The following is a 57,671-nucleotide window of genomic DNA, read 5'->3' on the forward strand; positions in this document are numbered from 1 at the left end:
CCGATGCACCAGCGCGCGTTGCCCGCGAACCTATCGCGGTTCTGACATGGCTGCGTGAAGAGCGCATGGATGTCGACGACAAAGGTTTTGTGATCAACGTCACCGCACAACCGGAGCATCTCCAGTTCACTGCCGACAGAGACCTGCTGCATCTGATTGCCCGCAATCTCCTTGAGAACGCGCTCGCGCATGGTCGCTCCCACGTCATTGTGGGTGCCCGCCTCGACGAGACGCGGCAGATGATCCTGGAGGTCGAGGACGATGGCCCCGGCATTGCCGCGGAAGACCGCGAACGCGTGTTCGAACCTTTTGTCAGGCTCGCGCCCGGTGGTGAGGAGAGCTCGGGATTCGGACTCGGACTCGCGCTGGTACGGCGCGCGGTGTATTTGCAGGGCGGCAGCATCGGCATTTCAACCAGCGCTTTGGGCGGTGCGTGCTTCCGTGTGACCCTGCCGTTGCCCGCATGACCCCGCGGCGGTTGCCCTGTTACGCGCGGTGACAACACCGCGTATGCCTGTCACTTATGCTCGTTTCAGACGTTGTGCGCTGACTGCGATGTTGATGCTGCGCTCGATCACAACTTGTCTGCAACGAACCGACTGGGAAGCTCATGCGGGACATCAAATCAAAGTTCATGATTCTTTGCGTAACAGCGTGCCTCGGCGCCTGCGGTGGCGGCGATGATGCGACTGCCAGACCCGAAGCGGCAAAGCGCAGGGTGCAGAAAGTCTTGACGGCAAAACCCTATGTCGGGGGCACGATTCTGCCCAACCACATTTCAGCGGCTGAACGTGACAGCCAGGTGCGGGCATTCTATAGAGAATGGAGAACCAGGTATGTGGTGCAGGAATGTGGAGACGGGCGTTATTTCGTCAAGGTCAATGCGGACCACCGACCTGTTGGCGGCGATACGGCGCCGAAGACAATCACCGTATCGGAAGCCCACGGTTATGGCATGTTGATCACCGTCATGATGGCGGCACATGACAACGACGCTCGCGACATCTTCGACGGTATGGTCCGGTATTTCCACGACCACCCCGCGGCGTCGAGCCCGCATCTGATGGCCTGGAATCAGGTAGAAGGTTGCGCCAACTCGGGAGGCACGTTCCGCGGGAAAGTCAGTGCGACCGACGGCGATCTGGACATTGCGTATGCATTGTTGCTGGCCGACCGCCAATGGGGCAGCGACGGCGCGATCAACTATCGCCAGGAAGCGCGGGAAGTGATGCAAGCCATTCTGCGGTATGAAGTGCACCCCGCAGGCAAACACCTGATGATCGGTGATTGGGCCGGAACAGATGGCGACCCGGAGATCGAATACACGACACGGTCATCCGATTTCATGCAGTCGCACCTGACGGCTTTCTTCACCGACAGCGGCGATGCAAGATGGCTGGCGGTCCGTGACCGAACCTATGTGATCGTCAGCGAGATCCAGCAACACTACAGCCCGAAAACTGCGTTGATGCCGGACTTTATCTTCCACCTGGATGGGGAGCCCAGGCCCGCGAAACCACGTTTGGTCGGGGACCCGAGAGACGGCGAGTATTCGTGGAACGCGGCTCGCTATCCGTGGCGGGTCGGGATGGATTATCTACTCTACGGCGAGCCGCGTGCGTTTAATGTACTCGGCACGTTCAACCGTTGGGCGCGATCTGCCACGGGTGGAGACCCCACGTCGTTCGCCAGTACCTACCATCTGAATGGCGTGCCCGTCGCGGCTGAGGGCAGGAACAGCCTGGCTTTTGTTTCCGCGTTAGGCGTGTCGGCGATGATCAACTCGGACAACCAGGAATGGCTGAACGCGATCTGGGAAAACCTGCGCGGCCAGAGCCTGGAGAACAACGACTACTACGGTAATACGCTCAAGCTACTGTCGATGATCGTCATGTCGGGCGCGTGGCTGCAGCCCTGATAACGGTCCTAATGTAGTGAACGGAATCGCCGTGTAGGTACCGCGTTATCAGCACTTGCAGTCTGGAAACCCGCGTACTACTGGCTCGAGAAAATCGGAAATTTTGAGGCGACCTGCTGTTATGAAGATTCTCTACACCAACTTTCACACGGGTGATGGCGGCGGTCATACGACCTATATTCTTAACCTGGTTGCTGCACTAGGAGAGCGCCATCGCGTCACCATTGCAGCACCCCGGTCAAGCCGGCTCTATCTGTACGCGAGGCAGATTCCCGGTGTTGAAGTCGTCGCGATGGGTTTTCGCAATACGCTGACATCGATGGTCGGAACCGGTTTGGCGCTGCGTCGTCTGATCGAAAAGAACGGTTTCGATATCGTGCACGTCAATGGCTCGGCAGATCATCGCATCGCGATGATCGCTACGACGGGATTGGGGAAAAGGTGCCCCTGTATCGTTTATACGAAACACAATGATCTGCCTGCGAAGAGCGTGACCACATGGCTTAAGGGCACGTTAGGGACCGATTCGGTCATTTGTGTTTCAGCGTACACGCGCCGCCGGCTGGCACAAACTGTCTATGGACGCAAGGTTAATTGGGTTGTACGGCACGGTATCGATCTCGGCCGGTTCGCGCCTGTGAGTGCTGCTACCGTTAGCAGGATTCGAAGCCGCTTTTTGCCTGGGATTCCAGAGGATGCGCTGGTGGTCGGGAGCACTTCAGGCATGGATGACAACAAAGCCTGGCTGGACATGGTGACTGCGGTTGCCATGTTGCCCGATGCATTGCGCAAGCGCGTCCGCATTGTTCTCGCGGGTCAGTTACCCGATGCAACGCAGCGCTCAAGAGTGGCCGCACTGGGGATGACGAGGCAGGTGATCTGCACCGGGATGCTTCGGGACGTTCGGCCTGCAGTAGCGCTTCTGGACGTGGGTTTTGTGCTTTCCCAGCGGGAAACGTTGTCATTCGCGTGCCGGGAAATGATGGCGATGGGCAAGCCGGTGATTGTCTCCGATACCGGTGGCTTGCCGGAGAATGTGACCCCTGGCGAGGATGGCTGGCTGGTCCCGCCAGGTGGACACGGCTACATCGCGCAGCTTCTCATGCTTCTGCTGTGCAATCCGTCCGAGGTCGAGCGGGCCGGCGCCGCTGCACGTGCCAAGAGCGAGGCGGAGTTTTCATTGCAGACTTTCGCGGCCAGTACCGAGGCGGTTTACGTCGAGTGCTTATCAAGAGTCTCGCCGTTGGCAGCAGAAAAAGGTCTCGCTCAACGGGTGACGCGGGGGCGCACCGCCTAGAGCGCGTCGTAATTGAGCGAGTGTGCTGAACACCCGTGACCACTGTGGCGCTCCAGAATCAAATCAACAACATCCAGCTACCTATGAATTTACCACTGTCATCCAACGGCGCAGCGTATACAACTCGGGAAACCCGTAACGGTGTCCCGCTGGCCTATATCAGCGAGAAGCTGGCGTATGCGATTGAAGATACCCATGCGGCCGGGCAGGCGCACCCGGAAATGCGCTTACGTCTTGCCCATGTGATGTATTCGCAAACTCTGGCGTTCCTCGCGCTTCACAATATGCTGGGCGCCGCCAATGACTCGGGATTGCCGGAACGCTTGCTCGATCTGGAGCGCGAGGAACTCAGGAACTGGATCAACGCTGTCGTCAGCTATGGGGATCTGCTGGGAGGGGGTGATGTTGGGGCGCGCAACAGTTCTTGCTAACGCAATGGTCGCTACGGGGAAGCGGGTAGTGGTCATGTTTGAAGCGCGATCCCTATCGATCAGCCACTACATGCTACGATTCCTCGACGATCACGATGGAGACAGCCATGTGGGACAAGATCGAACATAACGGATACGAAGTCTGGGTCCTGCCGATCCTTGCATACGGTCCCCCGGCCCCAACCACCTTGTGGCACTACTCGGCGTACATCTGCCGCCACGGTTCCGATGCCCACCTCGCCGGGCAGAGCATTCGCTTCCAGGAACTTGTCGCCACGTTCGGCAGTGAAGAAGAGGCCCGCGAGGCTGGGTATGTCGAAGGCAAGCGGCGCGTCGACATGATGGTCGAAGGCGGTCCGGTCGGCGGCAACGGCTGATCACCGCGCTAGTTGTTCACAATGGAACTCTGGATTCAACCATGCGCACGGTGCGCTGATCTCTACGGGCAGCCGGCTACCGCGGCTGCGCACGACGACCTGAGGCCTAACGGCGTCGGCACTGTGAAGGATACGCGAGCAGAAGAGCACTACACCTGCGTGCGGTGCGGCGGCGTGTTTGCTCGCATTCTTGCAGGTGCCCCCACGCGGCAGATCTGGATGCTCCTGAACGCGGGGCAGCACTGATTCTCTTGCGCAGGAGAGTCGGCTTGCGGCTAGTATCCTTCATACGAAGATTCTTCGAAGATACCGACGGAGGCCGCTATGTGGACCTGTCGAAACTGCAATGTGTCGTTCCCCTTTGATCGCGTCGAGCCGGAAGCCGACAAACAAGGTTTCTTTTTCCTCTGTCCTGCCTGTGACTACCGCAACCAACTGGTGGATTCAGGTCCTGACGCAATGGGGCGCCCTAAGCTTGTCCAGAGCGACGACGGGGTCCCGCCTGACGATCAGCCTGACTGAAGACAACGCTGCCGAACACATTCCGCAGTTAATCGCGCTCGAGGTGCGGCGCCGTCGCCGTCGCAGATGATCCGGCAAGAAAATTGGTCAATGAACCAGAAAAAGAAGCAGCGCATAATGGTGAAATCCCTTTGGCAGAATGATGGAGGCAGATATGGCTACGTTTGCTATAGACGCCATTCGCATCAATCCGACGAACGACAGGATTACCCACGTGCGTTGGGCTCCCGTCGACCCGGCGACGCGTGACTGGTTGTCCCCCACGTCGATTGTCGAGGTGGCCGAAGTCGTGGCCGCGATCCGTCGGGGGAACGCTGTTTGGTCCCTTTTTACGCTCGGTGGCATACGGTTTCTGGGGCCAAAAATCGTGTCGGTTGCTCACGCCGACGGCCACGACGGGATTGACACCGATGTCCCTGGCGAGCACGTCGAAAAGTGTATTGACGATTTGCCGCACGTTTGACCGCACACACCCGGTCAGGCGGACCTTGGCGTAGCGGTGCTGCCGCTGCGCAAGGTCGTGGTGTCCTCGAAAATCATTCGCAAAGACCGTAAATTGACGTGCAAGGCGGCGCGCCTTCCTGCTTGCCCTCGATGCGAAAAATATCGAACCGGCGGTCGCCGTGGCTCGGATAATTGCGCGGTTGCACAGAGCGTCGCCATGTTTAATGTAAATTGGTCGTTCTTGAGAGCGCCTTTTAGCGAAACACCATGAAAAACGGAAAACCAAAACTAACGCGTCGTGATGCAGACGGTCTTTTCCCTGACCTGCAGCAAAGCGGCGCCCGTCTCGCTAGCCGGCCTGATAACCCGTTCGGAGAAGAAGTATCCAGAACAACCGATCGACGCGATCGTGGCGAGGCCAAGCTTTGGAAAGATAACCTCGTTACCTTGCCCGCTGCGATCGAGTTGCCGCCAGGCTACGAGTCGGTGTCGCACGTGCGCGATGCAATGGAGCGCGCCTGGCGTATGAAATGGGTCCGGGAAAGCGGCAATGAGGTTGTGGCGGAATTTCCTGAAGGCTGGACGGCCGCTCGGCCACCCAGCGGTGCAGTGGAGTTAAAGGACGCAACTGGCGTGGTCCGGGCCGTGTACGGCTGGGCAGGAGATGCTGAAGTGAGACTCCTGCCACGATATCGGGTCGAAACGCAGGAGAACAGTTCGAGCGGTCTTGGCAGTCTGCTTGTCCGTGATCGTGAGAGCGGACAGATTCTCGAGAGGTCGTCGACGTGGTCCGCGAAGACCGGGACCAACCACCCTGATTGGACACGGCTGTCGGCGTGGCTCGACAAGCAGTATCCGCTTCACCGGGATCCGCTGCGCCTGTGGACGGATTGCGAAGGCAATCGCGGTTGAATTCGGCTCAACAAAAGTCCGTCGCCGCGAGGCCATCGTCACAAGCAAACCCCATTGCCATGCAACACCTGAAATACCTGACAGGCTACCCAGCCGGGCTGCAGGAAAAAGTCAAAAAGCTGATCGCCGAGGAACAACTCGGCTCGTACCTCGTGAAGCGCTACCCTGACACGCACCAGGTACAAACAGATCGGGCCCTGTACGAGTACTGCTCGGAGCTCAAGCGCGAACACCTTCGCAACGGCGCGCAAATCGACAAGGTCACTTACGACAGCAAGCTTGATGTTGTGCGCCACGCACTCGGCCTGCACACGAGCATCTCGCGCGTGCAGGGCGGCAAGCTAAAGGCGAAAAAAGAAATCCGCATCGCCTCGCTATTCAGGGAGGCTGCGCCGGAGTTCCTGAAAATGATTGTCGTGCACGAACTCGCTCACTTGAAGGAAAGCGACCACAACAAGGCGTTCTACCGCCTCTGCGAATTCATGCAACCGGGCTACCACCAGATTGAATTCGATCTGCGCTTATATCTAACGCACCGCGATCTCACGAAAAACCAGACTTGAGCGCCAAGCTTAAGATGCGGAATTTCGGGTGACGCCTACGAGCGGTCGTCCGAAGCTCCGCATCAAGAGCATCAAGCAGCAACCGCTTCAACAACCGCCGACGCCGTCAACAGCACTGGAATCGACTTCGAAGTCGGCGTCCCCGCGCCGTCGGCAACCGAAGAGAGCGGCACCAACGGATTTGTTTCCGGATAGTAGGCGCCAAGACACCCACGCGGAATGTCGTATTCCACCAGCAGGAATCCAGCCGCGTGACGCTCGATTCCATCGGCCCACACGCTCTTGATATCCACGCGCTGGCCCGCAACGAAACCTAGCATCGCGAGATCGTCCTTGTTGGCGAACAGCACGCGCCGCTGCCCATACACGCCGCGATAACGGTCGTCGAGGCCGTAGATCGTCGTGTTGTACTGGTCGTGTGAACGCGTCGTCATCAAGGTCATCAGACGCTCGCCATGCTCGGCGCGCGCCTGATGAATCGGCGTGTCGACGTCGATCGCATGCACAAGGAACTGCGCCTTGCCGCTCGGCGTTTTCCAGATCCGCTCGCGCGACGCCACGCCCAGGTGAAAACCGCCCGGGTTCTTGAGGCGCTCGTTGTAGTTCTGGAAGCCGTCGATCACCTGCGCAATGCCGTCGCGAATCAATGCATAGTCAGCGGCCTGAGCGAGCCAATCAACTTTGTTGCTGCCGAGCGTGGCGTGCGCCATGCGCGCGACGATTGCAATCTCCGACAGCAGATTCTCCGAGGCCGGCTTGTTCATGCCATACGAGATGTGCACCATGCTCATCGAATCCTCGACGCTCACGCCTTGCGCCACGCCATTCTGCAGATCGATTTCGGTGCGTCCGAGCGTCGGCAGAATCAGCGCGTCGCGGCCATGTATCAGGTGACTGCGGTTCAGCTTGGTCGTGATGTGCACGGTCAGCTCGCACGAGCGCATCGCTTCCCACGTACGCGGCGTGTCCGGCGTCGCGATCGAGAAGTTGCCGCCGAGGCCGATGAACACCTTCACCTTGCCGTCGAGCATCGCCTGGATCGTGTTGACGACGTCGAGACCATGCTCACGCGGCGGTTCGAAATCGTAGACTTCGCCGAGCCGATCGAGAAACGCCTGAGTCGGCCGTTCTTCGATGCCGACCGTGCGGTCGCCCTGCACATTCGAGTGTCCGCGCACCGGGCACAAGCCCGCGCCGCGGCGGCCGATATTGCCGCGCATCATCATCAGGTTCGACAGGATCTGCACCGTCGGCACGGAGTTCTTGTGCTGCGTGAGGCCCATGCCCCACGTCGAAATCACCGCACGACCCTTTACGTAGATGTCGGCGAGCTTCAGCACGTCTTCGAACGGCACGCCTGATTCGGCGACGATCGTGTCCCAGCTTTCGGCACGCAAATCGTCGGCAAACGTATCGAAGCCGACCGTGTGTTCGGCGATGAACGCGACGTCGAGCACGCGTTCCAGACCCGAGGCCAGCGCTTCGTCGTCGAGCTCGATCACGCGTTTGGCGACGCCCTTGATCAAGGCGAAATCGCCGCCCACCTTCGGGCGGATGAACACGGAGCTGATCTTCGTGCTGCCCATCGTGATCATTTCCACCGGATGCTGCGGGCTCGCAAAGCGCTCGAGGCCACGTTCCTTCAGCGGATTGATCGACACAATGGTCGCGCCGCGCTTCGCGCATTCACGCAGTTCGCCGAGCATGCGCGGATGGTTGGTTGCCGGATTCTGGCCGAAGATCAGCAGCGTATCGGCGTGTTCGAAGTCGTCGAGCGTGACCGTGCCCTTGCCGATGCCGACCGTGTGCGGCAAGCCGCGGCTGGTCGCTTCGTGGCACATGTTCGAGCAATCGGGGAAATTGTTGGTGCCGTACATGCGCACGAACAACTGGTACAGGAACGCGGCTTCGTTGCTGGCGCGTCCTGAGGTGTAGAAGGCGGCGCTATCCGGATCGTCGAGGCGCTTCAGGTGGTCGGCAATGAGGTCGAAGGCTTCGTCCCAGCCGATCGGCACGTAACGGTCGCGCACGGCGTCGTAGACGAGCGGGTCGGTCAGACGGCCATGTTGTTCGAGCTCATAATCCGACTGCGCCATCAGTTCTTCAACCGTATGCTCCTCGAAGAACGCCGGCGTCACGCGCTTGCTGGTCGCTTCGGCCGCCACCGCCTTGACGCCGTTTTCGCAGAACTCGAAGGTCGACGCATGCTCGCGGTCCGGCCACGCGCAACCCGGGCAGTCGAAGCCGTCCGGCTGGTTCTGTTTGAACAGCATGCGGTAATCGCCGCCCGTCACCTTTTCCTTCAGGAGGTTGATGGCGACGTATTTGAGCGCGCCCCAGCCAGCGGCGGGGTGGGTATACGGTTCGATGCGAGCTTCGGGTTTCTTCATGATCTGCCGCCGGGTGTGGCTTGGACGAGGCTTTTATGCCGATGCACGAGAGCCTACTGTGTTCCAAAAACGGCGCAGCATACAGAAAAACGGAAAGGAGAGGGATACAGTTGTGGGGAATTTGTCATAGACTGGCGTTCCGCCCATGTTTTTGTTCGAGCCAGGTCCTTGAAACTGTACGAAAAACTCGCCGACGAAATGACCGAAGCCGTGCGCCGCGGCGTGTTCGCGGCGGGCGAGCGGATTCCGTCGGTGCGGCAGGCGAGTCAGCAGCACGGCGTCAGCATCAAGACCGTGCTGCATGCGTACGCGTTGCTGGAAAGCCGGGGGATTGTCGAAACCCGGCCGCAGTCGGGCTATTTCGTGCGCGATGCGGTGGCGACAGCGACCGCGCTCGACGAACCGCGCCTGAACCGCCAGCCGGCCGCCCAGGCGCCGCCGGTGGCCGCTGCGGTCGACGTGAGCCGCCTCGTGTTGTCGACGCTGCGCAGCATCCGTGCGCATGACGCCGTGCCGCTCGGCTCACCGTATCCCGATCCGTCGTTGTTCCCGTGGCGGCGTATCAACCAGTACGCGAATGCGATCGCCCGGCGTCACGCGAGCTGGAATCTGATCGACGACCTGCCGCCCGGCAATCCCGAGCTGATCCGGCAGATCGCGCGGCGCTATGCCGAGAATGGCGTACCGGTCGACCCGGATGAAATCATCATCACGCTTGGCGCGACGGAGGCGATCAACCTCAGCTTGCAGGCGGTCGCCAAGCCGGGCGACACGGTCGCCGTCGAGTCGCCGACTTACTACGCGATGCTGCATGCCATCGAGCGTCTCGGCATGCGCGCCATCGAAGTGGCGACGCATCCGGTCCACGGTATCGATATCGGGGCATTGGCCCAGGTCATCGCACGGCAGAAGATCGCGGCGTGCATGGTGATGCCGAACTTCCAGAATCCGCTCGGTTTCCAGATGCCGGACGAGCGCAAGCGGCAACTGGTCGAACTGCTCGCCGCGCACGACATTCCCGCCATCGAGAACGATGTCTATCAGGAGTTGTACTTCGGCGAGGCGCGGCCGTCGACCTTGAAGAACTACGATACCAAGGGACTGGTGCTGCATTGCGCGTCGTTTTCGAAGAGCCTCACCGCGTCGTACCGGATCGGCTGGGCGATGCCGGGGCGCTACCGCGCGCAGGTCGAGAAGCTGAAGTTTCTCAACACGCTGACCACGCCTTCGGTGCCGCAAGTCGCCGTCGCCGATTACCTGAAACAGGACGGCTACGACCGGCATTTGCGGCACGTGCGCAAGGTCTACCGGCAACAGGCGAGCATCATGATGGCGATGGTGCAGCGGTTTTTTCCGGCGGGCACGCGCGTGTCGACGCCGCAAGGCGGGTACGTGCTGTGGGTGGAGTTGCCCGAACGTGTCGATTCGATGCGGCTCTATCAGGCGGCGCTCGCGCGCAGCATCACGATCGGGCCAGGCATGATGTTTTCGATGCGCGACGATTTTCGCCACTTCATGCGGCTCAATTACAGCTATCCGTGGACGGCGCAGACCGAGGCGGCATTGAAGACGCTGGGAGAACTGGTGGCGCAGATGGCCTGATCGGCCTTCAGAAAAGCGAGGAGACATTCACGATGGAAGACGATGAACTCGATCCGGTACTGGTCGCCGTGCTGGCGCAGTTGTGGCGCGCGCATCTGGAAACGCCAGGCGGCGCGTGGTCGCTCGCCAAGCTGTCCAAACAGGCGGACGTGCCGATGAGCGGCTTGCGACGGCAACTGACGGCGTTGGTCGACGGCGGCCTGGTGGACACCACGTTCAACGAGGAAGGCACGGGAACGGCGCGCCTGAGCGAGATCGGCCAGGACTTGTGCGCGGATTTGTTCGGTGAGGACGGCTCGCCAGACGATGACGAGGCTGACCCGCCACCACGCGTTCACTGAGTTTTCCGGCCACCAAAATACAGATTCCGTTATGGGCGGGATAACGGGAAATAATTTTTCCGAGGAAATTGACCTTCGAATATGGCCCCCTATGCTGGAGCCTTGCCCGGGACAGTCCCGGGCACTGTGGCAGGCACCTGGAAACCATCTTCGGAGAATTCATGAAAGCAAAGCTGGCGCGAGTGCTGCATCACTCATTGCGCATCAAAACCGTTCGCACTGTTCTTGCTGCAGCGTTCGGCGCGTCCCTCGCGCTCGGCGCCGGGGCGGCAGCCGCTGCGACTGCGCAGCCGCTCGGCATCGCCTTCGTCTACCTCGGCAATCCGGGCGACGCCGGCTGGACCTACGCGCACGAACAGGGCGTGAAAGAGGTCGAGGCGAAATTCGGCGACAAGATCAAGGTGACGCGCGTTGAGAACGTGCCGGAGTCGGCGGATTCGGAACGCGTGTTTCGCGATCTGGCGGCGAAGGGCAACAAGATCGTGGTCGGCTCGAGCTTCGGCTTCCAGGATTTCGAACTAAAGGTCGCCAAGGACTTCCCTGACGCCGTATTCGAACATGCGACCGGCTACAAGAAGGCCGCCAACTTCGCCACCTATGACGTGCGGACTTACCAGAGCGCATATCTGGCCGGACTGGTCGCCGGTTATACGACGAAGTCCAACACGCTCGGCTTTGTCGGCTCGGTACCGGTGCCGGAGGTGGTGCGCAACATCAACGCGTTCACGATGGGTGCGCGCTCGGTCAACCCGAATGCGCGCGTAAAGGTCGTGTGGATCAATAGCTGGTTCGACCCGGGCCTCGAAAAGCAGGCCGCCGAGACACTGATCGGCCAGGGCGCCGACGTGCTGATCCAGAACACCGATTCGACGGCGACGATGCAGACTGCCGAGCAGAAGAAAGTGCATGCATTCGGCTGGGACTCCGACATGAAGAAGTTCGGGCCGAACGCGCAGTTGGGCGCATGCGTGAGCAACTGGGGCGTGTACTACACGCATCTGGTGCAGCAGGTGATGGCGGGTTCGTGGAACAACTCGCCCGTGTGGTGGGGGCTGAAAGAGAAGGCGATCGATCTGGCCAACATCAACACGAATGCGGTGTCGCCGACTGCGCAAAAGGCGTTGAGCCAGAAGCGTGACGACATCATCTCCGGCAAGTTCAATCCGTTTGCCGGTCCGATCGCGGATCAGTCCGGCACGGTGAAAGTCGCCGCGGGTAAGTCGTTGAGCGATGCGGAGTTGCTGCGTTTGAACTGGTTCGTGCAAGGCGTCGACGGTTCGCTGCCGAAGTAATGCATTGATTGGTTTGCCTAACTATTATTAAAAGATTAAAGGAGATCGCCCGTGAGTCTTACCGTCCCGACCGACGCCGGCGCCGCTGGAGTGGCGCCGGCCTATCCGCCGCAGGGTTTAACGCCGACGCACGAGCAGGTCGTGCGGCATCTGCGACATTCGAGCCGGGTAGCCGAACGGGCGACGCTGCTGGGGCACCATCCGTTCGGCGCGGTGCTGGTCGGCCCGGATCAGGAGACCGTGTTGATGGAGCAGGGCAATGTCGATACGGTGAATCACGCCGAGTCGGTGCTGGCGCGCGTGGCGGCGTTGAACTTCACGCCGGAGTACTTGTGGAGTTGTACGCTGTACACGTCGGTTGAGCCTTGCTGCATGTGTGCCGGCACGATGTACTGGGCCAATATCGGCCGCGTCGTGTTTGGCATGACCGAGAAGCGCCTGCTGGAGGCGACCGGCGATCATGCCGAGAATCCGACCATGAGCGTGGATTGCCGGTATGTGTTCGATCACTGCCAGAAGCCCGTCGAGGTGATCGGGCCGGTGGCCGAAGTGGAGACTGAGGTGCTGGAAGTTCAGCGGAAGTTCTGGAGCGGCAGGTAGTGCTATTGCACGTCCGCTGGCGCGAGCATCGCCAGTCCGCAGAACCAGTCGCCGCCGTGCGGCTGATATTTCCACTTACCGTTGTTCTCCTTGATCACAGTGGAGCACTGGTCATTCACGACGATTCCCGGATCTGCCGCGGTGCATCGAAGCATCGCGGTTTCGGTTTGCTGTAGCGCAGGCATCACCACCTTACGCTGAGTGTTCGGTTCAGTCGGCCCATCCGGGTTTCCCGTTTGGATGCTTTCGATTAGCCGTTGCAGTTCCTCGATCCGGGTCTCGTACCACGTCCCCAGACACGCCGCATCGCGGCAATTCGCTTCCCGCCACGCCCACTTGCTGTCGCTGTCCGTGAGGAACGCGCGACGGTTGACGACCCGTCGCCGCGCTTTCCAGTACAGTTGCCCAAGCGTGTCATCGAGCTTCGAGAGCGCAGGGTCGTTGCAGATCATCCGTTCGGTGAGCGAGCGTCCCCTCGTGCAGTCGAAACTGGTAGCGTGAGCGGGCAGATACGTGAGCATCAATGCGGCGACAAAGATTGGGCGGAAAATTTTCATGGTGCTCCCGGCAGTGCATGGGTTTTTCATGCAATGGATGATCGGCCGAGTCGTCGGACTACAGAGGCCCGAAAACAGCATGAGTTCGGGTGGGTGATTACCAAATCTTGCTTTGCTCGGGGCGCACTGGAACGGCTAGGGCAATTCCATAAGCATTTGCCGGCTGGTTTCAGGCATGCGCATTGCAGATGTGGATAAGTACGGGACGTAAAAACGGGAGAAAAAATGAAACAACACCTCGTTCGATGCATGTATGCGGCGTTCAGCTTGCTGGCGCTGCCAGCAGTGGCGTCCGCGCAGTCGCAGGCTTATACGAATGGCACGGTCAACGTGCGCGCCGGGCCGGCTTCGGATTACCCGGTCGTGACGCAATTGCCGGGCGGTGTCCCGGTAAGCGTGATGGGTTGCATCAGCAACTACCAATGGTGTGACGTCGCGGCTGAGAATCTGCGCGGTTGGGTCTACGCAGCGCGACTCAGCTATCCCTATCAGGGCAGCAATGTGCCGGTGATGAGCTACGGCACGGTGATCGGCTTGCCGATCGTGACGTTCTCGATCGGCACCTACTGGGGCAATTATTATCGGGGCCGGCCGTGGTACGGGCAGCAATCGCGCTGGGCGCATCATTCACCGCCACCACCCCCGAGACCAGGTGCAGGACGGCCACCAGGTTGGCGTCCGCCCGGAGGTCCGCCGCCCGGAAGCGCGGGTGGTCGGCCGCCAGGCGGTCGGCCACCGGATAACGCAGGCGGACGTCCACCGGGTGGCCAGCAGGGCAATGGGGGCGGACGTCCACCGGGTGGCCAGCAGGGCAATGGGGGCGGACGCCCACCGGGCGGGCAGCAGGGCAATGGAGGTGGACGCCCACCGGGCGGCCAGCAACCGGGCAATGCAGGCGGACGTCCACCGGGCGGGCAGCAGGGCAATGCAGGCGGACGCCCGGCAGGCGGGCAGCAGCCGGGCAATGCAGGCGGCCGTCCACAGGGAGGTCAGCAAGGCGGTGGGAATAACCGCCCTCAAGGTGGGTCTCAACGGGGCGGTGATCGGCCGCCCGGAAGCGGAAACAACTGAGGCAAGGTGGACCAGTCCGTCCGGTCCACCCATTCCCTTCAGTAGGCTGCGTTCATAAACGCCGAGCTGACCGCTCGCAAGGTTTCCTGCGAGCGTGGGTCGCTCAGCCGTGTATGCAGTACCACTTTCGAATTCGGCAGCGTCGGCAAGCCGAGTTGTTCGCCGACCTCCACCGCTCCCGCCGGCGCCACGCGCTGCGCCAGCGCGGCCACGGCGAGCCCTGCGCTAACGGCAGCGCCGACAGCCATCACGCCGCCACCAACGAACACCTCGGTCCACGCAATCCCGGCCGCATCGAGCGCGTCCGTGGCAATCGCGCGAATCCCGCATGGCGCGGCGAGCGTCGCCAGCTTCAGCGGCTGCCCCTCGCGATGCTGCCAGCCAGGCGCCGCGAACCAGCCGAGCCGTTCCTCAGCCAGCAGTTGCCCATCACGGCGATCGCCTTCGCGACGGCCGATCGCCGCGTCGACTTCACCGCGCTCGAACCATGCAAGGACGTCGCGTGACGCGGCAATGCGCACTTCGATGACGAGGAGCGGATCGTAAGCCGCGAGCCGCCCCAGCAGCGCCGGCAGATTCGGCCCTGCCACGTGGTCGCTGATGCCGAGCTTGAGCCGGCGCTCCGGCGCGTCGGCGGTCTCTGCCAGCGCTCGTTCATGAGCGAGCAGCAATTGCCGGGCGGCGCCGATGAAAGCGTCACCCCGCGGCGAGAGTCTCACCGCGCGCGGGGTGCGCTCCAGCAGGCGGTAACCCAGACGCGCTTCGAGCCGTTTGAGCTTGAGGCTCATCGCGGCTTGTGACGTATCCATGACTTCGGCGGCGCGCGTGAAGCTGCCGAGATCCGCGACCAGCACGAAGGCCTGGATCGCATCCAGATCGAGAGGACGGGCGAGGGTGTTCATATCGAAACTTTATCGCAGATATAAATCACCATATCTTGATGTAATGATTGCGCCGGCGCAAGCTCACCTTCAGTCGAAACCACAAGGAGTTCGCCATGCTTGCCAAACAGTATTCGCACCGTCTGCCGTCCACCTATGACATGGGGGTCATCCGCGAGCGCGCGACGCGGCGCGGCCCGCTGTGGGACGCGACCGAGGGGCTGGGATTCAAGGCTTTCGTCGTCCGCGAACGGGGCCGCTACGGCGCTACCGCGAACGTGTATTCCGCGGTGTATCTGTGGCTCGATGCTGAGCAGACCGCCGACTTTTTCATGGGTTCACGCTTTCAGAACGTGATCGACGACTTTGGCCGTCCCGACGTCGAAAGCTGGTTGCCGCTTGATGCCCGCAAGGGGCCGGCGCAACGGGCGCTCGCGTTGTATCGCGAGGAACAGCTGATCGGCGAGCAGGACAACCGCGCCGAGTTGCGCGCCGCACTGATCGAGCAGAACCGTCGCATCGCGGAGCAGGACGACACGGTCGCCGTGGTCTCCGCACTCGATGTCGCCAACTGGAAGCTGATCCGTTTCACGCTGTCGTCGTCGCCGCCGGTTGCCACGGCGGGGCGCACGGTCTACGAGGTGCTGCACCTCGCGCGGCCCGGCGTCGCGAGCCTGAAGTGAGCGCTAGCGGGGCGTCCAACGGCAGAGCGGCTGAGACCGGTCCGGCAGCGGTTCCGGCGGCCCCCGCTCAACCCGTGCGGTTAGCGCCGCTCGATATCCGCGTGGCGCTGGCCGCGCATCTGGCAGGGCTGGCGCTGACAATGGCCGCGATCGCCGGCTTCACCGTGCTCGCCGTGTTAACGGGGCAGTCGCTTCATTGGCTGACCGACTAGCCGGTCACACGCTTAGCACGCTATGCATCGTAATTAAAGTGCGCTAGCCTCGCGTAAACCCCGGTGTGCCGCTTACACTAACTTGCCGATGTGGGGTTAGGGGGCGCACATATGACACGCGAAGCGACATCAGATAGCACGATGGGAGCAACGCCTGAGGGCACCCGCTACGGGCCGGACCGGGCCGAGGGGGTGTTGGCGTCGGAGCGTACGGTGTTGCGGCTGATTACGCGCAACACACCGCTGCCGGAATTGCTCGACGAAGTATGCCGCCGCGCGGAAGCGCTGCTAGGCGATGGTGCGACCTGTTCGATCCTTCTACTGGACGCGGACGGCGTACGCGCGCGCGTGGGCGGCGCGCCTTCTCTGCCGGCGGACTTCAGCGCCGCGATCGACGGTGTCCCGATCGGCCCGCGAGCCGGGTCCTGCGGCACCGCGATGTACGAGCGGCGCATGGTCGCCGTCGAAGATATCGAAACCGATCCGCTGTGGGCCGATTTCCGGCACCTCGCGTTGCCGCTCGGTTTGCGCGCGTGCTGGTCGGTGCCGTTTGAAAACGATGCCGGCGCGGTGCTGGGTGCGTTCGCGGTCTATCACCGCACGTCGCGCCGGCCGACCCCCGAAGAAGCGGCGATGCTCCACGACATCAGCCACAGTGTCGGTCTCGCTGTTCATCAGGACGCGATGGCGCAACGCCTCGCGCACAGCGAGGAGCATCACCGGCTGGTCGTGAACCATCTCAACGAAGGCATCATCGTGCAGTCGCGCGAAGGCGTGGTGCTGGCCTGCAATCCGAGTGCGCAACGCATTCTGCGGGCGAGCGCCGACCTGGTCGGCCGCGACATTCAGACGGTGATGGTGCGTGCATATCACGAGGACGGTTCAATCGTCACCGACGCCGATCGTCCCACCAGTCAGGTGCTGGAGACCGGCAAATCCAGGCTCGGCATCACGATCGGTCTGGAACTGACGGACGGCGATGTCGTCTGGATTACTGAGAATGTCGTGCCGATCATCAAACCGGGCGACAGCGAACCCAGCTCCGTGCTGATCTCGTTCACCGACATCGGGCCGGTGCGCGAGGCACAACGGCAGCTCAAGTTTCTGGCCACCCGTGATCCGCTCACAGGCCTTTACAACCGCGCTTACCTGGCCGAGCGGATGCGCGATCTGTTCACGCCGGGTGATGTGGCAGGCATGGGCGAGCTGGCGCGGGTCGCCGTGCTGTTTGTCGATCTGGACGGTTTCAAGAAGGTCAACGACACCGCCGGTCACGAGGCCGGTGATGCGCTTCTGTGCAGCGTGGCGGAGCGGCTGTCGGCGTGTGTCGCGCGCGACGATACGCTCGCGCGCGTGGGCGGCGACGAATTCGTAATCGTGGTCAGCGCTTACGAAAACACGGGTCGGCTGATCGCGCTTGCCCAGCGTATTCTCGATACGATCGCGGTACCGTTCGCGGTGGCGGACAACGAGTACTACATGGGGGCATCGATCGGCATCAGTCTGTTTCCCGAGGACGGCCAGGACGTGCCCACGTTGATGCGCAACGCCGACTCGGCGATGTATCACGCGAAACAATGCGGCCGCAACAATTTTCAGTTCTTCACCGCCGAGCTGAATCGGCATCTGCAACGCCGCTTTATGATCGAGCAGGCGTTGCGGCGCGCGCTCGCCACGGATGAACTGAGCCTCGTGTATCAACCGATCGTCGACAGCCAGTGCGGCCGCACGATCGGCGCCGAGGCGCTGCTGCGCTGGTACAACAGCGAGCTGGGCAACGTCTCGCCGGTCGAATTCATTCCCGTGGCCGAAGACGCTGGCCTGATCGTCGAGATCGGTTCCTGGGTGCTGGCGCGGGCCTGCGAGCAGGTCGCGCAATGGCGGCGCACGCTGGCGCCGGATCTGATCGTCGCGGTGAATCTGTCGCCGCGCCAGTTCAAAGGCGGGCTGGTAGAGCGCATCGAGCGCTGTCTCGAGGAGTCCGGGCTCGAGCCGGCGGCACTGGAGCTGGAGATTACCGAGCGGCTGTTGATGAGCGACAGCGACGCCGTCCTGCCGATGCTCACCGCGTTGAGCGCGATGGGCGTGCGGATTTCCGTCGACGATTTTGGCACCGGTTATTCGTCGCTGTCGTATCTGAAGCGGTTTCCGCTGCATAACCTGAAGATCGACCGTTCCTTCGTCGCGGGCTTGCCGGATCATCGCGATTCGATCGCGATCACGCAGGCGGTCGTGGCAATGGCCCATTCGCTCGGCATGAATGTCACGGCGGAAGGTGTGGAAACCGCCGAGCAGGCGGCGTTTTTGCGCGGGATCGCTTGCGACAAGCAGCAGGGCTATTTTTATAGCAGGCCTGTGGGGGCGAGCGCTTATGCGCGTAGCCTGCATGACGCGCAGGTGGGGCTGGCCAGCGCTTCATAGCTGCCCTGACGTCTCGGGACACGGCTGTAGGCGCCGCAAACCCACTTCGCCCGAGGGGCTAATTCAGCTATCGGACCTCATTGCTCACTGCCTTGGGGATACAGATTCGATTGTTCAGATTCCCAAACAAGTGCCTTCGCGTTCCCGGTATTTATCCGCGGCCCCGGTCTCCCTAAAATCCTCCCATCGAATGTATATTCCGCGTCGTGCCAGAACGGCCCAGCGCGATGGGAGCCGTTATGCCAGCCTTAATTCAGAACCAGCTTTATCGACCCGCGGTGATTCTGCCGATGGTCGCGCTCATGCAGGTAATGGTCTCGCAGGATTTCAACCTCGGCCAGGTCGGCTGGGTTGTGGCCGCTCGCGGCGCGCAGGCCGCGCTGCAACGCTCGCGCGAGTTGATCTGCGCCGTGCATTGCCACGCCTGAACCTAAGCGGGCGCAATTTGCAGCAATTGGCCGCGCCGGCCCATTGGCGGCGCGAAAACAGATCTGCGGCCGGCGCGCGAACGCCACCGCGCGTGACAGAAACAACGAGAAGCAAACAGAAGGAGCGATAGCGGCAACGCGAGGCGCTGAGGGTAAGATGCTACGACCAGCACCCCAGCCTCGGGAGATCTGCCATGCCACAGCACTTCGACGCAGTCGTGATCGGTACGGGACAAGGCGGGGCGCCGCTCGCTGTCCGTCTCGGTCAAAGCGGCCGCAAAACCGCGGTGATCGAACGCGCGGCTTTCGGCGGGACTTGCGTGAATGTCGGCTGCACACCCACCAAGTCGTATGTAGCTAGCGCCCGCGCGGCCCACGTAGCACGCCACGCCGCGGACCTGGGCGTGCAGGTGAGTGGGGCGGTCAGCGTCGATCTGGCAGCGGTCAAGGCGCGTAAGGACAAGATCATTGGCCAATCGCGCGATGGCGTCGAGAAATGGCTGCGCGGCGCGGATAACGTCACCGTCTTCACCGGCCACGCGCGCTTCACCGGCGCGCATACGCTTGCCATCAGCGGCCCGGACGGCTCGGTGCGCGACGAACTCAGCGCCGACGAAATCTTCATCAATACCGGTACGCGCGCCGTCGTGCCGCCGCTCAAAGGGCTTGAGCGCGTTCGCTACTACACCAACTCGAACCTGCTCGAACTGACGGAATTGCCGGACCATCTGGCGATTGTCGGCGGCAGCTATATCGCGCTCGAATTTGCGCAGATTTTTCGCCGCTTCGGCAGCCGGGTGACGGTGCTGGTGCGCGGCGAGCGCGTGCTGACGCGCGAAGATGCCGACTTCGCCAACTCCGTGCAGAAGGTGCTGACGCGTGAAGGGATCGAGTTTGTCTTTGGCGTGCAGCCTGCGCGGGTCGAACCGCATCCACATCACGAGAACGAGGTGTGCATCGGCTTTGAGCAGAACGTTCCCGCGCTCGAAGCCTCGCACCTGTTATTCGCCACCGGCCGTGAACCGAATACCGACGACCTCGGCCTCGACGTGGCCGGCATCGCGACGGACAAGCACGGCATGATTCCCGTCGACGGCCAGTTGCGCACCAACGTGCCGGGCATCTGGGCGATCGGCGACATCAACGGACGCGGCGCCTTTACCCACACTTCCTACGATGATTTCCAGATCGTCGCCGCCAATCTGCTCGACGGAGGCGCGCGCAGCGTCGATACGCGGATCATGACGTATGCGGTGTTCGTCGACCCGCCGCTCGCGCGCGTCGGACTGTCGGAGACCGACGTGCGCAAAGCCGGCCGCGAGGCGCTGATCGCCACCATGCCGATGACGCGGGTGGGCCGCGCGCGCGAACGCGGCGAGACGGATGGTTTCATGAAGGTGCTGGTCGACCCGCAAAGCAAGCAGATTCTTGGCGCGGCGATCCATGGCATTGAAGGCGACGAAGCGCTGCACACGTTCATCGACATCATGACGGCCGGCGCGCCGTATCCGACCTTGCAGTACGCCATGCACATTCATCCGACCATCAGCGAACTGGTGCCGACCTTGCTCGATGGCCTCAAGCCGATGACATGAGCGGCGCACCGCTGGTGAGTTGGGAGCGAGCGTGCTCGGCGAAAACGTGTAGCGAACTCAGGTAGTGAGCATAGCCGGAGCACAAGCGATGAAACGCATGATCAAGAGCGGCAACCTCTTCGATCCCGGCGCGCCAGCGGGCGCTGACGAACAGATCGACGCGCTCGTGGAACAGGCCGGCATGACCATCGAACGGATCGTCTCCCGAGGGCACGCAAGCCCGCCGGACTTCTGGTACGACAGTCCGCGCGCAGAGTGGGTCGTGCTGCTGAGCGGCGCGGCGGCGCTGGAATTCGAAGGTGAGCCTGAACTGCATCCGATGAAACCCGGCGACCACGTGCTGATCGACGCACATTGCCGGCATCGGGTGGCATGGACCAGCGACACGGAGCCGAGCGTGTGGCTGGCGGTGTACTACCCTGGCGCTTGCCAGTGACCGATAGCTGAGATCACGTCGCCATAACGGGATTAAACTCGAACTGGCACGTATCCTGGAGCGAGATCATGAATGATGCTGACCCCAAAAGCACGTTTCGCGGTCTTCCGTTGACCCCAGAACAGGACGCGGAAGTCAGACACTACATAAAAAAGCAGAAGCAGCAGGGCGCGGCGTGGGACACGCCGGAACTGGCGTCCATGCTTCGCGACATGCTGGAACCGCCGGGCGATGACGACGCAGAATTCGATCCCGACTTCGACGAAACGAAAGCCGCCGCGGAACGTGCAGCGGCCTCGATCGACGAGGCGATGGATCCGATCGAGGCGAGCGAAGAGCGCAACGCCGCGATGGAAATCGAGGCCATGAAGGGCTTGAGACGCTGAGCCTGCATTGCAGGCATCGCATCGCAGAATCACTGACGAGCGGCGTTGATCGACCCGACGGGAGAAGGTCGCGAGTCCACCACGGATCAGGAAAACAACATGAGCATCAGCATCGTTCAGCTTGGGTCTCCGAGAGCGGCCGACGAAGGACTGCGTATCGGTACCGTTCGGCGGCCGCCGCGCGGTGTACCCAAGGCTGAATTCGCCACCCGCGACTATTACGACGTGTGGCTGCCCAATCTCTCGCCTGACGCGGAGCTGGTCAAAGAAGCAAAGGCGGTGACGAGCGACCGCGACTGGGCCGCGTTCGCGAAGAAATTCCGCGCGGAGATGAATGGCGGCGATGCCAGCAAGGTGTTGGACCTGCTTGCCGCCTTGTCGAAAACGACCAACTTTTCTGTTGGCTGCTATTGCGAGGACGAAAACCGCTGCCATCGCAGCATTCTTCGTCAGTTGTTGGACGAGCGGGGCGCGCTGATCAGGTGAGGCGCGCATGCGCCGCCGGCCGCATTCGACAAGTCCGGTTGTCATCACCGATAATCGGCGGCGTAGCGACTACACAATCAGGAAACCGACCGATGGGCAAGGGACGCGTCGAAGCCTTCAGCGATGGCGTGATCGCCATCATCATCACGATCATGGTGCTCGAATTGAAGGTGCCGGACGGCTTCGATCTCGCCGCGCTGCGCCCCGTGATCCCCGTGTTCTGCGCCTACGTGCTGAGTTTCATTTACGTCGGCATCTACTGGAACAATCACCACCACCTGTTCCATACCGTGCAGAAGGTCAACGGCGCGGTGCTCTGGGCCAATCTCCATCTGTTGTTCTGGCTGTCGCTGCTGCCGGCCGTCACGCATTGGGTCGGCGAAAACCATCTCGCCGCCTGGCCGACCGCGATGTACGGCGCCGTGCTGTTCATGTCGGCGATTGCGTATTTCATTCTGACTCGCGTGCTGATCCGCGAGCACGGCACGGAGTCGACGCTCGCTAAGGCGGTCGGCAACGACTTCAAGGGCAAGGTGTCGGTCGTCATCTATCTGGTGGGCATGGCGCTGGCATTTGTTCAGCCGTGGCTCTCGGCCGCGCTCTACACGCTCGCCGCGGCGTGGTGGCTCATTCCCGATCGCCGTATCGAACACCTGATGGAAGCGTAAGCATGTTGCTTGCGCTCAAACTCACGCTGGTGCCCGCGTTTCTCGCCGCGCTGACTGTGGCGGGCCGTGTGTGGGGGCCGTCGGTGGCGGGATGGCTGGCGGGGCTGCCGGTGGTGTCCGGCCCGATCGTGTTGTTGCTCGCGCTGGAGCGTGGGCCGGCGTTCGCAGCGCTGGCGTCGGCGGCATCGATTGCGGCGATTGCCGCCTCCGAGGCGTTCAATTTTGCGTATGCGTGGACGTGTCGGCGTTCAGCATGGCCGCTAGCGCTTGTGGCCGGCATGCTCGGATGGGTTGGCGTGGCGATGTTACTCACGCATTTGCCGGGTGGACTGACGTGGGCGGTGGCCGCGAGTTGCGTGGCTGTCGCCATTTCGCAAAGCGGCTTGCCGCGCGTCACGGGCCATGTGCCGGCGACGCGTCTCGGGCTCGGCGATCTTGCACTGCGCATGCTCGCTGGCGCGTTGCTGACGTTGGCGGTGACGACGCTGTCCGCGTCGATGGGCGCGACGTGGAGCGGGTTGCTGTCGGTGTTTCCTTTGCTCGGCATCGTGCTTGCGGTGTCGGCCCAGCGCGCGCATGGCTCGGATTTCGTTGCGTTGTTGATGCGCGGCATGGTGATCGGCCGCGGCTCGTTCGCGGCGTTCTTCGCCGTGACCGCGACGATGTTGCCGCACTACGGTGTGTGGGTCAGTTTTGCGTGCGCGGCGGTGGTGTCGATGGTGGTGCAAGGGGCGACCAGGCGATTGCTTCGCGCAAAGCGGCCGGCGCAGGTTGTGACGCGTGAGCTTGCTGAACAGCAGTCAGCGGATTGAGGCCGTTTGGCCGATACTGACATCATGACTTCGCGCACCCAAGGCTCCATCGTCACTCGAATCGGCCTGATCTCCGACACGCATAACCTCGTGCGTCCTGAAGCCCTGCAGTACCTCGCAGGGTGCGATGCGATCATCCACGCGGGCGATATCTGCAATCAGGCAGTGCTCGATGCGCTCGCACAGATCGCGCCGGTCACGGCCGTGCGCGGCAATAACGATATCGACGACCCGGTTGCCTCGCTACCGACGCACGTCAAGCTGACCGTCCAACAAGTGACGATCCTCGTCGTGCATGACATTGCCGATGTGGGCGACGATCCGCGCAGCGAAGGCATCGACGTGGTCGTGACGGGGCACTCGCACAAGCCCGCGATCAGCGAGCGCGACGGCGTGCTGTACGTCAATCCAGGCAGCGCAGGGCCAAGGCGTTTCAAGTTGCCGATTTCCGCCGGCATGCTGATCGTTGAAGGTGCGCGCGCAAGCGCAACCTTCGATTCTCTCGTGACATAAAAAAACGGGCCGGCAGAATGTCTGCCGGCCCGTTGCTACTGCGCAACCCAGGATCAGGCACGCGCCGTAGCCGCAGACGCGTAACCTTCATCCATTTCCGCCGCCTCACGCTCGCCGCGCAGCACCGCATGCGCTTCGGCACGCGTTGCAACACACGGACCGGAGCCGAGCAAGGGCTTGCGAGCCGTTTCACGCAGCGCGAATACCGACACGATACCGATCAGCGACGCGCCCATCAGGTAGTACGCGGGCATCATCAGATTGCCGGTGCTGTCGACGAGCCATGCCGTTACGAGCGGCGTCGTCCCACCGAACAGCGACACCGAAATGTTGAAGCCGATCGCGAGCGCGCCGTAGCGGATCTTGGTCGGGAACAGCGCCGGCAGCGCCGACGGCATCACACCGGTAAAGCACGACAGCAGCACGCCGAGAATCATCAGCCCGCCGAACACCGGCAGCACCGTGCCCATGCGAATCAGCAGCAGCGCGGGAATCGAGAGCACGAACAGACCCACGCAACCGAACAGCATCACCGGCTTGCGGCCGATCGTGTCGGACAGGTGGCCGGCTGCCAGCGTCATCGGCATCATCAGCACCATCACGAGCAGCACGAGGAAGAGACCGTGCGTTTCGTTGAAGTGCAGCGTAGCCGACAGATAGCTCGGCAGATACGAGAGCGCCATGTAATCGGTGACGTTGAAGATCAGCACGAGGCCAACGCACAGCAGAAGCGGCTTCCATTGCTGCATCAGCAGCTCGCGGAACGATTGCTTCGGGAGCGCCTTGTCTTCGGCTTCGCGTTGCTCGGCCTGCTTCTTGAACGCGGGCGTTTCTTCGAGCTTCATCCGGATGTAGAGACCCACCAGACCCAGCGGACCCGCGATCAGGAACGGCACACGCCAGCCCCACGAGAGCAGCGCCTCGTTCGAGAGCGTTGCCGTCAGAACCGCAACCGTACCGGCGCCGAGCACATAGCCGATCAGCGTGCCGAATTCGAGGAAGCTGCCCATGAAGCCGCGGCGCTTGTCCGTCGAGAATTCGGCGATGAAGGTCGCGGCGCCGCCGTATTCACCCCCCGTCGAGAAGCCTTGCACGAGGCGCGCAACCAGCAACAACGCGGGAGCCAAAATGCCGATCGTCGCGTAGCTCGGAATCAGGCCGATCGCGAAGGTGCCGAGCGCCATCATGATCATGGTCATGGCCAGCACCCGCTGACGGCCGATGCGGTCGCCCAGCGGCCCGAACACCATGCCGCCGACCGGCCGCACGAGGAACGCCGCGGCGAACGTGCCGAAAGTGGCGATCAACTGGGCGGACGGGCTCGACGACGGGAAGAACACTTTGCCGAGCGTGACAGCGATATAGCTGTACACCCCGAAATCGAACCATTCCATTGCGTTGCCGAGCGCCATGGCGCCGACGGCCCGCTTGAGGAGAGATTTGTCGACGACGGTGATGTCGTCGAGTGAGAGGCGTTGTTCTTCTTTGTGATGTCGCCAGAAGCCGTTGCTGGAAGCGGTCAAGGTGAAAACTCCAATGACTGCGACGAAACTCATGAAAACGCGCATGAACGTTCCGCCACGGGTGCTGGGGAAGTGCAGTTTCGCGAGCAGAGCGATGGCGTCTCTCTCGCCCGAAGGCGATAGAAGGGGGCGTGAAAAAAGAAAACAGAACGCCCGTGCCTCGCGAATCATTCGCGAAAAAACACTCGTCTAGATTGTGCTGACTGTTGCATCTGCGTGGCCGTGGAAGGGGGGCAGATGCATGAGGACGCTGGGGTGGCTGAAAGCTGGCCCATGCGCCGCTGAAAGGCTCGAAACGAAAAAGGCCGGTGCTGGATCGCCGCTCATAGTGCGAGCTCAAGCGGGGAAACGACCGACAAGCCTTCTTGTATAAAAACTATTCAATCCGGCCCTTGGTACGCACTGCATGCCAAGTGTGAACTGAATGTGAATGAAGGTAAATTGCTGTTGGAACGGTGCACATGATAGCACGATGACGGACGATCGTGCAAACCTGGGATTCGGCCGACAGCCCGGGGAGGGCGCTCAATCCCTTGCGTGGCGGGGGATTCGGCGGATTGTGGCGGTATGGAAAAGAGGCTTAAAAGTGGCCGGAAATGGTCCGGTTAGTGAATTTTTCCAAGGCTTGAAAGTGGCGAAATGCGCGACGAAATTCGCGGCCAGACAGGCGAAAAAAATCCGCGCTCGCGGCGCGGATTTTTTGTCAGGCTGGTCGCCAATTCTGGCTTGTAGCTCAGAAAAGCGCTTACTCGGCTGCCGGCGGCACGTAGCCCTGCGCCGTATCCGCGCCTTCGCCAAAGAAGAACTTTTCGGTCTGCTTCATCAGATACTGGCGTGCGCGCGGATCGGCCATGTTCAGGCGGTTTTCGTTGATCAGCATGGTTTGCTGCTTCAACCAGGCCTGCCAGGCTTCCTTCGAAATGCTTTCGTAGATCCGCTTGCCAAGTTCGCCCGGCAGCGGCGGGAAATCGAGGCCTTCGGCTTCCTTGCCGAGCTTCGCGCATTGAACCGTACGAGTCATGCTGTGCTTCTCCTATATCGATGTGGGGCGGGCAGTCGCTTTATATGGGGACGCTCAGAGCTGTTTCATCAGCACGAGCGACTTGCGCTGCCAGTTATAGAGTCGGCGGCGGTCTTCCGGCAGGTCGTCGACCGTGACCTTGACGAAGCCGCGCTTGAGGAACCAGTGTTCGGTACGCGTAGTGAGCACGAAAATCCGCGTGAGGCCGCGTGCCCGGGCGCGTTGTTCGATGCGTTTGAGCAGGCGCTCGCCGTCGCCGGTGCCTTGCGCTTCAGGCGCGACCGTGAGGCAGGCCATTTCGCCGATGCGCTCCTGCGGGTACGGATACAGCGCCGCACAGCCGAACAGCACGCCATCGTGCTCGATCACCGAGAAATGGTCGATGTCGCGTTCGATCTGGTGGCGGCCGCGCCGCACCAGCGTGCCGTCGGATTCGAGCGGCTCGATCAGCGAGAGAATGCCGCCGACGTCGTCCGGCGTGGCTTCGCGCAGGCTTTCGAGGTTCTCGTACGAGATCATCGTGCCCACGCCATCGTGCAGGAACAGTTCGAGCAGCAGGCTGCCGTCGAGCGCGTAGGGGATGATGTGTGCCCGCGCCACGCCGCCGCGGCAGGCGCGGATCGAATGTTTCAGATAGAAGCCCGCGTCGCCGGTGACCTCGCCGCTTTCATGCAGCTTGTAGGCGTCGTCGAGCGACAGTTCGCGAACCAGCACCGGTCCGTCTTCGCCGGTCTCCATCAGGCCCGGGGTCTCGGTCAGGAACACGATCTTGTCGGCGCGCAGGGCGATCGCCGCCGCCGAGGCGACGTCTTCCATCGACAGATTGAATGCCTCGCCGGTGGGCGAGAAGCCGAGCGGCGAGAGCAGCACCAGCTTGCGGCTCGCGAGCGAATGGCGGATCGAATCCGCGTCGATCTTGCGCACTACGCCCGTGTGGGCGAAATCGACGCCGTCCAGAATGCCGACCGGGCGCGCCGTCACGAAGTTGCCCGACACCACGCTGATGTGCGCGTGCGCCATCGGCGTGTTCGGCAAGCCCTGGCTGATCGCCGCCTCGATATCCAGACGCACTTCGCCGGCCGCTTCTTTCGCGGACTCCAACGCGCGTGCATCGGTAATGCGCATGCCGTGCGAAAACTCGGATTCCACGCCGTGCAGGCTCATCTGCTCTTCGACCTGCGGTCGCGAGCCATGCACCAGCACGATCTGGATGCCCATGGCCTGCAGCAGCGCGATGTCGGACACGAGCGCATTCAGGAGCCCCTGATGCACCACCTCGCCGCCGAAACCGACGACGAACGTCTTGTTACGGAACGCATGGATGTAAGGGGCGACTGAGCGCATCCAGTCGACGAATTGCGCGTGCTGTGCGAGGTCTTCCGTTGCTCCGGCGGGGGCCGGAACGCTCGCGGGCGCGGGGACGAGGTCGGTTTGGGAATTCATGCCGGGGATTATAATGCGCCCCCATGTCGAATGTACCCAAAAGTCCCGCTACGGCGAACGAGAATGTGACGCCGGCCGCCGATCGGGCGAAGCCCGGCGACGCCCGCCGCCGCGATGCGCAGGACGCTAACCGCAACACGCCACCCGGCGCGCGTGAGTCCCTGCGCTCTGCGGATGACGCGCGCGTGTCCGCACAGAAAAATAATCCGCCGCGCGAGGCGCGCCGCGAGGCGGGCGCGCAGGCGCCGAAAGCTGCGCATGAAGGGCGGAAGCACACCCCACAGGGCGACGCTGCGCGCAGTCAGCCGACTTCCGGCGGCGTGGAGAAGCCCGCGCGCCGCGACGATGGACGCGCGCAGAACGCGCCTCGCGGCCAACGCCAGCAGCAGGGCGATGAACGGCGCGCGCAGTCCGAAAACACGCGGGCTCCAAATCAGCCGAAGCGTGGCGATGGGCGTGCCAATCAGCAAAGCGGTGCGCCCGCGCAAAAATCGCCGCAAGCAGGCGATGCTCAAAACGGCCAGCCCCGTCGCGAACCCCGTCCGCCGCGCGTTCAGCGCGTCGTCGAACCGAATCCGATTCCGCCGATTACTTTCCCAGAAGCGCTGCCGGTTTCCGGCCGCCGCGAGGAGATCGCGCGGGCCATCGCGCAGAATCAGGTGGTGATCGTCTGCGGTGAGACCGGTTCGGGTAAGACAACACAGCTACCGAAAATCTGCCTCGAACTCGGGCGCGGCCTCGGCGCCGGTGGTTCCGGTCTGATCGGTCACACGCAGCCGCGCCGGATTGCGGCATCGGCAACGGGCCGCCGTATCGCCGAAGAACTCGGCACGCCGTTTGGCGAAGTGGTCGGCTACAAGGTGCGGTTTACCGACAATCTGTCGCCGGGGGCGTCGGTCAAGTTGATGACCGACGGTATTCTGCTCGCCGAAACGCAGACCGATCCGCTGCTCAAAGCCTACGACACGCTGATCATCGACGAAGCGCACGAGCGCAGCCTGAACATCGATTTTCTGCTCGGCTATCTGAAGGAAATCCTCGTCAAGCGGCCCGATCTGAAGCTGATCGTGACCTCGGCGACGATCGACGCGGACCGCTTCGCGCGCCATTTCGGCCGCGACGACAAGCCCGCGCCGGTGATCGAAGTGAGCGGGCGTTTGTATCCGGTCGAGGTGCGCTATCGGCCGGTCGCAGAGGACAGCCCGGCGGTGAAGGCGGCGGAAGGTTCGTCGTCGTCGTCGCGCGAATCGCGTGACAGGCCGAAGACCCAGCGCGAAACAGATCGCGATCTAATGGAAGCGATCGTCGATGCGGTCGACGAACTGTGCCGCGAGGGTCCCGGCGACGTGCTGGTGTTCCTGCCCGGCGAGCGCGAGATTCGCGATGCCGCCGAAGCGCTGCGCAAGCATCATCCACCGCACACGGAAATTCTGCCGCTGTTCGCGCGTTTGTCCGCCGCCGAGCAGGAACGCGTGTTCCGCACCTCGAACGCGCGTCGCATCGTTCTGGCCACTAACGTCGCCGAAACTTCGCTGACAGTGCCCGGCATTCGCTATGTGGTCGATACGGGACTCGCGCGTGTGAAGCGCTACTCGTATCGCAACAAGGTCGAGCAGTTGCAGGTCGAGTCGATCTCGCAGGCCGCCGCGAATCAGCGGGCAGGGCGTTGCGGCCGCGTCGCGGATGGCATCTGTATTCGTCTGTACGAGGAAGGCGACTATCAGGGCCGCGTGCGTTTCACCGACCCGGAGATTTTGCGTTCGTCGCTGGCGTCGGTGATTTTGCGGATGAAGTCGCTGCATCTGACGGCGATCGAAACCTTCCCGTTCATCGAACCGCCGCCGGGCCGCGCGATCGCCGACGGCTATCAACTGCTCAACGAATTGGGCGCCGTCGACGACGACAACCAGCTCACGCCGCTCGGCCGCGAACTCGCGCGCTTGCCGCTCGACCCGCGCGTCGGCCGGATGATTCTCGCCGCACGCGATCAGCAGGCGTTGAAGGAAGTGCTGATCATCGCGAGCGCCTTGTCGGTGCAGGACCCGCGTGACCGGCCGATCGAGGCGCAGGAGCAAGCTGATCAGGCGCATCGCAGGTTTGCCGACGAGCGTTCCGAGTTCCTGCAGTGGCTGAAGATCTGGAACTGGTTCGAAGAAGCGATCGCGCACAAGAAGTCGAACCGGCAATTGCAGGACGAGTGCCGCAAGAACTTCCTGTCGCAACTGCGCCTGCGTGAATGGCGCGACGTGCACTCGCAATTGCTGACCGTGGTGCGCGAGCACGGCTGGCGGCTGAACGAGGCCGAAGCGACTTTCGAGCAGATTCACCTCGCGTTGCTGACCGGCCTGCTCGGCAACATCGGTCTGAAAGCCGACGACGAGCCGTATTTCCTCGGCGCGCGCAGCATCAAGTTCTATCTCTGGCCGGGCTCGGCGCTGGTGAAGAAGGCCGGTAAGTGGGTGATGGCCTCGGAACTGGTCGAGACGAGCCGTCTGTACGCACGCTGCATCGCGAAGATCGAGCCGGAATGGATCGAAAAGATCGGCGAGCATTTGCTGAAGAAATCGTTGTCCGAGCCGCATTGGGAAAAGCGCGCGGCACAGGTGTCGGCGTTCGAGCGCGCGGTGCTGTACGGTCTGCCGATTTACCACCGGCGGCGCGTGAGCTTTGGCAAACAGGATCCGGCGAGGGCGCGCGAGCTGTTCATTCGCGGTGCGTTGGTGGAAGGCGAGTTCGATACGAAGCTCGCGTTCTTCGCGCACAACCGCAAGCTGCTCGCCGATATCGAGCAGCTCGAACACAAGTCGCGTCGCCAGGACGTGCTGGTCGACGACGAGCTGATTTTCGGCTTCTACGATCAGGCGCTGCCGAAAGGCATCTATACGGGCGCGTCGTTCGAGCGCTGGTATCGCGACGAGGTGAAGAAGAGCGGTCAGCCGGAAGATAAGCTGCGTCTGCTGTACCTGTCGCGCGACGATCTGATGCGGCACGAAGCTGCCGGCGTCACGACCGATCTGTTCCCGAAGCGGATGACGACGGCGGGCGTCGAGATGGCGCTCACGTATCACTTCGAGCCCGGTTCGCCGCGCGACGGTGTGACGCTCGCCGTGCCGCTGTATGCGCTGAATCAGGTCGATGCGCGGCGCTGCGAATGGCTCGTGCCCGGCATGCTGAAAGAGAAGACGCAACTTCTGCTGAAATCGTTACCGCAGAAGCTGCGGCGCCATTGCGTGCCGCTGCCTGAGTTCGCTGCGGGTTTCGTCGAACGGCATAGTGGTCCGCGCTTCGGAGCGGGCGGTTTGCTCGAAACGCTGATCGCCGACGTTCGCGAGCAGACTCAGGTCGCGATGAAGCAATCGGACTTCAAGCTCGAGACGCTGACGCCGCATCTGTTCATGAACTTCAAGGTCGTCGACGAGCACGGGCGGCAGCTTGCGATGGGCCGGAATATGTCGCAACTGCGTGCTGAACTTGGCGGCCAGGCGCAGCAGCACTTCCAGAAGATTGCGTCGGGTGCGGCTGGGGTGGCGTTGGCGGATGCCGGAGGCGGTGGCGGCGTGGCTGTTGGCGCGCAAGCGGGCGGAGCAGCCGGTGCGGTAAGTGGTGGGGCTTCGCGAGGCAAAGGCACTGCTGCGTCAAGTCCGCAAACTGCGTCGCAAGACGGCGCAGCGGGCACCGCGTTGTACGAAAAGCTGACGACGTGGAATTTTGGCAAGCTCCCCGAGTTGCTGGAAATTCGCCGTGGCGGGCAGACCTTGTTCGGTTATCCGGCGTTGGTGGATCGCGGCACGCACTGTGACGTCGAAGTGTTCGATTCACCCGACGAAGCCGCGCGCATTCATCGTGCAGGGCTGCGGCGTTTGTTCGCGTTGCAACTGAAAGAGCCGATCAAGTATCTGGAGAAAAATCTCCCGGGTTTGCGCGAAATGGCGATGCAGCTCATGCCGCGTGGCACGCAGGAGGAACTGCGCGATCAACTGATCGACACCGCGCTTGATCGCGCGTGTCTGCAAGACCCGCTGCCAGCCGATGACGTCAGTTTCCATACACGCCGCGACGAAGGCCGCAGCCGGTTGACTTTGTTGGCTCAGGAAATCGCCCGGCTCGTCGGCCAGATACTGACCGAGTACGCGACCGTGACGAAGAAACTGGTGCAGGCGAAGTCGTTCGCGGCCGCGCATGCGGATATGCAGAACCAGCTGGATGGGCTGATCGGCAAGCGTTTTGTGGTCGATACGCCGTACGCGCAGTTGGCGCACTTTCCGCGCTATCTGAAGGGCATTGCGTTGCGCATCGACAAGCTGAAGGCGGACTCCGCGCGCGACGCACGGCAGTTCGCCGAATTCCATCCGCTGTTGCAGAACTACCAGCGTGCGCTTGCACAACGCGGCGGTGTGCTGGATCCGCGCTTGTCGGAATTCCGCTGGCTGCTCGAAGAATTGCGGATTTCGCTGTTCGCGCAGGAGTTGCGGACGCCGATGCCGGTGTCGGTGAAGCGTCTCTATAAGGTGTGGGAGTCGATGCAGCGTTGAGCGATGGCTGGGGCGGGACCGATGCGGCGCCTGGCGGCACAGGAAGTGGGGCGGCGCAACTGTCCGCTTCGTTCGTCCAGCGTTAGCCGATGCGCTTCTACACGCGGTGTCGAGCAAAAAAACGCGCGACGCCACTCCTTTTGAGAATGTTGTCACGCGCAAAAGGCGCGAGTTCTTGCGGGCCCGCGCCTGCTCGCTAAGTACGGCAATGCTATCGGCGTCGGCGTGACTGATTCAGATCGAGCCAATCACGTTTTCCGCCGAGTTGTTACCAGTGCATGCCCGCGCCGACCGACGCACCGAACTGGCCACGCGAGTCGGTCGTCCCTTGCACCTTGTAGACCCACTTGCCGGTTTCCGACAGCTGCGAAACGCCGATGGCCATCGCCGACTGGCCGCCATACGTGCCACCCGCGATCGCGACCATGCCGCGACCCGGCAAGACCGCCTGCGGCAAACCTGCAGCGGCCAGCGCCGATGCCGTGCCACCGTACAAATCGCGGCGAGCCGAGCGGATCTGGTCGTCGGTGTAGCTGTTTGCCTGGCCGACCGCGCCGCTTACGCTTTGCTGTAGTTGATTGACGTTGACCGCGTCCGTGCCTTGTACGCCGGCTGCGACGTTGGTGATCTGACGTTCCTGGCCCGCTGCGCCAACCGATACTGTGTTCGCCCGATCCGCGACTGAGCCCTGACCCAATGCCACTGAGTTGTCCGCGCTGGCGTTTGCTGCTGCGCCGAGTGCGGTGGCGTTGTTGCCGCTTGCGACGGAGTTCGCGCCGATGGCCACGGTATTGGCGCCTGCTGCTTGTGCGTTCGCGCCCGAAGCGACCGAGTGCGCGCCGCTTGCCAGCGCGCCTTCTGTCCCGCGGTCGCCTTCCGCGCTGTAGAACGGATTGGCCGTGTTGACCGTGATGTCGCTGACCGCGCCGTTGATGGCCGCGTTCAACTGGCCGAGGTTGACGGCGTCGTTTGTGTCCACGCCGTCGGCGACGTTATGGATCACTGTGCCACCGCTTGTTGCATCGCCGAGCGTGACGCTGTTCTTGTTGACGCTGCCGTCGGCGTTCCTGTCGTACATCACGGCGCCGTCGAGCCTGGCGTCGGTCTGGGACGTAACTTCCTTCAACTGGGCAACGTTGACGGCGTCGGTGTCGGCGGTACCGGCTGCGACGTTGGTGATTTGACGTTCTGCGCCGCTTGCACCGACGGAGACGGTGTTGGCACGATCGGCGATCGAGCCGTTGCCGAGGGCGACCGAGTTGGCAGAGCTGGCAATGGCCTGATAGCCGAGCGCCGTTGAATTGTCGCCGGCAGCCGTCGCGAGGGTGCCGACAGCCGTGCTGTTGCCTCCCTGTGCCCACGAGGAGGTGCCGGCTGCAAAAGAGGCGTCGCCGGAAGCGTTGGCGTAGGCGCCGATCGCGACCGAGTGGTCGCCGTTTGCGGTGGCGTCGTCCGAGCCGTCATTGGCACCGCCTGCCTTGAAATAGCGCGATGCGTCGGCGGCAGCGGCATTCAGCTGGCTCAGGTTGACGGCGTCTGTAGCTTCGGTGCCGGCTGCGACATTGGTGATTTGACGTTCTGCGCCGCTTGCGCCGACCGAGACGGTGTTCGCACGATCGGCGATCGAGCCTTTGCCCAGTGCGACCGAGTTAGCCGCGACGGCGCTAGCGTTATAGCCGAGCGCCGTCGAGCCGTCGCCTGCTGCCGTGGTAAGCGTGCCGACAGCCGTGCTGTTGTCTCCCTGTGCCCAGGAGGACGTGCCGGCTGCAAAAGAGGCGTCGCCGGAAGCATTGGCGTAGGCGCCGATCGCGACTGAGTGGTCACCGCTTGCGGTGGCATCGTCCGAGCCGTCATTGGCGCCGCCTGCCTTGAAATAGCGCGAGGCGTCAGCGGCAGCGGCATTCAGCTGGCTCAGGTTGACGGCGTCTGTAGCTTCGGTGCCGGCTGCGACATTGGTGATTTGACGTTCTGCGCCGCTTGCACCAACGGAGACGGTGTTGGCACGATCGGCGACCGAACCGTTGCCCAACGCGACCGAGTTGGCGGAGCTGGCATTTGCCTGATAGCCGAGCGCCGTCGAATTGTCGCCCGCAGCCGTCGCGAGGGTGCCAACGGCGGTGCTGTTGTCTGCCTGTGCCCGCGAAGACGTGCCGAGCGCCAATGACTCAGCGCCGGAAGCGTTGGCGTAGGCGCCGATCGCAACCGAGTGGTCGCCGCTTGCGGTGGCGTCATCCGAGCCGTCATTGAGGCCGTCTGCCTTGAAATAGCGGGATGCGTCGGCGGCAACGGCATTCAACTGGCTCAGGTTGACGGCATCCGTTGCTTCGGTGCCGGCTGCGACGTTCGTGATTTGACGTTCCGCGCCGCTTGCGCCGACAGAGACGGTGTTAGCACGATCGGCGATCGAACCTTGGCCGAGCGCAACGCTGCCGTCGGCGAAGGCGCTAGCGTCAAGGCCAATGGCGACCGCGCCGCTTCTATTCGCGAGCGCGTTGGCGCCGAGCGCCGTTGCGCCCACGCCCGTCGCGCTAGCATAGTTGCCTATGCCGGTGCTGAAATCGGCGTCGGCCAGAGCTGTCATCCCGGCCGCGAATGCACCTTCGCCCCGGCTTTCCGCCTTGAACCCAATCGCGGTCGCGGCCGTGTTCGTTGCCGTTGCCCAGTTACCGATCGCGATGGACCCCGAACCCGATGCACTCGATCCAACGCCCGCCGCCACCGAGCCCGGTCCCGAGGCTGTCGCATCGGGATCCACACCTGGAATGACCGAGCCGGCAGCGAAATAAACCGTAGCCGCCTGCGCCACCGGCACACCGCCCAGCAAAGTTGCCGCAGCCAGCACAGCCTGCGCCATGACCAACTTCCGCGATGCCCCGCGTTTCGTTTTCGAGCGAGCCGTCTCCGACGCGGCGACCCACGAGCCCGTCGTCTCACACCAAACCGATTTGTAGATTTTATTCATTTTTCAGAAAACTCCGCCGGAATTAGATCGTGGACGGCACACGAAAGCATTCTGAGTCGGAAAAGGCGTCATCGCCCCAAGTGTGTCGCGCATAGGCAGAACACGTCGGCTACGGTTATTTATTCCGACCGCTTTTTGTGTTCTGTTGATTTCCTCGCGCGTCCGAATTACCTGCATCACGCTTTCATGTCCACGGGATTAAGTGCATGGGCGATGAACGGCGAGATTGTCAGTTCTGGTGGGGCGAAGCCGAAATAAGCCAATTCTTAAATCGTTGAAAATAAATGGCGGGATGTAATTGGGTTTGGATAAGTGTTTTTTAATTGTATAAAGTAAAGAATAATCTTGTTTTGTCTTATGAAAAACGGAATGGCATAAGAATTTAATGAGCTGTTATTATGTGGGTTAAAATGGATTGATATGAATCGCCACGGATTTTTCTACGTAAAACCGTCGTCGGGTTGTCAGTGACTCGGAATTCACTGACAGATTTGCCGCCGGATGCGCCGCGTCCCTTCGTCTTTCCACGCGTCGCACCCGCATCCACGTCAACCGCTGGTCACAGCAAACGTTCTACAATGACGGTTGTTCTCCGAAGTGAGTTTTCATGCGTAAATTTTTTCTTCCCGGCGTGACTGCCACGTTCGCCGCAGGCGCAGCGCTGGTCGCCGCCGCAGGCTTTTTTTCTCCGGCGGCTCTCGCCAACAACGTGATCGTGCTCAATTCCGGCGAAGCCACGCTGAGCCTGATCGACGAGACCACCCGCCAGGTCATCGGCACGGTGCCGACGGGCAAGGAACCGCACCACCTGATGGCCACGCCGGACAACTCGTCGCTGATCGTCGCCAACTCGGTGTCGAACAACCTGATGTTCGTCGACCCGAAGTCGGGCCAGGTCCAGCGCTGGGTCGAGAACATCGAGGATCCGTACCAGATCGGCTTTTCGCCCGACCGCAAATGGCTCGTCACCACCGGGCTGCGTCTGGACCGCCTCGACATCTATCATTACGACAGCCAGAAGAACCAGATGACGCTGGCCTCGCGTCTGCCGCTCGCGGTGATGCCGAGCCACATGGCCTTCACCAATGACAGCAAGACGGTGTTCGTCACGCTGCAGGTTTCGGGCGAGCTAGCCGCTATCGATCTGGCTACGCAAACCGTCAAGTGGAAGATGAAGGTCGGCAAGGTGCCGGCCGGCCTGTGGATGACCCCGGGCGAGAAATATCTGCTGATCGGCATGACCGGGGCGGATTACGTCGCGGTGGTCGACTGGCGCAACCAGAAAATCGTCAAGACGATCCAGACCGGCAAGGGCGCGCACAACTTCCGCTCGCTGGTCGACGGCAAGCATGTGGCGGTATCGAACCGCGTCGCGAGCACGATCAGCATCATCGACGAAGACACGCTCACCAACGTCGGCGATATCACCGGTTTGATGCCGGGGCCGGACGACATGGAACTTTCCGCGGACAAACGCTATCTGTGGGTGACCTTCCGCTTTGCGAAACATGTCGGCATCATCGACCTGAACACGCGTAAGCTGATCCAGACGATAGCCGTCGGCCGTTCGCCGCACGGTATCTATTTCTTCAATCGCGCGCCGATTACGGCGCCGAACGGCGCGTGACGCTGTAACAGGCAGACCGCGAGGAATGAAGTAACAGGCCAGCACCATGTTCCATCTGATTTTTTCTTCTCTCGACAGCTTCGTCTCAGCCGTGCAGACGCTGCTGTACGTCGACGTGGTGCAGCCGCTGCTGTTCCACTTCAATCTGATGGACTATGACGAAGACACTTACGACAGCCTGTATTGGGTGATCGTGGGCGTTTTCGAGGTGCTGGCGATGTACGCGATCCTGCGCCCGCTCGAAATGCTCCGCCCGGTGGAGCGGTGGGAAAACCGCAAGGCCGTGCGTGTCGACGTGATTTACACGTGGATCGCCAAGCTCGGCATCCTGAACCTGTTCTTCTTTTTCGCGCTGCAGCCATTGTTCGACAACGTGCAGGCCTGGCTGCGGCTGCACAACATCGCGAATATCGAATTCGACAATCTGTGGCCGGGCGTCACCACGCAGCCGCTCGTCACATTCGTGATGTACCTGCTCGTGCTCGATTTCGCGGGCTACTGGTATCACCGCTGGGAACATCGGATCGGTGTGTGGTGGGAATTGCACGCCGTACATCACAGCCAGCAGCAAATGTCGCTGTGGTCCGATGACCGTAACCATTTGCTCGACAGTTTGTTGCAGGCTTCGTTTTTTGCAGCGATCGCGTTGGTGATCGGCGTGCCACCGTCGCAATTCGTCGTGCTGGTGGCAATCACGAACCTCGCGCAGAGCGTGCAGCACGCGAACATTAGTCTGTACTTCGGCTGGCTCGGCGAGCGCCTGTTGGTCAGCCCGACCTTCCATCGCCGGCATCATGCAATCGGCTATGGCCACGAAGGGCTGAAGTACGGTTGCAACTTCGGCGTGCTGTTCCCCTGGTGGGACATGCTGTTCCGCAGCGTGTCGTGGAGCCGCGAAATGGAGCCCACCGGCATCCGTGACCAACTCGAAGGCCGACGCTACGGCGACGGTTTCTGGGCGCAGCACTGGCTTGCCTTCGTGCGCATCGCCGGGCGGCTTGCGCCGAAGCGTCGCACCGAAGGCAGCGACGCCGCCCCGGTTTGAGCATTCTTCCTCTTGCGCCGTCGGTTTTCCCGGCGGCGCGTCACGTGGTTTATCCTGTTCACGTTTGTGCGCGCAGCCTTGGCCTCGTGGCCGGTGCGTTGCGGCATTCTCCTTATTCCATCGTTTCGTTCACCGGCACTGGCTCGCATGAATGATCTGTTGCGCTCGTTCGGACGTGCGCTCGCAAGCGCGCTCCACCCGCGCATGCTCTGGTTGACCTTCCTGCCGTTTCTGGCGGCAACGGTCGGGTGGGGCGTGATCCTGTGGTTTTCCTGGCAGACGCTGATCGGCGCCACCCGCACGTGGCTCGAAAGCTGGTCGTTCACCGTCACGCTCTATCATCTGTTCGACTGGCTCGGCTTTTCGGCGCTGCACACGGCAATCGCGCCGTTTATCGTGATTGCGATGGCGATTCCGCTGATCGTCGTCACGGTGTTGCTATTGATTGCCACGCTGTCGATGCCGGCCGTGATCCGCTTTCTGTCGGCGCGGCAATTCCCCGGCCTTGAAATGCGTCGCGGCGGAACGTGGTACGGTAGCTTGGGCCAGGCATTGTGGACCACGCTGGTTTGTCTGGTGCTGCTGATCGTCACGTTGCCGCTCTGGCTGGTGCCGCCGTTTTTTGCGCTGATTCCGCCGCTCCTGTGGGGCTGGCTGACGTATCGCGTGATGAGCTACGACGCGCTCGCGCTGCATGCCACGCGTGACGAGCGGCGCGCGCTGGTGAGACGCTTCCGTTTGCCGCTGCTGTTGATCGGCATCGCGAGCGGACTGCTGGGTTCACTGCCGACGCTGCTGTGGGCATCGTCGGTATGGCTGATCGTGCTGTTCCCGGTGATCACCGCGGTGACGATCTGGATCTACGCGTTCATCCTCGTGTTTTCGGCGCTGTGGTTCGGCTACTACTGTCTGCGCGCGCTGCAACGCATGCGTGCGGAAGAGCACGGCCCGCGGCACGCGGCGCCGGTTCCCTACTGATGAATTACTGACAAAGCGAAAGAGGCGGCAATGGCATTTGGCGTCATCATCATCGGCGACGAAATCCTGTCGGGCAGACGTATCGACAAGCATCTGCCGAAGGTCATCGAATTGCTGGGCGCGCGCGGGCTGTCGCTCGGCTGGGCGGAATATATCGGCGACGAGCCGGAGCGCATCACGGCGACGTTGCGACGCACGTTCGCCTCCGGCGACATCGTGTTTTCCACGGGCGGCATCGGCGCCACCCCGGACGACCACACCCGCCAGTGCGCGGCAGCCGCGCTCGGCGTGCCGCTCGAACTGCATCCGGAGGCCGCGAAGCTGATTCAGGAGCGTATCCGCGATATGTATCCGGCGAACGCCGCAACGCCGCTCGATCTGAATTCGGCCGAGAACCGGCATCGTCTGAATATGGGCACGTATCCGCAGGGCGCGTCGATCATTCCCAACGGCTACAACAAGATTCCAGGCTTCTCGATCAAGCAGCACTACTTCGTGCCGGGCTTCCCGGTGATGGCGTGGCCGATGATCGAGTGGGTGCTGGATACGCAATACGCGCATCTGCATCATGCGATGCCGCACGCGGAAAAGTCATTGCTGGTGTTCGAGCTGCCGGAGTCACGCCTCACGCCGTTGATGGAAAAAATAGAACACGATTTTCCGGGTGTGCGGGTGTTCAGCCTGCCGAGCGTGGGCGATGCGGAGCGTGGCGGCGTGTATGCGCGGCATCACATCGATCTCGGTGTGAAGGGCGAACCGGAAGCGGTGGCGGCGGCGTTTGTGAAGCTGCGTGAAGGCGTGCACCTGCTGGGCGGCGATATCGTCGAGCCTGAGGCGGCTGGGGCTAAACCGCGCGCTTGAGCGCTGGTCGTGCAGCGGTTAATCGCCGCGCACGGCATCCTTCCTCCGGGCGCGCTTGCGCCCGTGCCTGTGACTTAACACTCAACGCATCATCGGCCTGTCACATGCAGCGCCGACGATGCGTCTAATTGTCCCGCCCCATCTCCCGAAGGCCCCTGCGGATCAACAATCAGGCGCCGATCCACGGCAACCCGCGAAAGCACCAGCCCGACACTGTCTTCCGATGCCCCTGGCCGTCCTTGTCGCCTTCGAAGCCTTCCAGCAGGTCGTACGCCTTGGTAAAGCCGGCTTGGGTAGCGGCAATCGCGGCGAGCTTCGAGCGCGCGGCGCTGCGGCACAAGAACAGCACCGGCGTGTCGGGCGAAGCGACATGACTCAGTTGCTGAAGGAATTCCTGGTTCGGCACGGCGCCTGGGTAGCGCGTCCATTCCACGTGGGCGTATTGTCCGTCGCCGATAACCGGCCGGCCAACCCAATCGAGTTCGGCACGGGTGCGCACGTCGACGAGACGCGTGCGCGGGTCGAGTTGCAGCAGTTCGAACGCCTCGGCGGGCGATACCGCGCCCGCGTAGGGCAACTGGTTCTCGGTGCGGCGCTTGTCCGCCTGGGCGTACAACTGTTCGAGCGTGCTCATGAGCGCAAATCTCCGTCGGACCAAATGAACATTCTAGCGCGCCGCGTGCGACGCGCATGCGGTTCAGCGCGGGCGTCCAGTCCGCACGAAGCAAGGAGATGTGCGCTCTGTAATGGTGCATATTCCGAAAAATGCACCAGAATAGAGATGTCACCCGTTGTCGATTTTGTGAATGCACTAACTCGGTGCGATACGCAACGTGAAGATTTCGGGGCCGCATGCGGTTCGGTGCGCCCATTCCCCGCAAACGCGCGCGCAGTGCGGTCCTGCGCCGGGTTGGCGCACACATGGCACAGAAGCTGCTTTATTGGTGCCGATCGATTTGTCCCAGCAGGCTTTTATGTTCATCCTCAACGATAGAGGGGTGGACGCGCCGGGACGGGTCAGCTAGATTGGGCGGCGGCTGAATCCGCCGAATTCGTTAATCAGGAGATAGGTTATGAGTAAATCCGTGGCCGACGTCGTTCAACTCGTCAAAGACGAGGACGTCAAGTTTGTCGACTTCCGTTTCACCGACACGCGCGGCAAAGAGCAACACGTTTCGGTGCCGGTGTCGGCATTCGATGAAGACAAGTTCGAAAGCGGCCATGCGTTTGACGGTTCGTCGATTGCCGGCTGGAAGGGCATCGAAGCATCGGACATGCTGCTGGTCCCGGACGCGAACACCGCCTTCATCGACCCGTTCTACGAAGAGTCGACCCTCGTCCTGACCTGCGACGTCGTCGAACCGGCTGACGGCAAGGGCTATGAACGCGACCCGCGTTCGCTCGCAAAGCGCGCTGAAGCGTACCTGAAGAGCACGGGCCTTGGCGACACGGCCTTCTTCGGTCCGGAACCTGAATTCTTCATTTTCGACTCGGTCAAGTGGGGTACGGACCAGTCGGGCACGTTCGTCAAGATCGGTTCGGAAGAAGCACCGTGGTCGTCGGCGATGGACTTCGAAGGCGGCAACACCGGCCACCGTCCGGGCACGAAGGGCGGCTACTTCCCGGTCGCACCGGTCGACACGTTCCAGGACATCCGTTCGGAAATGTGTCTGTTGCTCGAACAGATCGGCATCCCGGTCGAAGTGCATCACCACGAAGTCGCGGGCCAGGGCCAGAACGAAATCGGCACGAAGTTCTCGACGCTGGTGCAACGCGCCGACTGGCTGCAGCAAATGAAGTACATCATCCAGAACGTCGCGCACACGTATGGCAAGACGGCAACGTTCATGCCGAAGCCGGTGGTCGGCGATAACGGTTCGGGCATGCACGTTCACCAGTCGATCTGGAAAGACGGCACGAACCTGTTCGCAGGCAACGGTTACGCAGGTCTGTCGGAATTCGCGCTGTTCTACATCGGCGGCATCATCAAGCATGCTCGCGCGCTGAACGCAATCACGAACCCGTCGACGAACTCGTACAAGCGCCTCGTGCCGCACTTCGAAGCACCGGTGAAGCTGGCTTACTCGGCGCGCAACCGTTCGGCATCGATCCGCATTCCGCACGTGTCGAACCCGAAGGGCCGCCGTATCGAAACGCGTTTCCCGGATCCGATGGCGAATCCGTACCTGTGCTTCTCCGCGCTGATGATGGCGGGTCTGGACGGCGTGCAGAACAAGATTCACCCGGGCGAAGCTGCCGACAAGAACCTGTACGACCTGCCGCCGGAAGAGGATGCAAAGATCCCGACCGTATGTGCCGGCCTCGACCAGGCGCTGGACGCACTCGACGCGGACCGCGAATTCCTGACGCGCGGTGGCGTGTTCACGGACTCGATGCTCGACGCGTACATCGAACTGAAGACGGGCGAGCTGCAACGCTATCGTCAGTCGGTGCACCCGATCGAATTCGAAATGTACTACTCGCTGTAAGCGGCAATGGCGCTTCGCCCTTCAAACGGCGAAGCGCTTTGCCCGACGCTCGCGATCGGTCACGAAGGGACGGCGGCGCCGTCCCTTTTTTGTTAGGCGCGAATGAGTCCATTCGCGGCGTTCGTGACGTACAGGGGCAAAGAAGTAGCGCATCAGGCAGGACAATAAGCGGTACACCTGATTGATCACCATCTCCTATCGGCCAGACTGCAAGATGGTTCTGAAGAATCTGATGAAGGCAAGGAAAGGGCACGAGCAGACGCTGTCGGACGACGCTCAGCTCGTGGGTTCCGGTTTGCTGCCGGGCTTCGAGGCATTGCCGACAGTCGCGTTGGTGCTCGAGAAGCGCACGTTGCGCGTGGTGTTTGCGAACCCGTCGGCGGAGTCGATGCTGGAGCTCTCGCGCAAGCAATTGACGCAGATGGCGTGGCCGGACATCTTCTCGAACGCGGACGAACTGCTCGCCACGATTTCGGCGATCGCCGCCCACCGTTTTCACGCGACGCATCTGGACGCCGTACTCGAGCGTCCGGGCCACGAGCCGCTGCATGTGCATGCGGTCGTCGGTCACCTGGAAAGCGCGCAAGACTATGTGCTGCTCGAACTGTTCGAGAACGAGCGGCATATCCGCACCGACCGCGAGGAGCGCATCAACGACCTCACGGCGGTCAACAAACAACTGATCCGCAACCTCGCGCACGAGATCAAGAATCCGCTCGGCGGGATTCGCGGCGCGGCGCAACTGCTCGAATTCGAACTCGGCGAGCGTCAGCGCGACGAGTTGCGCGAGTACACGCAAGTCATCATCAAGGAATCGGACCGGCTGCAAACGCTGGTCGATCGCCTGCTGGAGCCACACCGTCATCCGCATATCGTCGGTGACGTGAATATTCATGAAGTGTGCGAGCGCGTGCGTCAGGTGATTCTCGCGGAGTTTCCGCGCGGTCTCACGATCGAGCGCGACTACGACGTGAGCGTGCCGGACCTGCGCGGCGACAAGGAGCAACTGATCCAGGCGTTGCTGAACATCGTGCGCAACGCTGCCGAAGCATTGCGCGAACGCATCTCGCAAGGCGATGCGCGCATCGAATTGCGCACTCGCATTGCGCGCAAGATCACCGTGTCGAAACGTTTATGTAAGCTGGCACTGGACTTGCATATCACTGACAACGGGCCAGGCATTCCCGAAGAAATCCGTGACCGCATTTTCTATCCGCTCGTGTCGGGGCGCGAGGACGGCAGCGGTCTCGGCCTGACGCTCGCGCAGACTTTCGTGCAACAGCACGACGGGCTGATCGAAGTGGAAAGCCGGCCGGGCCACACCGAGTTTCAGATTCTGCTGCCGCTCGACTGCTAACACCACAAGCCTCTCAAGACTTCTGAACGACCTATATGAAGCCGATCTGGATAGTAGACGACGATCAATCGATTCGCTGGGTGCTCGAAAAAGCGCTCGCCCGCGAAAACTTCGCGACTCGCAGCTTCGCGAACGTGCGCGAGGCATCGGCCGCGCTCGATCACGACAGCCCTCAGGTGCTGGTGTCCGACATCAGGATGCCTGGCGGCTCCGGCCTCGAATTGCTGCAGACCGTCCGTGACAAGGTGCCGGGCCTGCCCGTCATCATCATGACGGCGTTCTCGGACTTGGACAGCGCGGTCGCCGCATTCCAGGGCGGTGCGTTCGAATACCTCGCCAAACCGTTCGACGTCGACAAGGCGGTCGAGTTGATCCGTCGCGCGGTCGACGAAAGCATGCGCGGCGAACAGACGTGGGACGACCGCGTCGCCGATGCACCGGAAATGCTCGGCCAGGCGCCGGCGATGCAGGACATGTTTCGTGCGATCGGCCGGCTGTCGCATTCCGCGGCCACCGTGCTCATTACCGGCGAATCAGGCACCGGGAAGGAACTCGTTGCGCGCGCGTTGCACCGACATAGCCCACGCGCGAATGGTCCCTTCATCGCGTTGAATACGGCGGCGATTCCGAAGGATCTGTTGGAATCCGAACTGTTCGGTCACGAGCGCGGAGCGTTTACCGGCGCGCAGGCTATGCGCCAGGGGCGCTTCGAGCAGGCTGAGAACGGTACGCTGTTTCTCGATGAAATCGGCGACATGCCGTTCGATCTCCAGACGCGCCTGTTGCGTGTGCTGTCGGACGGGCAGTTCTATCGCGTCGGCGGCCACAATCCGTTGCGCGCCAATGTGCGCGTGATCGCGGCGACCCACCAGAACCTCGAATCGCGCGTGCGTCAGGGCCTGTTCCGCGAGGACTTGTATCACCGGCTCAATGTGATCCGTTTGCGTTTGCCGGCCTTGCGCGAGCGTAGCGAAGACATTCCGCTGCTTACGCGCCACTTCCTGCAAAAGAGTGCGCGCGATCTGGGCGTGGAGCCTAAGCGCGTGTCGGAAGAGGCGCTCGCTTATCTGGCATCGCTGCCGTTTCCGGGCAACGTGCGTCAACTGGAGAATCTCGCCAACTGGCTCACGGTGATGGCGCCGGCGCAGACCATCGAGATCAAAGACCTGCCGCCCGATCTGGGCCCCGCGCAAGTCGGCGTGGCCGATCTCACGGGCGGTGGCACCGGCGTGATCGGCACCGGTGAAGTAGGGCTCGCCGGCGGCGCGCCGATCAACGGCATCAGCGCAGCCGCGCATCCGGCCAGTGCTGCCGGCATGCCCGTCGCGACCGCCGTCGCCGCCTGGGAAGGCGGCTTGCGCACCGAAGTCGCGCGGATGTTGCGCGAGAATGCGGCCGACGTGATGGACGAACTCGCGCGCCGTTTCGAAGCGGCGGTGATTCGCGAGGCGCTGGATTTCACGCGTGGCCGCAAGGTTGAAGCGGCGGAGCGGCTCGGCATTGGCCGCAACACGATTACGCGCAAGATTCAGGAACTCAATCTCGAGCCCTGAGGTTTGCGCGGTCAGCCGGGGCGGCTTGGCAGCCGCTCCGGCGCGCAGCGTCAAAGGCTCTCCGGCTCCCACAAGGCATAATCAACGCTGTTTTCATTCGACAGCTGACGATGCCCGCTTCTGCCGCTTTTTTCTCCTGGCCGCTTTCTCCCGATCCCTTTCTGTCGCTCGAAGCGCTCGACGACCCTGACGCACTCGCATGGGTCGAAGCGCAGAACGCCCGCACGCGTGCCGCGTGGTGCAGCAGCGCGGAATTCGAGTCACTCAAACAGCGGCTTGCCGACGCTTATCTGCCGCGCGAGCGCCCGGTCATCCCCGATCGCTGGAAGGACTGGGCCTACGATCTGTGGCAGGACGAACGCAATCCCAAAGGCATCTGGCGGCGCACGACGTGGGCGGCCTGGCGCAGTGGCGCACCTGTCTGGCAGAACCTGCTCGACTTCGATGCGCTCGGTGCGGCCGAAGGCATGCCATGGGTCTGTGCCGAACTCGACATTCTTTATCCGGACGGCGATCGCGCGCTGGTCACGCTGTCGCCGGGCGGCTCGGATGCGCTGGTAGTACGCGAGTTCGACATCGACGCGCGACGGTTCGTGGACGACGGCTTCGTGATTGCAAAGGCCGGCAAGCACACGGCTTCGTGGATCGATCGGGACACGCTCTACGTCGGCTGGGACAACGGCCGCAAGACGCTGACGCGCTCCGGCTATCCGCGCGAAGTGCGGCGCTGGACGCGGGGGAGTGCACTGGCCGACGCGCCGGTGGTCTTCAAGGGGGCGTTTGGCGACATCGGCGTGGAGGCCCACTACGATCCGATCGAGCGGCGCCACACGGTGGTGAGCAGCGTCGATTTCTTCGATTCGCAGACGTACTACCTCGATATTGATAGCAACGACGGCGCCGCAGACAGGGCCGATGCATGGCACCGGTACGACGTACCCTCACACGTTGCGGTCGGCGGCTGGCAAGGCTGGCTGCTGCTCGAGCCGCGTCTCGATTGGGACTGCAATGGCGTGCGCTATCCGGGCGGCGCGTTGCTGGCGATCCGCGAAGCCGCGTTTTTGCGTGGCGAGCGTGACGTGGTGCCGCTTTTCACACCGACATCGCAAACCTCCGCCTGCGAGTGGACGCACACGCGCAACTACCTGATCGTGTCGTACCTGGAAGATGTGCAGAGCAGGACCTCGCTGTGGATCCCGTCGCAAGCGGCCGATCAAGGCTGGCACTGGCATCAACGTTTCTTTCCCTCACGTGACGATGTGCAGGCCGACGTCTCACCGATCGAGCCGACGCTGAACGACGAAGTGTTCGTCGATACCGACGACTATCTGCAGCCGCCTGCGTACTGGCTCACCGATCTTGCCCAGAACGACCTGACCGACTGGACGTTGCTCGACCGCTGGCCGACCCAGTTCGATGCGACGCCGTTCGCGGTGACGCATGGGCACGCGGTGTCCGCGGACGGCACGCGGGTGCCGTACACCGTGATCGGACCGCGGGTAGCGCAACACGCTGTGCAAGGGCAGACGGCGCAGACAGACGAGCAACCACGCCCATGCCTGCTCAACGGTTACGGCGGTTTCGCGATTCCGCTGCTGCCGGGTTATCTGACCGGGCCGGGGATCGGTTGGTTGGAGCGCGGCGGCGTGTACGTGGTGGCGCATATACGCGGTGGCGGCGAGTTCGGCACGCAGTGGCATACGGCGGCGCAGGGCGAGCATCGGCAGCGCTCGTTCGACGATTTCATCGCGGTGGCCGAGGCGCTCATCAGCACAGGCGTGACCAGCGCCGCGCAACTCGGTATTCAGGGCGGCAGCAATGGCGGCCTGCTGGTCGCGGTGTGCATGGTGCAGCGTCCCGAGTTGTTTGGCGCCGTAGTGTGCGAGGTGCCGCTGCTCGACATGAGCCGCTATCACCTGTTGCACGCAGGCGCATCATGGATCGATGAATACGGCGATCCGGACGAGCCAGACGAGGCACGCGTGCTGGCCGCTTACTCGCCCTATCATCGCGTGAGTGCGGACGTCGCGTATCCGCCGGTGCTGTTCACCACATCGACCGCTGACGATCGCGTGCACCCCGGACACGCGCGCAAGATGGCCGCGCGCATGCAGGCGCTGGGCGCAGAAAAGGTCTGGTATCGCGAGAACACGGAAGGGGGCCACGGCGGCTCCGATGAGCTGGAGCAGGCCGAGCACGATGCGATGGTGTTCGAATTCTTGTGGCGCTGTTTGAGCGGGGCGACGTAGGCCCCGCTCGCCGTGCGTTCAGCCGATCTGGGCGACGACCGGCGCGTGGTCCGACGGCTGCTCCCACTTGCGCGGCACCTTGTCGACATCGCAGGACGAGCACGCCTCGGCGAGCGCTTTCGATAGCAGAATGTGGTCGATACGCAGCCCCGCGTTGCGGCGGAACGCCATCATCCGGTAGTCCCACCACGAATAGATCTTCTCCGGCTGCTCGAACTGACGGAACGCATCGACGAGACCGAGTTCGACCAGCCGCACGAACTCGGCGCGCTCTTCGGGCGACACCAGATTCTGGCCTTCCCACGCTTTCGGATCGTGCACGTCGCGATCTTCCGGCGCGATGTTGTAGTCGCCGAGCAGCGCGAGTTTCGGATACAGCGCCATTTCGCTCGCGACCCAGTCGTGCAGGGCGGCGAGCCAGTTCAGCTTGTAGGCGAATTTGTCGGTGCCCGGCGCCTGGCCGTTCGGGAAGTAAGCGGAAATGATGCGCACGCCCTCGATGGTCGCGGCGATCACGCGTTGCTGCGGGTCTTCGAGGCCGGGGATATTGCGCACGATGCTGCTTTCGTCGACGTTCAGGCCGTCGCGCACCAGGATGCCGACACCGTTATACGTCTTCTGGCCCGCGAACCAGCTTCGGTAGCCTTTCGCTTCGAGTTCGGCGCGGGGGAATTTGTCGTCCGTCAGCTTCAATTCCTGCAGGCACAGCACGTCTGCGTGGCTGGTTTCGAGCCAATCGATGACGTGCTGCAGGCGCACTTTGAGGGAGTTGACGTTCCAGGTGGCGATTTTCATAAAGTTCTCACATTCTTGCTGGGCAAGGCTTTGTGGGGCGCTGGCCCCGCGTTCCGCTTTATTTTTGCTTCAGCGACGACCCGTCTGGCGACCCGGATCCGGATTGGCAGGATCGGGTCGATTCCGATAGTCCCGCATCTTATCGCGCGAGACGACCGACGGTGAAAATTGCCCCGGCGGCCGTCAAAAATAAAAGCCCGATGCCGTCATGCCACGGCGTATAGTGGGATCACATTTACGCGCATCGGGAACGCATCATGGCCCAACTATATCCAGCCCTTTATAAGGACTTCGAAGTGCATCCGCTGGTGTTTTCGCGGCAGTTCGACAAGTTCGACGGTCACAAGCGTCATGCCGAAGGTTACGACGTTGCAGTACGCGTGTGCCGGCCGGGCGCGATCAGCGGCTCGAAGGCAAGCCGCGTATTCCGTCTGGTGCTGGCGTCCACGTTCTCCGATTTCGGTGTCGCGAAACGCAGCGCGAGCCAGTATGGCGCGGACATCATCGACGGCAAAGTGGAAGGCGCGACGGTCGAGGATCTCTGAGTAGTCTGCTTATGTGCGGCGTTCACCAGCTGCATGAGCGCGACCCGCAACAGGCACCTCATTTGAAATTATTTCGTCCGATTGTTTGACGTCTCGCGAACCACCCTATATACTCTTTTTCTCTGACGCGGGGTGGAGCAGTCTGGCAGCTCGTCGGGCTCATAACCCGAAGGTCGTAGGTTCAAATCCTACCCCCGCAACCAAGCATTGTTGAAAGCCCGCTAGCGCAAGCTACGCGGGCTTTTTAACTTCTGGCGTTCGCTTTCACGCGTGCATGCGCCGCGTGCACTTGCATTCACTCCTCCGACTCGATCGCCCAGTCCACTGCCGCTTGCGCATGCAATTCGGTCGTGTCGAATACGGGTAACGCCGAATCTTCCGGCTTGATCAGCAAGGTGATTTCCGTGCAGCCGAGAATCACTGCCTGCGCACCGCGCGCGGCCAGTCCTTCGATCACACGTTGATAGACCGCACGCGAGGCGTCATTCACGTTGCCGTGGCACAGCTCGTCATAGATGATGCGGTGCACATCCGCGCGTTCGGCTTCTTCGGGAATCAGCGTCTCGAGGCCGTAGCGTTCGCTCAAGCGCCCCGTGTAAAACGTCTGCTCCATCGTGTAGCGTGTACCCAGCAAGCCCACCCGCGCGATTCCTGCGGCGCGCAGCGCCTTGCCGGTCGGATCGGCGATGTGCAGGAAGGGCACGCCGATCGCCCGTTCGATCGATTCGTACACGCGATGCATGGTGTTGGTCGCCAGTATCACCAGGTCGGCGCCGCCGCGTTCGAGTTGGCGCGCGGCGTCGGCCAGCTGATCGCCGAGCGCCGTCCAGTTGCCGGCGCGCTGGTTGGCCTCGATCGGCGCGAAGTCGACCGTCAGCATCAGGCTGCACGCGTTGTGGTGGCCGCCGAGACGCGCCTTGGCGTGGCGGTTCAGGAGCCTGTAGTACTCGGTGGACGACTCCCAACTCATTCCGCCGATCACGCCGATGGTTTTCATGGTCTTGCTCCGTTGGTGGATGATGCAGGCGGTTGCGTATCGAATGCCAGGCATCGAACGTGTGGAAAGTCGAGTATAGGCGGGCGTTGTCATTCGTAGCCGGTACGCATTCCTCTCCGCCTGCCGGTACGGCGTCCTGCTAAAACGCGGGCACACACTTTCTGACGCCGATAGAATCGCAATCAGTCAAAGAGCGGTCAACAGGAGCGAATCATGGATCTGATTATCCGCCGCGCGACGCTGCCGCCGAGCGCCACATCACAGCACAAGCAGCACAAGCAGCACAAGCAGCACAAAGAGCCGGTCGACATCGGCATCGAAGCGGGCCGCATCGTCGCCGTCGAACCGAATCTGGCCGCGAGCGCGCATGAAGAAATCGACGCCGCCGGTTCGCTCGTCACGCCACCATTCGTCGATCCGCATTTCCACATGGACGCGACGCTGTCGTACGGTCTGCCGCGCGTGAATGCGTCGGGCACCTTGCTGGAAGGCATCGCGCTGTGGGGCGAACTGAAGCCGGACCTCACGCAGGAGGCGCTGATCGAGCGCGCGCTGCAGTACTGCGATTGGGCTGTCGCGCGCGGTCTGCTGGCGATTCGCAGCCACGTTGATGTATGCGATCCGCGCTTGCTCGCCGTCGAAGCACTGCTTGAAGTGAAGCGCCGCGTCGCGCCTTATCTCGACTTGCAACTGGTCGCGTTTCCGCAGGACGGCGTCTTGCGCAGCGCAGGCGCATTCGAGAATCTCAAGCGAGCGATTGCAATGGGCGTCGACGTGGTTGGTGGGATTCCGCATTTCGAACGCACGATGGCCGACGGCGCGCAGTCCGTGCGCATGTTGTGCGAGTTCGCGGCGGAGCAGGGCTTGCGCGTCGACATGCATTGCGACGAATCGGACGATCCGATGTCGCGTCACATCGAAACGCTCGCCGCCGAAACGCACCGGCTCGGCTTGCATGGGCGCGTCACCGGTTCGCATCTGACCTCGATGCATTCAATGGACAACTATTACGTCAGCAAGCTCTTGCCGCTGATGCGCGAGTCGGGCGTCGCGGCGATCGCCAATCCGTTGATCAACATCACCCTGCAGGGCCGCAGCGATACGTATCCGAAACGGCGTGGCATGACACGCGTGCCGGAGATGATGGCGGCGGGCATCAACGTCGCGTTCGGCCACGACTGCGTGATGGATCCGTGGTACAGCCTCGGCTCGGGCGACATGCTCGAAGTCGCGCACATGGGTTTGCATGTTGCGCAGATGACGGGCGTCGACGGCATGCATGCGTGTTTCGACGCGGTCACGGTGAATGCCGCGCGTATTCTCGGGCTGGAAGACTACGGCGTCGCGCCGGGTTGCGCGGCGAATCTCGTGCTGCTCGATGCGCGCGATCCGGTCGAAGCGATCCGCTTGCGCGCCGCGCGGCTTGCAGTGGTGAGCCGCGGCAAGGTGGTGAGCCGTGCGCCTGCTGCGCGCGCGGCGTTGTCGCTGGAAGGGCGTCCTGCAGAGGTCGATTTCAAACTGCATCGCGGTTAGCCGCAGCGCACCGCTCGCGGCGCGCGTTCATGAAAAAAGCCGGTGCCTGCTCTCGCAGGTCACCGGCTTTTTTATCGATGTCGGCGCTATCTACAAAGCCGACCGATGCTTCACCACAAGCTCAATGCGCGGCGCCAGGCGCCATGCCGTTGTGCCGCAACAAGGCGTCGATATTCGGCTCGCGGCCGCGGAACGCCTTGAACGATTCCATCGCGGGACGGCTGCCGCCCACTTCCAGAATCTCCTTGCGGTAGCGCATGCCGGTTGCCTGATCGAGCACGCTGCCGCTCGCGGCCTGTGCGGCTTCTTCGAACGCGGCGTACGCATCGGCGGACAGCACTTCAGCCCACTTGTAGCTGTAGTAGCCTGCTGCATAACCGCCCGCGAAAATATGGCTGAACGTATTCGGCCAACGCGAGAACGAAGCTTGCGGCACCACGTGGAAACGCTCGTTGATCTCGCTCGCGAGTTCGGTGGCGTTCTTCGTGCCGGACGCATCGAAACCGGTATGCAATTGCATGTCGAACATCGAGAACACGATCTGGCGCAGCGTGCCGAGACCGCTCTGGAAATTCTTCGCGGCGAGCATCTTGTCGAACAGATCGCGTGGCAACGGCTTGGCCGTGTCGACGTGCGAGGTCATGTCGCTCAGCACGTCCCACTCCCAGCAGAAGTTCTCCATGAATTGCGACGGCAGTTCAACCGCGTCCCACTCGACGCCATTGATACCCGACACGCCCAGTTCATCGACACGCGTGAGCATGTGATGCAGACCGTGGCCGAACTCGTGGAACAGCGTGATCACTTCATCGTGCGTGAAGCAGGCGGGTTTGCCGCCGACCGGCGCCGAGAAGTTACAGGTCAGATACGCCACCGGCGTCTGCACGCTGCCCTGAGTGTGCTTGTGACGGCCGCGGGCATCGTCCATCCATGCGCCGCCGCGCTTGCCTTCGCGTGCATACAGGTCGAGATAGAACTGGGCGACGAGGCCGCCGTCCTGATTCCCGACGCGGAAAAAGCGCACGTCCGGGTGCCACACGGCTGCTTCGTCGCGACGGATGCGCACGCCGAACAGCGTTTCGGTGACCTTGAAGAGACCCTTGAATACGACGTCTTCCGGGAAGTACTGTTTGACTTCGTTCTCGGAGAACGAATAGCGCTTCTGACGCAGGCGTTCAGCGGCAAACGTCATGTCCCACGGCTGCAGCTCGGCCATGCCGAGCTCGTTCGCAGCAAATTCGCGCAGTTCCTTCCAGTCCTGTTCAGCATGCGGGCGCGCGCGCGTGGCGAGGTCTTCGAGGAAGGCCATGACTTGCGCCGGGGACTCGGCCATCTTCGGCGCAAGCGAGACTTCGGCGAAGTTGTTGTAGCCGAGCATGTGCGCTTCTTCGGCGCGCAGCTTCAACTGATCGGCGAGCACGGCCGTGTTGTCCCATTCCGGCTTGCCATTGCCATATTGCGGGCCGAGTTCCGATGCGCGCGTCACATACGCGCGGTATATCGTTTCGCGCATCGCGCGATTTTCCGAGTACTGCATGATCGGGAAATACGACGGGAAGTGCAGCGTGAATTTGTAGCCGGTCTTGCCTTCGCGTTCGGCCGCTTCCTTCGCGGCTTCGATCACGTCTTCGGGCAGGCCGGCCAGTTGCGCTTCATCGCCGGCCTCGACGATGTAGGCGTACGCGTTGGTCGCGTCGAGCACGTGATCCGAAAATGCTTTCGACAAGCCCGCCTGCTTTTCCTGCAATTCGGCGAAATGCGGCTTCTGGTCTTCCGGCAATTCCGCGCCCGACAGGCGGAAATCGCGCAGCGCATTACCGAGGATTTTCTTGCGCTCGCCGGTCAGCGAGGAAAAATCGCTGCTGGCGTGAAGCGCCTTGTACTTCTCATAGAGCGCGAGATTCTGGCCGACGCTCGACCAGAATTCGGTGACGCGCGGCAGATTCTCGCCGTACACCGCGCGCAGCTCCGGCGTATCCGCCACGGCGTTCAGATGGCCGACGACGCCCCAGGCGCGCGACAGCGGTTCGGTGGCGCGTTCGACCGGCTCGACCACGTCGGCCCACGAAGCGGGCGTGATGGGCTGGGCGGCGCGCTCGACGGCGGCGGCCGCATCGGCGAGCAGGATATCGAGGGCGGGGGTGACGTGTTCGGGGCGGATTTCGCCAAAGCGCGGCAGATCGGAGAAATCGAGGAGCGGATTGTCGTGCTTCGAGGGGGTATTGGACATAAGGCTTCCTGTCTGACGCGGGTGAACGGGTAATCGGTGCATCGACGGGCGCGCGATGGCGCCCCAATGACACTCCATAGAGACATTATTGGGGCAGGGCGCGCCGATTCCAATCCGTCGGTAGACAAATTATCAGATGTCGCGCGACTGTGCCCGGAGGAGCCGGTGCCACACGCGGTTCCGGCGGCCGCAAGGCAATGCGCCAGGCAATGCGCCAGCGGGTTGCCGCCGCCAGAACCGCTCTCGCAGTGCCGCGGCGCTCTGTGCGAAAGCGAACGGTGCAAATTGCTGCCATGCCACATTCTGGCGCGTCGGCACCCATTAGTGACGCTTTCTGTAAGAGGTATCGATGAACCCGCTTTCGCACGCCCTTTCGCGCAACGGCAACAATTTCGATCTCGTGCGGCTCCTTGCCGCCATCGCCGTGGTGTATGGCAATTCATATCTGATACAGGCCCCCGACGGCACGACGGATTGGGTCCGGAACGCGCTCGGTTTCGACGGTTTTGGCGCACTCGGCGTCTATGCGTTCTTTCTGCTGAGCGGCATGCTGGTGACCGCCAGTTTCGACCGGCAACGCTCGGTGCCGCGTTTCGCCGCGTTGCGCATCGCGCGCCTGTGGCCGGCGGTGGCGGGCGGCTCGCTGGTGACCGTGTTCATCGTCGGGCCGCTGTTCACGACACTGCCGCTGCGCGACTATTTTGCTTCCGGCATGACGTGGGCCAACCTCGACAACTTTTCCACCATCGTGCTGAAAACCGGCTGGGTGGTGCCCGGTGTATTCGAGCACAACCGCTTTCCAGTCGACGTCGCCGCGCCGCTGTGGACGTTGCCGCTCGAAGTGCGCTGCTATCTGATCGTGATGGCGACCGGCATGCTGGGCTTGTTGTCCAGCGCGCGGGGGGCGGCACTGGCGGCGGTGCTCGGGTGCGCCGCGTTCGTTCTGCGCGTGCATCTGCCGCATCTGCAGATCGGCCTGCGTGACTTCAGCGAAACGCCCGGCGGCTATTCGTTCTGGCCGGAACCGTTTTTCATGCTGGGGATGCTGCTGTATGGCTGGCGCGAACGGATCGACATCAACGGCCTGACGGCCGTCGCGCTGGTGATGGTGTTTCTGGTGTTCCGCGACACGGCCGGCGCTCAACCGCTTTTCTATCTGGCGTTTGTTTACGGCGTGCTATGGGTGGGCGCGACGCCGCTCTTGCGGCGCTTCGTGCCGCGCAACGATTACTCGTATGGGATTTATCTGTACGGCTTCATGGTGCAGCAATGCGTCGCGAATATCGCGCCGCAGTTGAGCCATGTGACGGCGGTGCTGATCGCGGCGCCGTTCATCCTGCTGTGCGCGGCGCTGTCGTGGCACTTCGTGGAGAGGCCGGTGCTGAGGTGGTGCCGCGGGCGTCTTGCGCGCCGGTCAACGACGCTTGGCGCTGGGGTAGTGACGCGGTGAGTGTCATGTTTGACGCCGACGTGTGCAACTGGCGCTGGCTGCCCCGGTTTGACGCCGGGGTTTGACAGTTTGAACGCCGCCGAAATCACTCCGCCGGCATGAACCCTCAGCTTTACGCCTTTGCCGCCGCTTCGCGCTCGGCGGCTTCGATCGTGTTGACGAGCAGCATCGTGATGGTCATCGGACCGACGCCGCCCGGCACCGGCGTGATGTAGCCGGCCACTTCCTTGACACCCGCGAAATCGACGTCGCCGCACAGCTTGCCGGCTTCGTCGCGATTCATGCCGACGTCGATCACGGCCGCACCCGGTTTCACCATGTCCGCCGTGAGAATGTTGCGCAGGCCCGTGGCGGCGACCACCACGTCAGCGTTGCGGGTATGGGCAGCCAGATCGCGCGTCTTGCTATGGCAGATCGTCACGGTAGCGCCCGCTTCGAGCAGCAGCAGCGCCATCGGCTTGCCGACGATATTCGAGCGGCCGATCACCACCGCGTTCGCGCCTTGCAGCGGAATCTCGTAGGCCGCCAGCATTTTCATCACGCCGTACGGCGTGCACGGGCGGAACAGCGGGCGGCCGGTCATCAGCGCGCCGGCATTGGCGACGTGAAAACCGTCGACGTCCTTTTCCGGGGCGATCGCCTCGATCACCTTGTGGCTGTCGATATGCGGCGGCAACGGCAGTTGCACCAGAATGCCGTGGATGCGCGGATCGCGATTCAGCTCGTCGATGCGCGCCAGCAGCTCGGCTTCCGGCAGATCGGCCGGATAGCGGTCGAACGACGAACCGAGGCCGTTGTCATGGCACGCCTTGACCTTGTTGCGCACATAGACTTCGCTGGCTGGATTGTCGCCGACCAGCACCACGGCGAGGCCCGGCTGATGCCCGCGGGCGGTGAGGGCGGCGGCGCGCGTGGCGACGTCGGCGCGCAGGGTCTTGGAAAGGGCTAGGCCGTCGATCAGTTTGGCTGTCATGGTCGGTCGAGAAGGGCGGTTTGGAAAGCGGAGCAGGGCACAGGCGCGCGTGCGCGGCACGTGCGATGGCGCTTTTCACCGGAAACGGGTCGGCACATGAAAAGCGCGCGGCGCGAATCAGGGATAAGCAGCGCTGCAAAGTCCGTCATTATACCGGCCCGGCTTGCCGTGCCATGTACGGATTCCGGATGCGCCGACGCGCCGGAATCCGCGATGCCTCCAACCGTCGAGCGACTTGTCCCGCTACTCCTGCACAGCCTGCCAGCTATCGTCCGGGTCGAACGATTTAATGGCGGCCGCGGCACGCGCGGATTGCGGCCCAAGGTTCTTCTGATAGACCTGACCGTCCTGATTGACGATAAAGCTCATCACGCCGGTCTTGCCGTACTCGGCCGGCGAGGCGATCAGACCGAACCCTTTGGTCAGCACGCCGTTCTCGATGTAGTTCTGCGCGCCCCCCTTCGCGTGCGCACCTTGCGCCGTCAGGATCCGATAGTGATAGCCGTGGTAGGCCTCTTTCGGCAGGGTGCCGTTGGGCATGGTGGCGGCGAGCGGTCCGAGCGGGCTTTCCGTTTCGCCGGGCGCCGTTGCCCAATACAGGCCGTCATGCTGGCCCTGCGTACTGACGAAGCGCTGTGCGTAGTGCTGGGTCAGGTTGTGATAATCGTTCTGCGCGTCGAGATAGGCGAGCGAGGTCAGGATCGCCGCGTGTTCGTTGCGGCCGATGCGGCGCGTCAGCATCTCGTCCTGCGCGGCGGGCGGATCGAAACGCCAACCCTTGCCAGCCTGCACGAGCGGAATCGGCAAGGTCCAGCCACTGTCGCCGACGGCCAGATGCGCGGTTGCGCGACCCTTGCTCTTCGCCGGGTCCTCGATGATCTGATGTCCCTTCGACCATGCGCCAAGGAACTGGTAGATGTCGTCCTCGCCGATTCCTTCGGAAGGAATGTAGCGATGAAAATCGTTGCCGAGCACGTGTTTGAGCGCGCCTTCGTCGTTGCGGGCCAGGGCGTCGACGAACGCATTGGCGGCGTCGTCGGCCGTGGGATAGACCGCCTGCGCGTGTGCGGCGGTCGTGCCGAGCAGAAGTACCGGCGCCACCAGCAGGGTGCCGGTCGTGCCGAGGGCGACGGCGAGTGTGAGAACGTGGGCGCGCAAGGCGCCGCGTGGGAATAAGCGAATCATCAGAGACTCCTCTTGATCGTTCAACGGTTGCGGCCGAGGTGGCGCTCACCGCCGCCGCCACCGCCCAGTCTGCCGCCACCACCGCCGCCGCCGAAGTTGCCACCGCCGCCGCGCTGGACGCCGCCGCCGTTTGCACCGAGACCGCCGCCCGTGCGTTGCTGACCGCCGCCATTGGCGCCGAGGCCGCCGCCGGAACGGTTCGCGGCAGCGTTGCGGCTCGCCTCGCCACGCTGCGTATCCTGGCGCGCGGCATTGCCGTCGCCGGCGCCGCGTAACGCGTTATCGCGATTGGCGTTCTGCGCGCGGTTCTGCAAATCGGCGTTCTGCGTGCCACCCTGGTGAATCCCTTGCACGCGTTGGCTCGCATTGCCGCTCAGGTTCTGGCCGGTTCGGTTCTGCAAGGTCTGCTGCGCCTGGGCACGTGCGGCGTCGTCACGGCCGCGATAGGCATCGCGCTGAGCGCCGCTGAGGTTGTTATTGACGTT

General features: G+C 62.5%; 51 protein-coding genes and 1 tRNA gene (2 of these 52 only partly in view). 37 read left to right on the forward strand and 15 right to left on the reverse strand.

Translation table 11 applies throughout. The features are described 5' to 3' along the window. The 8 genes from M0D66_RS13475 to M0D66_RS13510 form a co-directional block, all read left to right on the forward strand. A protein-coding gene (locus M0D66_RS13475; protein ID WP_266210885.1) for a sensor histidine kinase KdpD crosses the window boundary here: on the forward strand, positions 1-467 show its final stretch. It extends 796 nt beyond the left edge of the window; 467 of the gene's 1,263 nt are visible here — the last part of the coding sequence; its start codon lies off the left edge, out of view; its stop codon occupies positions 465-467. A gap of 143 nt (positions 468-610) precedes the next feature. Next, positions 611-1,918, forward strand: a complete 1,308-nt coding sequence (locus tag M0D66_RS13480; RefSeq protein WP_266210886.1) for a glycosyl hydrolase family 8 — start codon at positions 611-613, stop codon at positions 1,916-1,918. A gap of 121 nt (positions 1,919-2,039) precedes the next feature. Then, entirely contained in the window at positions 2,040-3,215 is a 1,176-nt protein-coding gene (locus tag M0D66_RS13485; protein WP_266210887.1) for a glycosyltransferase, read from the forward strand. Positions 3,216-3,250: 35 nt separating this feature from the next. Then, positions 3,251-3,646: a hypothetical protein gene (locus tag M0D66_RS13490; protein WP_054039687.1), complete on the forward strand. Its 396-nt coding sequence runs from the start codon at positions 3,251-3,253 to the stop codon at positions 3,644-3,646. A gap of 107 nt (positions 3,647-3,753) precedes the next feature. Beyond that, positions 3,754-4,023 (forward strand): hypothetical protein, encoded by a 270-nt coding sequence (locus tag M0D66_RS13495; protein WP_054039685.1) that lies wholly within the window; start codon positions 3,754-3,756, stop codon positions 4,021-4,023. A gap of 676 nt (positions 4,024-4,699) precedes the next feature. Then, positions 4,700-5,008: a hypothetical protein gene (locus M0D66_RS13500; RefSeq protein WP_054039802.1), complete on the forward strand. Its 309-nt coding sequence runs from the start codon at positions 4,700-4,702 to the stop codon at positions 5,006-5,008. 248 nt (positions 5,009-5,256) lie between these two features. Further along, on the forward strand, positions 5,257-5,901 hold the full coding sequence (locus M0D66_RS13505; RefSeq protein ID WP_093633600.1) for a hypothetical protein: 645 nt from the start codon (positions 5,257-5,259) through the stop codon (positions 5,899-5,901). A gap of 59 nt (positions 5,902-5,960) precedes the next feature. Beyond that, positions 5,961-6,464 carry a M48 family metallopeptidase gene (locus M0D66_RS13510; protein WP_200650682.1) on the forward strand — a complete coding sequence of 168 codons (504 nt, stop codon included), beginning with the start codon at positions 5,961-5,963 and terminating at the stop codon, positions 6,462-6,464. A 71-nt stretch (positions 6,465-6,535) separates the two neighbouring features. On the opposite strand, the gene M0D66_RS13515 is transcribed toward M0D66_RS13510, so the two are convergent. Continuing rightward, positions 6,536-8,854 carry an FdhF/YdeP family oxidoreductase gene (locus M0D66_RS13515; protein WP_200617787.1) on the reverse strand — a complete coding sequence of 773 codons (2,319 nt, stop codon included), beginning with the start codon at positions 8,852-8,854 and terminating at the stop codon, positions 6,536-6,538. A 168-nt stretch (positions 8,855-9,022) separates the two neighbouring features. On the opposite strand from M0D66_RS13515, the gene M0D66_RS13520 reads away from it, so the two are divergent. The 4 genes from M0D66_RS13520 (at position 9,023) to M0D66_RS13535 (ending at position 12,689) form a co-directional block, all read left to right on the forward strand. Beyond that, entirely contained in the window at positions 9,023-10,456 is a 1,434-nt protein-coding gene (locus M0D66_RS13520) for a PLP-dependent aminotransferase family protein (RefSeq protein ID WP_266210888.1), read from the forward strand. Between the two features lie 32 nt (positions 10,457-10,488). After that, positions 10,489-10,797, forward strand: a complete 309-nt coding sequence (locus M0D66_RS13525) for a helix-turn-helix domain-containing protein (protein ID WP_266210889.1) — start codon at positions 10,489-10,491, stop codon at positions 10,795-10,797. A gap of 161 nt (positions 10,798-10,958) precedes the next feature. Next, entirely contained in the window at positions 10,959-12,089 is a 1,131-nt protein-coding gene (locus M0D66_RS13530) for a BMP family ABC transporter substrate-binding protein (protein WP_266210890.1), read from the forward strand. 51 nt (positions 12,090-12,140) lie between these two features. After that, positions 12,141-12,689 (forward strand): nucleoside deaminase, encoded by a 549-nt coding sequence (locus M0D66_RS13535; RefSeq protein ID WP_093633595.1) that lies wholly within the window; start codon positions 12,141-12,143, stop codon positions 12,687-12,689. Positions 12,690-12,691: 2 nt separating this feature from the next. Here M0D66_RS13535 and M0D66_RS13540 read toward each other — a convergent pair whose 3' ends face one another. After that, entirely contained in the window at positions 12,692-13,246 is a 555-nt protein-coding gene (locus tag M0D66_RS13540) for a lysozyme inhibitor LprI family protein (protein WP_211701113.1), read from the reverse strand. A gap of 225 nt (positions 13,247-13,471) precedes the next feature. Between M0D66_RS13540 and M0D66_RS13545 the strand changes: the two genes are divergently transcribed. Further along, entirely contained in the window at positions 13,472-14,317 is an 846-nt protein-coding gene (locus M0D66_RS13545; RefSeq protein WP_266210891.1) for an SH3 domain-containing protein, read from the forward strand. A 38-nt stretch (positions 14,318-14,355) separates the two neighbouring features. Here the strand turns inward: M0D66_RS13545 and M0D66_RS13550 are convergent, their stop codons facing one another. Continuing rightward, entirely contained in the window at positions 14,356-15,219 is an 864-nt protein-coding gene (locus M0D66_RS13550) for a LysR family transcriptional regulator (protein ID WP_200617794.1), read from the reverse strand. Between the two features lie 95 nt (positions 15,220-15,314). Here M0D66_RS13550 and M0D66_RS13555 point away from each other — a divergent pair, with 95 nt between their 5' ends. The 11 genes from M0D66_RS13555 to M0D66_RS13605 all read left to right on the forward strand — a co-directional run bounded on the left by M0D66_RS13555 (position 15,315) and on the right by M0D66_RS13605 (position 23,838). Continuing rightward, positions 15,315-15,881, forward strand: a complete 567-nt coding sequence (locus M0D66_RS13555) for a DUF4865 family protein (RefSeq protein ID WP_266210892.1) — start codon at positions 15,315-15,317, stop codon at positions 15,879-15,881. Next, positions 15,878-16,093, forward strand: a complete 216-nt coding sequence (locus tag M0D66_RS13560) for a hypothetical protein (protein ID WP_266210893.1) — start codon at positions 15,878-15,880, stop codon at positions 16,091-16,093. Before M0D66_RS13555 ends, M0D66_RS13560 begins: the two co-directional genes overlap by 4 nt. 111 nt (positions 16,094-16,204) lie before the next feature. Further along, positions 16,205-18,514, forward strand: coding sequence for a bifunctional diguanylate cyclase/phosphodiesterase (locus M0D66_RS13565; protein ID WP_093633590.1), 2,310 nt, complete (start codon positions 16,205-16,207; stop codon positions 18,512-18,514). A 239-nt stretch (positions 18,515-18,753) separates the two neighbouring features. Further along, positions 18,754-18,942, forward strand: coding sequence for a hypothetical protein (locus M0D66_RS13570; RefSeq protein WP_054043350.1), 189 nt, complete (start codon positions 18,754-18,756; stop codon positions 18,940-18,942). Positions 18,943-19,136: 194 nt separating this feature from the next. After that, positions 19,137-20,537 carry an FAD-containing oxidoreductase gene (locus tag M0D66_RS13575; RefSeq protein ID WP_256455284.1) on the forward strand — a complete coding sequence of 467 codons (1,401 nt, stop codon included), beginning with the start codon at positions 19,137-19,139 and terminating at the stop codon, positions 20,535-20,537. 97 nt (positions 20,538-20,634) lie between these two features. Then, positions 20,635-20,973, forward strand: a complete 339-nt coding sequence (locus tag M0D66_RS13580) for a cupin domain-containing protein (RefSeq protein ID WP_266210936.1) — start codon at positions 20,635-20,637, stop codon at positions 20,971-20,973. Between the two features lie 68 nt (positions 20,974-21,041). Beyond that, entirely contained in the window at positions 21,042-21,359 is a 318-nt protein-coding gene (locus M0D66_RS13585; RefSeq protein ID WP_266210894.1) for a hypothetical protein, read from the forward strand. Between the two features lie 99 nt (positions 21,360-21,458). Beyond that, entirely contained in the window at positions 21,459-21,845 is a 387-nt protein-coding gene (locus M0D66_RS13590; RefSeq protein ID WP_266210937.1) for a DUF488 domain-containing protein, read from the forward strand. Positions 21,846-21,937: 92 nt separating this feature from the next. Beyond that, positions 21,938-22,513 carry a TMEM175 family protein gene (locus tag M0D66_RS13595; RefSeq protein WP_093633585.1) on the forward strand — a complete coding sequence of 192 codons (576 nt, stop codon included), beginning with the start codon at positions 21,938-21,940 and terminating at the stop codon, positions 22,511-22,513. A gap of 2 nt (positions 22,514-22,515) precedes the next feature. After that, on the forward strand, positions 22,516-23,325 hold the full coding sequence (locus M0D66_RS13600; RefSeq protein ID WP_266210895.1) for a hypothetical protein: 810 nt from the start codon (positions 22,516-22,518) through the stop codon (positions 23,323-23,325). A gap of 24 nt (positions 23,326-23,349) precedes the next feature. Continuing rightward, positions 23,350-23,838 (forward strand): metallophosphoesterase family protein, encoded by a 489-nt coding sequence (locus M0D66_RS13605; protein WP_200650647.1) that lies wholly within the window; start codon positions 23,350-23,352, stop codon positions 23,836-23,838. Positions 23,839-23,891: 53 nt separating this feature from the next. On the opposite strand, the gene proP is transcribed toward M0D66_RS13605, so the two are convergent. The 3 genes from proP to argA form a co-directional block, all read right to left on the reverse strand. Continuing rightward, positions 23,892-25,394, reverse strand: coding sequence for a glycine betaine/L-proline transporter ProP (gene proP / locus M0D66_RS13610; protein WP_234487528.1), 1,503 nt, complete (start codon positions 25,392-25,394; stop codon positions 23,892-23,894). 712 nt (positions 25,395-26,106) lie between these two features. Then, a complete protein-coding gene (locus M0D66_RS13615; protein WP_054043359.1) occupies positions 26,107-26,382 on the reverse strand; it encodes an oxidative damage protection protein in 276 nt (91 codons plus the stop codon). Positions 26,383-26,436: 54 nt separating this feature from the next. Then, positions 26,437-27,825 (reverse strand): amino-acid N-acetyltransferase, encoded by a 1,389-nt coding sequence (argA, locus tag M0D66_RS13620; protein ID WP_054043361.1) that lies wholly within the window; start codon positions 27,823-27,825, stop codon positions 26,437-26,439. Positions 27,826-27,848: 23 nt separating this feature from the next. Between argA and hrpA the strand changes: the two genes are divergently transcribed. Then, a complete protein-coding gene (gene hrpA, locus M0D66_RS13625) occupies positions 27,849-32,357 on the forward strand; it encodes an ATP-dependent RNA helicase HrpA (protein ID WP_266210896.1) in 4,509 nt (1,502 codons plus the stop codon). Positions 32,358-32,625: 268 nt separating this feature from the next. Here hrpA and M0D66_RS13630 read toward each other — a convergent pair whose 3' ends face one another. Next, on the reverse strand, positions 32,626-35,319 hold the full coding sequence (locus tag M0D66_RS13630) for a YadA-like family protein (RefSeq protein ID WP_266210897.1): 2,694 nt from the start codon (positions 35,317-35,319) through the stop codon (positions 32,626-32,628). Positions 35,320-35,926: 607 nt separating this feature from the next. Between M0D66_RS13630 and M0D66_RS13635 the strand changes: the two genes are divergently transcribed. From M0D66_RS13635 to M0D66_RS13650, 4 genes are all read left to right on the forward strand, one after another. Beyond that, on the forward strand, positions 35,927-36,946 hold the full coding sequence (locus tag M0D66_RS13635; RefSeq protein ID WP_093633582.1) for a beta-propeller fold lactonase family protein: 1,020 nt from the start codon (positions 35,927-35,929) through the stop codon (positions 36,944-36,946). Positions 36,947-36,992: 46 nt separating this feature from the next. Further along, entirely contained in the window at positions 36,993-37,991 is a 999-nt protein-coding gene (locus M0D66_RS13640; protein WP_200650643.1) for a sterol desaturase family protein, read from the forward strand. Between the two features lie 147 nt (positions 37,992-38,138). Next, positions 38,139-38,969, forward strand: a complete 831-nt coding sequence (locus M0D66_RS13645) for an EI24 domain-containing protein (RefSeq protein ID WP_054037984.1) — start codon at positions 38,139-38,141, stop codon at positions 38,967-38,969. Positions 38,970-38,999: 30 nt separating this feature from the next. Then, entirely contained in the window at positions 39,000-39,830 is an 831-nt protein-coding gene (locus M0D66_RS13650; protein WP_054037986.1) for a molybdopterin-binding protein, read from the forward strand. 169 nt (positions 39,831-39,999) lie between these two features. Here the strand turns inward: M0D66_RS13650 and M0D66_RS13655 are convergent, their stop codons facing one another. After that, on the reverse strand, positions 40,000-40,464 hold the full coding sequence (locus M0D66_RS13655; RefSeq protein WP_175053649.1) for a rhodanese-like domain-containing protein: 465 nt from the start codon (positions 40,462-40,464) through the stop codon (positions 40,000-40,002). 439 nt (positions 40,465-40,903) lie between these two features. Here M0D66_RS13655 and glnA point away from each other — a divergent pair, with 439 nt between their 5' ends. Further along, on the forward strand, positions 40,904-42,319 hold the full coding sequence (gene glnA, locus M0D66_RS13660; RefSeq protein ID WP_063496656.1) for a type I glutamate--ammonia ligase: 1,416 nt from the start codon (positions 40,904-40,906) through the stop codon (positions 42,317-42,319). Positions 42,320-42,340: 21 nt separating this feature from the next. Here glnA and M0D66_RS13665 read toward each other — a convergent pair whose 3' ends face one another. Beyond that, entirely contained in the window at positions 42,341-42,511 is a 171-nt protein-coding gene (locus M0D66_RS13665) for a hypothetical protein (protein WP_167378325.1), read from the reverse strand. Positions 42,512-42,533: 22 nt separating this feature from the next. Here M0D66_RS13665 and glnL point away from each other — a divergent pair, with 22 nt between their 5' ends. The 3 genes from glnL (at position 42,534) to M0D66_RS13680 (ending at position 47,478) form a co-directional block, all read left to right on the forward strand. Then, the gene (gene glnL / locus M0D66_RS13670) at positions 42,534-43,676 is read left to right on the forward strand and encodes a nitrogen regulation protein NR(II) (protein WP_093633579.1); all 1,143 of its coding nucleotides are present in this window, start codon (positions 42,534-42,536) and stop codon (positions 43,674-43,676) included. A gap of 35 nt (positions 43,677-43,711) precedes the next feature. Continuing rightward, positions 43,712-45,229 carry a nitrogen regulation protein NR(I) gene (gene ntrC / locus M0D66_RS13675; protein WP_093633578.1) on the forward strand — a complete coding sequence of 506 codons (1,518 nt, stop codon included), beginning with the start codon at positions 43,712-43,714 and terminating at the stop codon, positions 45,227-45,229. 110 nt (positions 45,230-45,339) lie between these two features. Next, a complete protein-coding gene (locus M0D66_RS13680) occupies positions 45,340-47,478 on the forward strand; it encodes a prolyl oligopeptidase family protein (RefSeq protein ID WP_266210898.1) in 2,139 nt (712 codons plus the stop codon). 18 nt (positions 47,479-47,496) lie between these two features. On the opposite strand, the gene xth is transcribed toward M0D66_RS13680, so the two are convergent. Beyond that, complete coding sequence (gene xth / locus M0D66_RS13685) at positions 47,497-48,273, reverse strand: exodeoxyribonuclease III (RefSeq protein WP_266210899.1); 777 nt, start codon at positions 48,271-48,273, stop codon at positions 47,497-47,499. Positions 48,274-48,530: 257 nt separating this feature from the next. Between xth and M0D66_RS13690 the strand changes: the two genes are divergently transcribed. Next, positions 48,531-48,818, forward strand: coding sequence for a hypothetical protein (locus M0D66_RS13690; protein WP_054038000.1), 288 nt, complete (start codon positions 48,531-48,533; stop codon positions 48,816-48,818). A gap of 126 nt (positions 48,819-48,944) precedes the next feature. Continuing rightward, a tRNA-Met gene (locus tag M0D66_RS13695) sits at positions 48,945-49,021 on the forward strand. 92 nt (positions 49,022-49,113) lie between these two features. Here M0D66_RS13695 and M0D66_RS13700 read toward each other — a convergent pair. Then, positions 49,114-49,815: an aspartate/glutamate racemase family protein gene (locus tag M0D66_RS13700; protein ID WP_266210900.1), complete on the reverse strand. Its 702-nt coding sequence runs from the start codon at positions 49,813-49,815 to the stop codon at positions 49,114-49,116. A gap of 213 nt (positions 49,816-50,028) precedes the next feature. Here M0D66_RS13700 and M0D66_RS13705 point away from each other — a divergent pair, with 213 nt between their 5' ends. After that, a complete protein-coding gene (locus M0D66_RS13705) occupies positions 50,029-51,348 on the forward strand; it encodes an amidohydrolase family protein (protein ID WP_266210901.1) in 1,320 nt (439 codons plus the stop codon). A 121-nt stretch (positions 51,349-51,469) separates the two neighbouring features. Here the strand turns inward: M0D66_RS13705 and M0D66_RS13710 are convergent, their stop codons facing one another. Next, positions 51,470-53,578, reverse strand: a complete 2,109-nt coding sequence (locus tag M0D66_RS13710) for a M3 family metallopeptidase (RefSeq protein ID WP_266210902.1) — start codon at positions 53,576-53,578, stop codon at positions 51,470-51,472. Between the two features lie 349 nt (positions 53,579-53,927). Between M0D66_RS13710 and M0D66_RS13715 the strand changes: the two genes are divergently transcribed. After that, positions 53,928-55,028, forward strand: coding sequence for an acyltransferase (locus tag M0D66_RS13715; protein ID WP_200617817.1), 1,101 nt, complete (start codon positions 53,928-53,930; stop codon positions 55,026-55,028). Positions 55,029-55,140: 112 nt separating this feature from the next. Here the strand turns inward: M0D66_RS13715 and folD are convergent, their stop codons facing one another. The 3 genes from folD to M0D66_RS13730 all read right to left on the reverse strand — a co-directional run. Continuing rightward, positions 55,141-56,001 (reverse strand): bifunctional methylenetetrahydrofolate dehydrogenase/methenyltetrahydrofolate cyclohydrolase FolD, encoded by an 861-nt coding sequence (gene folD / locus M0D66_RS13720; RefSeq protein WP_266210903.1) that lies wholly within the window; start codon positions 55,999-56,001, stop codon positions 55,141-55,143. A gap of 243 nt (positions 56,002-56,244) precedes the next feature. Next, positions 56,245-57,186: a DUF2950 domain-containing protein gene (locus M0D66_RS13725; protein WP_266210904.1), complete on the reverse strand. Its 942-nt coding sequence runs from the start codon at positions 57,184-57,186 to the stop codon at positions 56,245-56,247. Positions 57,187-57,206: 20 nt separating this feature from the next. Then, positions 57,207-57,671: the 3' portion of a DUF3300 domain-containing protein gene (locus M0D66_RS13730; protein ID WP_200650636.1), read on the reverse strand. The gene runs 858 nt beyond the window's last position; the window shows 465 of its 1,323 coding nt (coding positions 859-1,323); the start codon falls outside the window, past its right edge — the gene reads right to left on this strand; it ends in the stop codon at positions 57,207-57,209.

The organism is Paraburkholderia sp. SECH2 (assembly GCF_030464795.1).
In the GTDB taxonomy this organism is placed as follows: domain Bacteria; phylum Pseudomonadota; class Gammaproteobacteria; order Burkholderiales; family Burkholderiaceae; genus Paraburkholderia; species Paraburkholderia aspalathi.

What these genes read in the sequence shown, in the direction of transcription:
- M0D66_RS13505 (WP_093633600.1), top strand. Translation starts at nt 5,257, where the DNA reads ATGAAAAACGGAAAACCAAAACTAACGCGTCGTGATGCAGACGGTCTT.
- M0D66_RS13510 (WP_200650682.1), top strand. Translation starts at nt 5,961, where the DNA reads ATGCAACACCTGAAATACCTGACAGGCTACCCAGCCGGGCTGCAGGAA.
- M0D66_RS13570 (WP_054043350.1), top strand. Translation starts at nt 18,754, where the DNA reads ATGCCAGCCTTAATTCAGAACCAGCTTTATCGACCCGCGGTGATTCTG.
- M0D66_RS13515 (WP_200617787.1), bottom strand. Translation starts at nt 8,854, where the DNA reads ATGAAGAAACCCGAAGCTCGCATCGAACCGTATACCCACCCCGCCGCT.
- M0D66_RS13680 (WP_266210898.1), top strand. Translation starts at nt 45,340, where the DNA reads ATGCCCGCTTCTGCCGCTTTTTTCTCCTGGCCGCTTTCTCCCGATCCC.
- M0D66_RS13550 (WP_200617794.1), bottom strand. Translation starts at nt 15,219, where the DNA reads ATGAACACCCTCGCCCGTCCTCTCGATCTGGATGCGATCCAGGCCTTC.
- M0D66_RS13580 (WP_266210936.1), top strand. Translation starts at nt 20,635, where the DNA reads ATGATCAAGAGCGGCAACCTCTTCGATCCCGGCGCGCCAGCGGGCGCT.
- M0D66_RS13595 (WP_093633585.1), top strand. Translation starts at nt 21,938, where the DNA reads ATGGGCAAGGGACGCGTCGAAGCCTTCAGCGATGGCGTGATCGCCATC.
- proP (WP_234487528.1), bottom strand. Translation starts at nt 25,394, where the DNA reads ATGAGTTTCGTCGCAGTCATTGGAGTTTTCACCTTGACCGCTTCCAGC.
- M0D66_RS13565 (WP_093633590.1), top strand. Translation starts at nt 16,205, where the DNA reads ATGACACGCGAAGCGACATCAGATAGCACGATGGGAGCAACGCCTGAG.
- M0D66_RS13590 (WP_266210937.1), top strand. Translation starts at nt 21,459, where the DNA reads ATGAGCATCAGCATCGTTCAGCTTGGGTCTCCGAGAGCGGCCGACGAA.
- M0D66_RS13640 (WP_200650643.1), top strand. Translation starts at nt 36,993, where the DNA reads ATGTTCCATCTGATTTTTTCTTCTCTCGACAGCTTCGTCTCAGCCGTG.
- M0D66_RS13710 (WP_266210902.1), bottom strand. Translation starts at nt 53,578, where the DNA reads ATGTCCAATACCCCCTCGAAGCACGACAATCCGCTCCTCGATTTCTCC.
- ntrC (WP_093633578.1), top strand. Translation starts at nt 43,712, where the DNA reads ATGAAGCCGATCTGGATAGTAGACGACGATCAATCGATTCGCTGGGTG.
- hrpA (WP_266210896.1), top strand. Translation starts at nt 27,849, where the DNA reads ATGTCGAATGTACCCAAAAGTCCCGCTACGGCGAACGAGAATGTGACG.
- M0D66_RS13690 (WP_054038000.1), top strand. Translation starts at nt 48,531, where the DNA reads ATGGCCCAACTATATCCAGCCCTTTATAAGGACTTCGAAGTGCATCCG.
- folD (WP_266210903.1), bottom strand. Translation starts at nt 56,001, where the DNA reads ATGACAGCCAAACTGATCGACGGCCTAGCCCTTTCCAAGACCCTGCGC.
- xth (WP_266210899.1), bottom strand. Translation starts at nt 48,273, where the DNA reads ATGAAAATCGCCACCTGGAACGTCAACTCCCTCAAAGTGCGCCTGCAG.
- M0D66_RS13700 (WP_266210900.1), bottom strand. Translation starts at nt 49,815, where the DNA reads ATGAAAACCATCGGCGTGATCGGCGGAATGAGTTGGGAGTCGTCCACC.
- M0D66_RS13665 (WP_167378325.1), bottom strand. Translation starts at nt 42,511, where the DNA reads ATGGTGATCAATCAGGTGTACCGCTTATTGTCCTGCCTGATGCGCTAC.
- M0D66_RS13600 (WP_266210895.1), top strand. Translation starts at nt 22,516, where the DNA reads ATGTTGCTTGCGCTCAAACTCACGCTGGTGCCCGCGTTTCTCGCCGCG.
- M0D66_RS13480 (WP_266210886.1), top strand. Translation starts at nt 611, where the DNA reads ATGCGGGACATCAAATCAAAGTTCATGATTCTTTGCGTAACAGCGTGC.
- M0D66_RS13650 (WP_054037986.1), top strand. Translation starts at nt 39,000, where the DNA reads ATGGCATTTGGCGTCATCATCATCGGCGACGAAATCCTGTCGGGCAGA.
- M0D66_RS13645 (WP_054037984.1), top strand. Translation starts at nt 38,139, where the DNA reads ATGAATGATCTGTTGCGCTCGTTCGGACGTGCGCTCGCAAGCGCGCTC.
- M0D66_RS13545 (WP_266210891.1), top strand. Translation starts at nt 13,472, where the DNA reads ATGAAACAACACCTCGTTCGATGCATGTATGCGGCGTTCAGCTTGCTG.
- M0D66_RS13555 (WP_266210892.1), top strand. Translation starts at nt 15,315, where the DNA reads ATGCTTGCCAAACAGTATTCGCACCGTCTGCCGTCCACCTATGACATG.
- M0D66_RS13485 (WP_266210887.1), top strand. Translation starts at nt 2,040, where the DNA reads ATGAAGATTCTCTACACCAACTTTCACACGGGTGATGGCGGCGGTCAT.
- M0D66_RS13715 (WP_200617817.1), top strand. Translation starts at nt 53,928, where the DNA reads ATGAACCCGCTTTCGCACGCCCTTTCGCGCAACGGCAACAATTTCGAT.
- M0D66_RS13635 (WP_093633582.1), top strand. Translation starts at nt 35,927, where the DNA reads ATGCGTAAATTTTTTCTTCCCGGCGTGACTGCCACGTTCGCCGCAGGC.
- M0D66_RS13540 (WP_211701113.1), bottom strand. Translation starts at nt 13,246, where the DNA reads ATGAAAATTTTCCGCCCAATCTTTGTCGCCGCATTGATGCTCACGTAT.
- glnL (WP_093633579.1), top strand. Translation starts at nt 42,534, where the DNA reads ATGGTTCTGAAGAATCTGATGAAGGCAAGGAAAGGGCACGAGCAGACG.
- M0D66_RS13655 (WP_175053649.1), bottom strand. Translation starts at nt 40,464, where the DNA reads ATGAGCACGCTCGAACAGTTGTACGCCCAGGCGGACAAGCGCCGCACC.
- M0D66_RS13495 (WP_054039685.1), top strand. Translation starts at nt 3,754, where the DNA reads ATGTGGGACAAGATCGAACATAACGGATACGAAGTCTGGGTCCTGCCG.
- M0D66_RS13615 (WP_054043359.1), bottom strand. Translation starts at nt 26,382, where the DNA reads ATGACTCGTACGGTTCAATGCGCGAAGCTCGGCAAGGAAGCCGAAGGC.
- M0D66_RS13605 (WP_200650647.1), top strand. Translation starts at nt 23,350, where the DNA reads ATGACTTCGCGCACCCAAGGCTCCATCGTCACTCGAATCGGCCTGATC.
- M0D66_RS13575 (WP_256455284.1), top strand. Translation starts at nt 19,137, where the DNA reads ATGCCACAGCACTTCGACGCAGTCGTGATCGGTACGGGACAAGGCGGG.
- M0D66_RS13630 (WP_266210897.1), bottom strand. Translation starts at nt 35,319, where the DNA reads ATGAATAAAATCTACAAATCGGTTTGGTGTGAGACGACGGGCTCGTGG.
- M0D66_RS13725 (WP_266210904.1), bottom strand. Translation starts at nt 57,186, where the DNA reads ATGATTCGCTTATTCCCACGCGGCGCCTTGCGCGCCCACGTTCTCACA.
- M0D66_RS13705 (WP_266210901.1), top strand. Translation starts at nt 50,029, where the DNA reads ATGGATCTGATTATCCGCCGCGCGACGCTGCCGCCGAGCGCCACATCA.
- M0D66_RS13585 (WP_266210894.1), top strand. Translation starts at nt 21,042, where the DNA reads ATGAATGATGCTGACCCCAAAAGCACGTTTCGCGGTCTTCCGTTGACC.
- M0D66_RS13530 (WP_266210890.1), top strand. Translation starts at nt 10,959, where the DNA reads ATGAAAGCAAAGCTGGCGCGAGTGCTGCATCACTCATTGCGCATCAAA.
- glnA (WP_063496656.1), top strand. Translation starts at nt 40,904, where the DNA reads ATGAGTAAATCCGTGGCCGACGTCGTTCAACTCGTCAAAGACGAGGAC.
- M0D66_RS13525 (WP_266210889.1), top strand. Translation starts at nt 10,489, where the DNA reads ATGGAAGACGATGAACTCGATCCGGTACTGGTCGCCGTGCTGGCGCAG.
- M0D66_RS13500 (WP_054039802.1), top strand. Translation starts at nt 4,700, where the DNA reads ATGGCTACGTTTGCTATAGACGCCATTCGCATCAATCCGACGAACGAC.
- argA (WP_054043361.1), bottom strand. Translation starts at nt 27,825, where the DNA reads ATGAATTCCCAAACCGACCTCGTCCCCGCGCCCGCGAGCGTTCCGGCC.